The sequence below is a fragment of the Amycolatopsis sp. NPDC050768 genome (genome assembly GCF_040654155.1).
Lineage (GTDB): Bacteria > Actinomycetota > Actinomycetes > Mycobacteriales > Pseudonocardiaceae > Amycolatopsis.
Window position 1 is genome coordinate 111,850 of sequence record NZ_JBFAHL010000022.1, and the last position, 55,674, is coordinate 167,523.

At 71.1% G+C, this 55,674-nt stretch carries 53 protein-coding genes (2 of these 53 cut by a window edge); 22 read left to right on the top strand and 31 right to left on the bottom strand.

What is annotated here, in order from left to right; all coding sequences use genetic code 11:
- The 4 genes in view from AB0H62_RS43050 to AB0H62_RS43065 are tightly spaced (at most 11 nt apart) and all read left to right on the top strand, a layout consistent with a single transcriptional unit that may run on beyond the window.
- Nucleotides 1–597, top strand: the 3' portion of a protein-coding gene (locus AB0H62_RS43050) for an ABC transporter substrate-binding protein (protein WP_220240383.1). 1,035 nt of this gene lie to the left of the window's left edge; 597 of the gene's 1,632 nt are visible here — the last part of the coding sequence; its start codon lies off the left edge, out of view; the stop codon is at nt 595–597.
- 3 nt (nt 598–600) lie between these two features.
- The gene (locus tag AB0H62_RS43055; RefSeq protein WP_220240382.1) at nt 601–1,557 is read left to right on the top strand and encodes an ABC transporter permease; all 957 of its coding nucleotides are present in this window, start codon (nt 601–603) and stop codon (nt 1,555–1,557) included.
- On the top strand, nt 1,554–2,426 hold the full coding sequence (locus tag AB0H62_RS43060) for an ABC transporter permease (RefSeq protein WP_360592136.1): 873 nt from the start codon (nt 1,554–1,556) through the stop codon (nt 2,424–2,426). Before AB0H62_RS43055 ends, AB0H62_RS43060 begins: the two co-directional genes overlap by 4 nt.
- 11 nt (nt 2,427–2,437) lie before the next feature.
- On the top strand, nt 2,438–4,027 hold the full coding sequence (locus AB0H62_RS43065; RefSeq protein WP_360592137.1) for an ABC transporter ATP-binding protein: 1,590 nt from the start codon (nt 2,438–2,440) through the stop codon (nt 4,025–4,027).
- Between the two features lie 63 nt (nt 4,028–4,090).
- On the opposite strand, the gene AB0H62_RS43070 is transcribed toward AB0H62_RS43065, so the two are convergent.
- Nucleotides 4,091–5,578 (bottom strand): sialidase family protein, encoded by a 1,488-nt coding sequence (locus AB0H62_RS43070; protein ID WP_360592138.1) that lies wholly within the window; start codon nt 5,576–5,578, stop codon nt 4,091–4,093.
- 154 nt (nt 5,579–5,732) lie between these two features.
- On the opposite strand from AB0H62_RS43070, the gene AB0H62_RS43075 reads away from it, so the two are divergent.
- Complete coding sequence (locus AB0H62_RS43075) at nt 5,733–8,525, top strand: transcriptional regulator (protein ID WP_360592139.1); 2,793 nt, start codon at nt 5,733–5,735, stop codon at nt 8,523–8,525.
- Nucleotides 8,526–8,529: 4 nt separating this feature from the next.
- On the opposite strand, the gene AB0H62_RS43080 is transcribed toward AB0H62_RS43075, so the two are convergent.
- Nucleotides 8,530–9,117 (bottom strand): ABATE domain-containing protein, encoded by a 588-nt coding sequence (locus AB0H62_RS43080; RefSeq protein WP_360592140.1) that lies wholly within the window; start codon nt 9,115–9,117, stop codon nt 8,530–8,532.
- Between the two features lie 119 nt (nt 9,118–9,236).
- Here AB0H62_RS43080 and AB0H62_RS43085 point away from each other — a divergent pair, with 119 nt between their 5' ends.
- Nucleotides 9,237–9,785, top strand: a complete 549-nt coding sequence (locus AB0H62_RS43085; protein WP_360592141.1) for a carboxymuconolactone decarboxylase family protein — start codon at nt 9,237–9,239, stop codon at nt 9,783–9,785.
- A gap of 125 nt (nt 9,786–9,910) precedes the next feature.
- Here the strand turns inward: AB0H62_RS43085 and AB0H62_RS43090 are convergent, their stop codons facing one another.
- The gene (locus AB0H62_RS43090; RefSeq protein WP_360592142.1) at nt 9,911–10,357 is read right to left on the bottom strand and encodes a helix-turn-helix domain-containing protein; all 447 of its coding nucleotides are present in this window, start codon (nt 10,355–10,357) and stop codon (nt 9,911–9,913) included.
- A gap of 119 nt (nt 10,358–10,476) precedes the next feature.
- Here AB0H62_RS43090 and AB0H62_RS43095 point away from each other — a divergent pair, with 119 nt between their 5' ends.
- Nucleotides 10,477–10,842: a tautomerase family protein gene (locus tag AB0H62_RS43095; protein WP_220240374.1), complete on the top strand. Its 366-nt coding sequence runs from the start codon at nt 10,477–10,479 to the stop codon at nt 10,840–10,842.
- A 3-nt stretch (nt 10,843–10,845) separates the two neighbouring features.
- On the opposite strand, the gene AB0H62_RS43100 is transcribed toward AB0H62_RS43095, so the two are convergent.
- On the bottom strand, nt 10,846–14,340 hold the full coding sequence (locus AB0H62_RS43100) for a multifunctional oxoglutarate decarboxylase/oxoglutarate dehydrogenase thiamine pyrophosphate-binding subunit/dihydrolipoyllysine-residue succinyltransferase subunit (protein ID WP_360592143.1): 3,495 nt from the start codon (nt 14,338–14,340) through the stop codon (nt 10,846–10,848).
- Between the two features lie 102 nt (nt 14,341–14,442).
- Complete coding sequence (locus AB0H62_RS43105) at nt 14,443–15,909, bottom strand: AMP-binding protein (protein ID WP_360592144.1); 1,467 nt, start codon at nt 15,907–15,909, stop codon at nt 14,443–14,445.
- 65 nt (nt 15,910–15,974) lie between these two features.
- Between AB0H62_RS43105 and AB0H62_RS43110 the strand changes: the two genes are divergently transcribed.
- A complete protein-coding gene (locus AB0H62_RS43110; RefSeq protein ID WP_220240371.1) occupies nt 15,975–16,583 on the top strand; it encodes a TetR/AcrR family transcriptional regulator in 609 nt (202 codons plus the stop codon).
- A 16-nt stretch (nt 16,584–16,599) separates the two neighbouring features.
- Here AB0H62_RS43110 and dxs read toward each other — a convergent pair whose 3' ends face one another.
- Entirely contained in the window at nt 16,600–18,498 is a 1,899-nt protein-coding gene (gene dxs / locus AB0H62_RS43115; RefSeq protein ID WP_220247698.1) for a 1-deoxy-D-xylulose-5-phosphate synthase, read from the bottom strand.
- 134 nt (nt 18,499–18,632) lie between these two features.
- Here dxs and AB0H62_RS43120 point away from each other — a divergent pair, with 134 nt between their 5' ends.
- Nucleotides 18,633–19,898, top strand: coding sequence for a hypothetical protein (locus tag AB0H62_RS43120; RefSeq protein ID WP_360592145.1), 1,266 nt, complete (start codon nt 18,633–18,635; stop codon nt 19,896–19,898).
- A 445-nt stretch (nt 19,899–20,343) separates the two neighbouring features.
- On the opposite strand, the gene AB0H62_RS43125 is transcribed toward AB0H62_RS43120, so the two are convergent.
- Nucleotides 20,344–20,913: a helix-turn-helix domain-containing protein gene (locus tag AB0H62_RS43125; protein WP_360592146.1), complete on the bottom strand. Its 570-nt coding sequence runs from the start codon at nt 20,911–20,913 to the stop codon at nt 20,344–20,346.
- A 127-nt stretch (nt 20,914–21,040) separates the two neighbouring features.
- Between AB0H62_RS43125 and AB0H62_RS43130 the strand changes: the two genes are divergently transcribed.
- Nucleotides 21,041–21,919, top strand: a complete 879-nt coding sequence (locus AB0H62_RS43130) for an alcohol dehydrogenase catalytic domain-containing protein (RefSeq protein ID WP_360592147.1) — start codon at nt 21,041–21,043, stop codon at nt 21,917–21,919.
- Here AB0H62_RS43130 and AB0H62_RS43135 read toward each other — a convergent pair.
- Together AB0H62_RS43135 and AB0H62_RS43140 are read right to left on the bottom strand one after the other, a co-directional pair.
- A complete protein-coding gene (locus tag AB0H62_RS43135; protein WP_220240367.1) occupies nt 21,909–22,199 on the bottom strand; it encodes a hypothetical protein in 291 nt (96 codons plus the stop codon). The two genes, AB0H62_RS43130 and AB0H62_RS43135, sit on opposite strands and share 11 nt — an antisense overlap.
- Nucleotides 22,200–22,284: 85 nt before the next feature.
- Nucleotides 22,285–23,748 (bottom strand): amidase, encoded by a 1,464-nt coding sequence (locus AB0H62_RS43140; protein ID WP_220240366.1) that lies wholly within the window; start codon nt 23,746–23,748, stop codon nt 22,285–22,287.
- Nucleotides 23,749–23,837: 89 nt separating this feature from the next.
- Here AB0H62_RS43140 and AB0H62_RS43145 point away from each other — a divergent pair, with 89 nt between their 5' ends.
- The gene (locus AB0H62_RS43145) at nt 23,838–24,323 is read left to right on the top strand and encodes a helix-turn-helix domain-containing protein (protein ID WP_360592148.1); all 486 of its coding nucleotides are present in this window, start codon (nt 23,838–23,840) and stop codon (nt 24,321–24,323) included.
- A gap of 120 nt (nt 24,324–24,443) precedes the next feature.
- Here AB0H62_RS43145 and AB0H62_RS43150 read toward each other — a convergent pair whose 3' ends face one another.
- Genes AB0H62_RS43150 through AB0H62_RS43160 form a run of 3 tightly spaced genes read right to left on the bottom strand, consistent with a single transcriptional unit; the run spans nt 24,444 to nt 24,995 of the window.
- Entirely contained in the window at nt 24,444–24,635 is a 192-nt protein-coding gene (locus AB0H62_RS43150) for a hypothetical protein (RefSeq protein ID WP_360592149.1), read from the bottom strand.
- Nucleotides 24,632–24,838, bottom strand: coding sequence for a hypothetical protein (locus tag AB0H62_RS43155; RefSeq protein ID WP_220240363.1), 207 nt, complete (start codon nt 24,836–24,838; stop codon nt 24,632–24,634). Before AB0H62_RS43155 ends, AB0H62_RS43150 begins: the two co-directional genes overlap by 4 nt.
- Nucleotides 24,831–24,995, bottom strand: a complete 165-nt coding sequence (locus AB0H62_RS43160; protein ID WP_220240362.1) for a hypothetical protein — start codon at nt 24,993–24,995, stop codon at nt 24,831–24,833. The genes AB0H62_RS43155 and AB0H62_RS43160 overlap by 8 nt, the downstream gene beginning before the upstream one ends.
- A gap of 231 nt (nt 24,996–25,226) precedes the next feature.
- On the opposite strand from AB0H62_RS43160, the gene AB0H62_RS43165 reads away from it, so the two are divergent.
- Entirely contained in the window at nt 25,227–26,732 is a 1,506-nt protein-coding gene (locus AB0H62_RS43165; protein ID WP_360592150.1) for a DUF4118 domain-containing protein, read from the top strand.
- A 377-nt stretch (nt 26,733–27,109) separates the two neighbouring features.
- Entirely contained in the window at nt 27,110–27,472 is a 363-nt protein-coding gene (locus tag AB0H62_RS43170) for a response regulator (RefSeq protein ID WP_360592151.1), read from the top strand.
- Here the strand turns inward: AB0H62_RS43170 and AB0H62_RS43175 are convergent.
- From AB0H62_RS43175 to AB0H62_RS43235, 13 genes are all read right to left on the bottom strand, one after another.
- On the bottom strand, nt 27,469–28,122 hold the full coding sequence (locus AB0H62_RS43175; protein ID WP_220240359.1) for a response regulator transcription factor: 654 nt from the start codon (nt 28,120–28,122) through the stop codon (nt 27,469–27,471). The genes AB0H62_RS43170 and AB0H62_RS43175 overlap by 4 nt on opposite strands.
- Nucleotides 28,123–28,220: 98 nt before the next feature.
- Entirely contained in the window at nt 28,221–28,802 is a 582-nt protein-coding gene (locus tag AB0H62_RS43180) for an LUD domain-containing protein (RefSeq protein ID WP_360592152.1), read from the bottom strand.
- Nucleotides 28,799–30,250 (bottom strand): lactate utilization protein B, encoded by a 1,452-nt coding sequence (locus AB0H62_RS43185; protein ID WP_360592173.1) that lies wholly within the window; start codon nt 30,248–30,250, stop codon nt 28,799–28,801. The genes AB0H62_RS43180 and AB0H62_RS43185 overlap by 4 nt, the downstream gene beginning before the upstream one ends.
- Nucleotides 30,251–30,267: 17 nt before the next feature.
- Nucleotides 30,268–30,993, bottom strand: coding sequence for a (Fe-S)-binding protein (locus tag AB0H62_RS43190; protein WP_220240357.1), 726 nt, complete (start codon nt 30,991–30,993; stop codon nt 30,268–30,270).
- Nucleotides 30,990–32,450 (bottom strand): rhamnulokinase family protein, encoded by a 1,461-nt coding sequence (locus tag AB0H62_RS43195; RefSeq protein ID WP_360592174.1) that lies wholly within the window; start codon nt 32,448–32,450, stop codon nt 30,990–30,992. The genes AB0H62_RS43190 and AB0H62_RS43195 overlap by 4 nt, the downstream gene beginning before the upstream one ends.
- Before the next feature lie 14 nt (nt 32,451–32,464).
- On the bottom strand, nt 32,465–33,916 hold the full coding sequence (locus tag AB0H62_RS43200) for an L-fucose/L-arabinose isomerase family protein (protein WP_360592153.1): 1,452 nt from the start codon (nt 33,914–33,916) through the stop codon (nt 32,465–32,467).
- A 12-nt stretch (nt 33,917–33,928) separates the two neighbouring features.
- Entirely contained in the window at nt 33,929–35,959 is a 2,031-nt protein-coding gene (locus AB0H62_RS43205) for a bifunctional aldolase/short-chain dehydrogenase (protein ID WP_220240355.1), read from the bottom strand.
- Nucleotides 35,960–35,961: 2 nt separating this feature from the next.
- A complete protein-coding gene (rhaI, locus tag AB0H62_RS43210; RefSeq protein ID WP_360592175.1) occupies nt 35,962–37,137 on the bottom strand; it encodes an L-rhamnose isomerase in 1,176 nt (391 codons plus the stop codon).
- Between the two features lie 11 nt (nt 37,138–37,148).
- Nucleotides 37,149–37,487 (bottom strand): L-rhamnose mutarotase, encoded by a 339-nt coding sequence (locus AB0H62_RS43215; protein ID WP_220240354.1) that lies wholly within the window; start codon nt 37,485–37,487, stop codon nt 37,149–37,151.
- 71 nt (nt 37,488–37,558) lie between these two features.
- Entirely contained in the window at nt 37,559–38,632 is a 1,074-nt protein-coding gene (gene rhaS / locus AB0H62_RS43220; RefSeq protein WP_220240353.1) for a rhamnose ABC transporter substrate-binding protein, read from the bottom strand.
- A gap of 18 nt (nt 38,633–38,650) precedes the next feature.
- Nucleotides 38,651–39,694, bottom strand: a complete 1,044-nt coding sequence (locus AB0H62_RS43225) for an ABC transporter permease (RefSeq protein WP_360592154.1) — start codon at nt 39,692–39,694, stop codon at nt 38,651–38,653.
- Entirely contained in the window at nt 39,687–40,730 is a 1,044-nt protein-coding gene (locus AB0H62_RS43230) for an ABC transporter permease (protein WP_220240351.1), read from the bottom strand. The genes AB0H62_RS43225 and AB0H62_RS43230 overlap by 8 nt, the downstream gene beginning before the upstream one ends.
- 91 nt (nt 40,731–40,821) lie before the next feature.
- Nucleotides 40,822–42,339, bottom strand: coding sequence for a sugar ABC transporter ATP-binding protein (locus tag AB0H62_RS43235; RefSeq protein ID WP_360592155.1), 1,518 nt, complete (start codon nt 42,337–42,339; stop codon nt 40,822–40,824).
- A 226-nt stretch (nt 42,340–42,565) separates the two neighbouring features.
- Here AB0H62_RS43235 and AB0H62_RS43240 point away from each other — a divergent pair, with 226 nt between their 5' ends.
- Nucleotides 42,566–43,567 carry a LacI family DNA-binding transcriptional regulator gene (locus AB0H62_RS43240; RefSeq protein ID WP_220247694.1) on the top strand — a complete coding sequence of 334 codons (1,002 nt, stop codon included), beginning with the start codon at nt 42,566–42,568 and terminating at the stop codon, nt 43,565–43,567.
- A 51-nt stretch (nt 43,568–43,618) separates the two neighbouring features.
- Here AB0H62_RS43240 and AB0H62_RS43245 read toward each other — a convergent pair whose 3' ends face one another.
- Nucleotides 43,619–44,356 carry an SDR family NAD(P)-dependent oxidoreductase gene (locus AB0H62_RS43245; RefSeq protein ID WP_360592156.1) on the bottom strand — a complete coding sequence of 246 codons (738 nt, stop codon included), beginning with the start codon at nt 44,354–44,356 and terminating at the stop codon, nt 43,619–43,621.
- Nucleotides 44,357–44,473: 117 nt separating this feature from the next.
- Between AB0H62_RS43245 and AB0H62_RS43250 the strand changes: the two genes are divergently transcribed.
- Nucleotides 44,474–45,310 carry a transporter substrate-binding domain-containing protein gene (locus tag AB0H62_RS43250; RefSeq protein WP_220240349.1) on the top strand — a complete coding sequence of 279 codons (837 nt, stop codon included), beginning with the start codon at nt 44,474–44,476 and terminating at the stop codon, nt 45,308–45,310.
- 8 nt (nt 45,311–45,318) lie between these two features.
- Nucleotides 45,319–46,173: a transporter substrate-binding domain-containing protein gene (locus AB0H62_RS43255; protein WP_220240348.1), complete on the top strand. Its 855-nt coding sequence runs from the start codon at nt 45,319–45,321 to the stop codon at nt 46,171–46,173.
- A 45-nt stretch (nt 46,174–46,218) separates the two neighbouring features.
- On the opposite strand, the gene nadE is transcribed toward AB0H62_RS43255, so the two are convergent.
- Nucleotides 46,219–47,061 carry an ammonia-dependent NAD(+) synthetase gene (gene nadE, locus AB0H62_RS43260; protein WP_360592157.1) on the bottom strand — a complete coding sequence of 281 codons (843 nt, stop codon included), beginning with the start codon at nt 47,059–47,061 and terminating at the stop codon, nt 46,219–46,221.
- Between the two features lie 90 nt (nt 47,062–47,151).
- Here nadE and AB0H62_RS43265 point away from each other — a divergent pair, with 90 nt between their 5' ends.
- Nucleotides 47,152–47,529 (top strand): hypothetical protein, encoded by a 378-nt coding sequence (locus AB0H62_RS43265; protein WP_360592158.1) that lies wholly within the window; start codon nt 47,152–47,154, stop codon nt 47,527–47,529.
- A gap of 36 nt (nt 47,530–47,565) precedes the next feature.
- Here the strand turns inward: AB0H62_RS43265 and AB0H62_RS43270 are convergent, their stop codons facing one another.
- Nucleotides 47,566–48,126: a TetR family transcriptional regulator gene (locus AB0H62_RS43270; protein ID WP_360592159.1), complete on the bottom strand. Its 561-nt coding sequence runs from the start codon at nt 48,124–48,126 to the stop codon at nt 47,566–47,568.
- A 60-nt stretch (nt 48,127–48,186) separates the two neighbouring features.
- Nucleotides 48,187–49,068 carry a patatin-like phospholipase family protein gene (locus tag AB0H62_RS43275; RefSeq protein ID WP_360592160.1) on the bottom strand — a complete coding sequence of 294 codons (882 nt, stop codon included), beginning with the start codon at nt 49,066–49,068 and terminating at the stop codon, nt 48,187–48,189.
- Nucleotides 49,069–49,409: 341 nt separating this feature from the next.
- Between AB0H62_RS43275 and AB0H62_RS43280 the strand changes: the two genes are divergently transcribed.
- Together AB0H62_RS43280 and AB0H62_RS43285 are read left to right on the top strand one after the other, a co-directional pair.
- Nucleotides 49,410–49,838, top strand: a complete 429-nt coding sequence (locus AB0H62_RS43280; RefSeq protein WP_360592161.1) for a GFA family protein — start codon at nt 49,410–49,412, stop codon at nt 49,836–49,838.
- Nucleotides 49,839–49,887: 49 nt separating this feature from the next.
- Nucleotides 49,888–50,448, top strand: a complete 561-nt coding sequence (locus AB0H62_RS43285; RefSeq protein ID WP_360592162.1) for a carboxymuconolactone decarboxylase family protein — start codon at nt 49,888–49,890, stop codon at nt 50,446–50,448.
- Between the two features lie 51 nt (nt 50,449–50,499).
- Here AB0H62_RS43285 and AB0H62_RS43290 read toward each other — a convergent pair whose 3' ends face one another.
- Nucleotides 50,500–51,039 (bottom strand): VOC family protein, encoded by a 540-nt coding sequence (locus tag AB0H62_RS43290; protein ID WP_360592163.1) that lies wholly within the window; start codon nt 51,037–51,039, stop codon nt 50,500–50,502.
- 153 nt (nt 51,040–51,192) lie between these two features.
- Here AB0H62_RS43290 and AB0H62_RS43295 point away from each other — a divergent pair, with 153 nt between their 5' ends.
- Complete coding sequence (locus AB0H62_RS43295) at nt 51,193–51,978, top strand: polysaccharide deacetylase family protein (protein WP_360592164.1); 786 nt, start codon at nt 51,193–51,195, stop codon at nt 51,976–51,978.
- Here AB0H62_RS43295 and AB0H62_RS43300 read toward each other — a convergent pair.
- Nucleotides 51,962–52,792 carry a fumarylacetoacetate hydrolase family protein gene (locus AB0H62_RS43300; RefSeq protein ID WP_360592165.1) on the bottom strand — a complete coding sequence of 277 codons (831 nt, stop codon included), beginning with the start codon at nt 52,790–52,792 and terminating at the stop codon, nt 51,962–51,964. The two genes, AB0H62_RS43295 and AB0H62_RS43300, sit on opposite strands and share 17 nt — an antisense overlap.
- Nucleotides 52,793–52,954: 162 nt before the next feature.
- On the opposite strand from AB0H62_RS43300, the gene AB0H62_RS43305 reads away from it, so the two are divergent.
- Complete coding sequence (locus AB0H62_RS43305) at nt 52,955–53,530, top strand: NAD(P)H-dependent oxidoreductase (RefSeq protein ID WP_255637991.1); 576 nt, start codon at nt 52,955–52,957, stop codon at nt 53,528–53,530.
- Between the two features lie 34 nt (nt 53,531–53,564).
- Nucleotides 53,565–55,674, top strand: partial view of an AAA family ATPase gene (locus AB0H62_RS43310; protein ID WP_360592166.1) — the 5' portion only. 488 nt of this gene lie beyond the right edge of the window; the window shows 2,110 of its 2,598 coding nt (coding positions 1–2,110); its start codon is at nt 53,565–53,567; the stop codon falls past the right edge of the window.

Here is a 55,674-nt window from a genome sequence, read left to right on the forward strand (position 1 = left end):
TGCTCCCCCGTCGCCCCGAAGACGCCTTACTCGTCGGCCGCCAGCAACGCCTGCCCGCCGTTCGATCCGGCAAAATCACGGCAACTGCTCAAAGAGGCCGGCGTGCCCGTGCCGTTCCCGATCTCGTTGCAGGTGACCAACACCCAGGACCAGCTGCGATACGCCCAGGCCCTGCAGGCCAGCGTCGCCGAGGGCGGGTTCGCCGTGCAGATCGTGCCGGTCGAGTACTCCACCCTGCTGGACGTCCAGAAACGCGGCACCTTCGAGGCACTGATGCTCGGCTGGTCCGGCCGCATCGACCCGGACGCCAACACCGCGCGCTTCCTCTCCACCGGCTCGGGCGGAAACTACGGCGGCTTCAACTCATCCACATTGGACAACCTGCTGTCGGACGCCGCACGCAGCATCGACACGAAGCAGCGCGCCGCGCTCTACGGGCAGGCCGTGCAGCTGATCCAGCAGCAGAACCCGATCGTCTACACCTACCGGGTCCGCAACCTCACCGTGCATTCCACCCGCGTCACCGGCATCCAGGTGTACGCCGACGGGGTGGTCCGGCTCGGCAAGGCCGCGTTCACCGGCAGCCAGGAGGGCTGAGCCGTGGGACGTTACCTGCTCCACCGCCTGTGGCAGTCCGCCCTGACGCTGGTGCTCGCCTCGATCGTGGTCTTCATCGGCGTGCGCGCGCTGCCCGGTGACCCCGCCACGGCGATGGCCGGCGAGGAAGCCGACCCCGCCGCCATCGCGGCCGTGCGGGCGCAGCTCGGGCTCGACGACCCGTTGCCCGTGCAGTACTTCAAGTTCGTCGGCCACGCGCTCACCGGTGACTTCGGCAAGTCCGTGCGCACCGGCACGCCGGTGCGGGAGATGATCGGCGCGACCCTGCCGGTGACGGTGCAGCTCGCGGTGTTCGCGATGCTGGTCGCCGTTCTGATCGGCGTGCTCGCCGGAGTCGTCGCCGCGGTGTTCCGCGGTCGCTGGCCCGAGTGGGGCGCCAACGGCTTCTCGCTGTTCGCACTGTCGGTGCCGACGTTCTGGCTCGGCATCCTCGCCGTGCTCTACCTGTCCGTGCAGCTGCGGTGGTTCCCCGCGTCCGGCTACGTCTCGCCGTTCGACCAGCCGTTGCGCGGGATCTACTACCTCACGCTGCCCGCGGTGATCCTCGGCCTCACGCACGCGGCGGTGGTGCAGCGCCAGACCCGCTCGTCGATGGTCGAGACTCTCACCGCCGACTTCGTGCGCACCGCGCGGGCGAAGGGACTCGGGCGCGCCGCGGTGATCTTCCGCTACGGCCTGCGCAACAGCCTCATCGTGGTCACCACCATCGTCGGGCTCCAACTCGGCGGGCTCATCGCGGGCGCCGTGGTCACCGAGCGCATCTTCAGCCTGCCGGGCATCGGCAAGCTGACGCTGGACTCGGTCTTCACCCGCGACTACCCGGTGATCCAGGCCGTGGTCCTCGTGATCACGGCGGCCTACATCGTGATCAACCTGCTCGTCGACTTCCTCTACACGGTCATCGACCCACGCCTGCGAGTCTCCGGGAGGACCCGATGACGATCGCCGCCGAAACCCCCGCGCCACTGGGCCGTGTCCACGGCCGCGTGACGCGCCGGCTCCTGCACAACCCGCTGGGCGTGATCGGCGGTGTGCTGCTGCTGATCGTCATGATCGCCGGGGTGTTCGCGCCGCTGCTGGCGCCGTACGCGCCGACGGCGGTGCACTTCGAGACGCCGTTCCAGCAGCCGGGCACGGTCGGGTTCGCCCTCGGCACCGACGACCTCGGCCGCGACATCCTCTCCCGCGTCTTCTACGGCACGCGCGCGTCGCTGGAGGTCGGGGCCCTGTCGGTGCTGTTCGCCGTGGTCGTGGGCGTGCCGCTCGGGCTGCTGTCCGGGTACTGGCGGTGGCTCGACGCGCTGATCTCCCGGCTCGCGGACCTCATGCTGGCGTTCCCGTTCCTGATCGTCGCCGTCGGGCTCGCCGCGATCAACGGCGGCGGCCTCACCAACGCCGCGATCGCACTCGGCATCGCGCAGATCCCGACGATGACCCGCGTGGTGCGCGCCGACACGTTGCGGCTCAAGGAAACCGACTTCGTCCTCGCCGCGAACACGATGCACGCCGGGCCGTGGCGGATCCTCGGGCAGCACGTGCTGCCCAACGCCGCTTCGGCGATCATCGTGCAGGCCACGGTGATCATGCCGGTCGCGGTCATCGGCGAGGCAGTGCTGTCGTTCCTCGGCCTCGGCATCCAGCCGCCCGCGCCGAGCCTCGGGATCATGCTGTCGGACGCGCAGCAGTACCTGTTCCGCACCCCCTGGCCGGGCATCTTCCCCGGGATCGCGCTCGCCTTGATCTGCCTGGGGTTCAACCTGTTCGGCGACGCCCTGCGCGACGCGCTGGACCCGAAGAGCACGCGGTGAAGGGGACCACGATGACCGAACCGCTCCTGGTAGTCAGCGACCTCGAGGTGTCCTTCGGCCGCACCCCGGCCGTGCGGGGCGTGAGCCTCGAGGTGGCACCGGGCGAACGCGTGGCCGTCGTCGGGCAGTCCGGCTCCGGCAAGTCCACCACCGCCCACGCGGTCATCGGCCTGCTGCCCGGCGCCGGGCGCATCACCGGCGGCGCGATCCGGTGGCGCGGCGAGGACCTCACAAACGCCGGGGAGAAACGGCTGCGCCGCCTGCGCGGACGCGAGGTCGGGCTGGTGCCGCAGGACCCGATGTCCAACCTCAACCCCGTGGCGCGGGTGGGCCGGCAGGTCGCCGAAACCCTGGTGGCGCACCGGATGTGCTCGCGCCGGGAGGCGTGGGCTCACGCGGTGGAACTGCTCGGCGAGGCCGGGATCCCCGAACCGGCGCGGCGGGCACGCCAGTACCCGCACGAGTTTTCGGGCGGGATGCGCCAGCGCGTGCTGATCGCGATCGGCCTGGCCTGCCGGCCCGACCTGCTCATCGCGGACGAGCCGACCTCCGCGCTCGACGTGACCGTGCAGCGGCAGATCCTCGACCACCTGGAGAAGCTCACGCAGGAACTGGGCACGGCATTGCTGCTGGTCACGCACGACCTGGGGCTGGCGGCGGACCGGGCCGACCGGGTCGTGGTGATGTCCGAGGGCAAGATCGTCGAGACCGGCCCGGCGCGCCGGGTGCTGACCGAGCCGCGGGAAGGCTACACGCAGCGGCTGGTGGCGGCGGCTCCGTCGTTGACCGGCCCGATGCGCGAGGCCTCGGCGGCCGCTGACGTGGTGCTCGAGGTGTCGCACGTGGCGAAGGAATACCGCGTGCGCGGCGGCGGCGGTGCGCTGCGGGCCGTGGACGACGTGTCGTTCACCGTCGGGCACGGGCGGACCACGGCGATCGTCGGCGAGTCCGGTTCGGGCAAGACGACCACCGCGCACATGGTGCTCGGCCTCGTGCCCGCGACGTCCGGCACGATCCGCCTCGACGGCGCCGAGGTCGTCGGCCTGCGCGGCGCCCGGCTGCGAGCCGCCCGGCGGGCGATGCAGCCGGTGTTCCAGGACCCGTACGCGTCACTCGATCCGATGTGGACGGTCGAGCGGCTGATCACGGAGCCGCTGCGGACGTTCGGCGTCGGCGATCGCGCGTCGCGGCGCCGGCAGGTGGCGGAGCTGCTCGACCAGGTGGCGCTGCCCGCCGCGCTGGCCCAGCGTTATCCCCACGAGCTGTCCGGCGGCCAGCGCCAGCGCGTCGCCATCGCCCGCGCGCTGGCCGTACGTCCCCGGCTGGTCGTGTGCGACGAACCGGTGTCGGCGCTGGACGTGCTGGTGCAGGACCAGATCCTCGGCCTGCTGCGGAACCTGCAGGAGGAACTCGGGCTGAGCTACCTGTTCATCTCCCACGACCTCGCCGTGGTCCGGTCGCTGGCCCACGACGTGCTCGTGATGCAGGCCGGCCGTGTCGTCGAGCACGGGCCGGTCGGCGAGGTCCTGTCCTCGCCGGCCGATCCGTACACCCTGCAACTGCTCGATGCAGTGCCCGGGGCCGGCACGTTCACCTCGTGACGAGCCAGGGGTCCTCCGGCCTTGTCGAGCCGGAGGACCCCTGGTTTCAGTCGCAGTTTCCGATCAACCGCAGTGTTCGAGGGGGCTGTCGTACTTGTCCGCGCCGATCGCGCCACCCCACTGCACGCACTTGCCCGCCGCGGCCGCCGACACCGGGCCGGCGTAGTAGGAGAACGCGCCCGAGTCCGTCTTGCGCGTCGCGCCCTCCACCTGCAGGTAGGCCGAGGTCTGCGACGGCGCGCCCGCGCCGGTCTTCTTCATGGTGCTGACGCAGTTCTGGCCGTTGGCCGCGTTGTAGGACAGGTACGCGGTGCCCGCCGTGCCCAGCGGGGCCGAGTCGATCACGCCGTAGCCGGTGCCGCAGGCCGGGGCGCCGAGCTGGGTCTCCGACACCATGGACCAGCGGATACCGGCGTCGGCCTGGAACTCGGGGCCGGCCTCGTACAGCAGGCCGACCGACGTCGGGCCCAGCGAGATCAGGTCTGTGTAGGACGCGTCCTGGCCCCACACGAGCAGGCTGTTCGCATCGCTCGTCCACGTGCCGCCCTCGTCGAAGGACGAGCGCACGCGCAGCTCCTTGCGCCGGTCGCAAGTGGACGGTCCGGCGAACAGCAGCCGGTCGTATGCGCCGCCGGCGGTCGTGGCGCTCATCTCCAGCACCGAGCCCTGCACCTGCGGGGTCGTCAGACCGGTCTCCACGGCGAACTTCTTGTCGAACGTCGCCCCGCCGTCGGAGCTGATCGCGAAGGCGCGGTTGTGGATGGCGCAGGCGTCGGCGGGCTTCGAGTAGTGGTCGTTGCGCGCGGCCGCGTAGATGCGCCCGTCGGCGAGCTCGGTGACGCTGATCTCCTGCGGGTTCAGCGTGTTCGGGTCGGCTGCCTGGTCCGACGCGCCCAGATGCCACGTCACGCCCTGGTCGTCGCTGTAGATCAGCGTGCCGAAGTTCGGGCTCGACGGGGTCACCTGGTAGCCCATGCCGACCACGAGCCGGCCGGCGTGCGCGCCGTGCTGCAGCACGATGCCGTGGCCGGGGCCGGTCGCGAGCCAGTTCGGCGCCGCGGAGAAACCGAGCTGCGCGGTGAGCGCTTTGGGGGCCGTCCAGGTCGCGCCGTTGTCGTCGCTGTAGCTCACGCGCGGCACCCGCCCGCACGCCGCCGACTTCACGCACTGCATCTCGGTCAGCAGCACGACCCGGCCCGTCGGCAGCACGATCGGCACCGCGTTGTCCTTGGTGTCGCCGAATCCCTGCACCGCGATGGTCGACGCGCTCCATGTCTTGCCGTTGTCCTTCGACCGCTTGAGCACCACGTCCACATCACCGATGTCCGCGCAGTCGGCCCCCGTGTGCCGTCCCTCGGCGAAGGCGAGCAGGTCCCCGTTGTGCGCCTTCACCACCGCGGGAATGCGGAAGCAGTCGTACCCTCCGGTGTTCGCCTGGAACACCACCGTGCTCGCCACGTCGGCCGATGCGGGCGCGGCGGGCAGCGCCCCCAGCCCCGCGGCCGCGGCGGCGGCCGCCAGCACCCCGGTCGCGAAACGTCTCAATCCCATGATCCCGGCTCCGTCCTGACGCCTGTGAAGTGCGGCCAGGATCGCGGCGGACCGTACAAGCGCCGTACAACGGCGATTGTTCTCGGCGCGCCGCGAGGCCGAAGTTTCCGGAATCGCCGGTGTGGGGGCGTTCGCCCCGATAGGATTCCGCGCTGTGACCGCGCCGCCACAGTCCCTCGCCGATGCCCTGCCGGAACCAGCGAAGAACGCCGAACCGGTCCGCGACGAGCTCGTCGAAGAGCTGCGCGAGTTGATCAAGCCCACCGCCGAGGCCATGCTCGGCTTCTTCGCCGAATCCCCGGACGTGACCGTGGCTCACCGGGTGCGGGACGAGGGCGTTCGGACGGAGGTCGTGCAGCGGGTCACCGGCGACTCGGACACGCTGCTCAGCGAGACCAACGAGCAGATCTCCGTGCTGCGCCAGGCCCGCCAGGCCCTCGACGCGCACGAAACCCCGCCCCAGCAGGCGGCCGGGCAACCCGACCCGCGCGACAAGGTCGCCCACGCACTGCTGGGTTCCGCCCTGTGGCTCGGTGTCCTGGTGCCGGTCGTCGTCTGGCAGCTGCTGCAGACCCCGCTGAGCCCGGCCGCGCACTTCTGGGTGTCGGCGGCAGTGGTGGTCACGGGATTCACCTTGCTCCGGCCGGCATACCTCGCCGTCGCGCGGGCGGGTCGGCGGCTGAACGGCGAACCGGCCCTCGGCGGTGCGGGCTGGCCGTTCCTGACCGGCTTCGCCACGACGTACCTGTTGCTGATCCTGCGGCTGTGGCCCTCCTCGCGCGAGAGCATGGGCCCGTTCTGGGCGGTGATCGTCTGGGTCGCCCTCGGCCTCGTCGCCGCGTTCGCGCTGTTCATGGTGACGGCGATCGGGTTCATGAAGCTCAAGGACGAGCCGCCGGGCCGGCGCGTCCCGGGTCCGGTCGTCTGGCGGGAACTGCTCGTCACGGTGGCGGCGGCCGCGATCCTCAGCCCGGTTTTCACCGCAGCGGGCGGGGAATGGACCGCGTGGGTGGTGGCCGACGTGCTGTGCTCGCTGATCGCGGTCTTCGGCGGTCCGCTCCTGCTCAGCTCCGTGCCCGCGCGGCTCTCGCGGGATCCCGCCCGGTTCGGCAGTCCCGCGTGGACCCGCCGCCGCGACCAGCTGGAGCTGGCCCGCGAGACAGCGAGCAAAGAGTGGACGAAAGCCGCTGTGGCGCAGGTCGAGCAGAGCGTGCGGCTGCACCTCGCCGCGGTGCTCGACCCGCCGTTCAGCACGGAGCTGCCCGAGCTCGATCGCGGTGCGCTCGGCCAGATGCGGCCCGGTGAGCAGGTCTTCCTGGACACCGACGCGGCCCGGCGGCTGCGGTCCTTGCTCTCGGGCATCCGCGGCGGCGCGGTCGGGATGGCGGGCCCGCGCGGCGTGGGCAAGTCGACGCTGCTGGAGGCGTACCAGGCGGGCCGGTTCCTGGACCCGAACCGCGTGCACATCGCGTTGCTGGAGAGCGTCCCGGTGCGCTACGACGCGCGCGAGTTCGTGCTGCACCTCCACTCGCGGATGTGCGAGGCGGTGATCAGGTTCTGCGAGTCCGAGGGCGCCGAGGTCGTGGACCGGCCCAGCCGGTGGTCGGCGGTGTGGCCGGTGCTGCGCCGGGCGTGGCCGTTCGCCGCTGTGGTGGTCGCGTGGGTCATCGTCGGTCTCCTGGGGTCACTGACGTTGCGCAGCCCGCAGGCCGACCTGCGGACCTGGCTCACGGCGAACTGGTGGACGCTCGTGACGCTGCTGGGCGTGGCCGGTGTCGCGACTCTGGCGCGGCGCCGCCGCGGCGTGTCGTCACCGGAGCCGGCCGACGTTCGCGAGCAGCCCGGCCTCGAACCCGGCGACGTGCGGGCGCTGAAGGCTGTCGCGGAGGGCAACCTCGGCCGGATCCGGTACCAGCAGAAGCACACGTCGGGCTGGTCGGGGAAAGTCGGCCTGCCGGTCGGTGCCGAAGCCGGCGTGAGCGGCTCTCGGGAGACCACCCGGCAGCCGCTGACGTATCCGCAGATCGTGCACGAGTTCAGCGCCTTCCTCGAGGTGACGGTCGACTGCGTCCGCGGATTGCCGCAGATGGCGACGCCGTCCGTGGTCGTCATCCTCGACGAGCTGGACAAGATCGTCTCGGCGGAGGCGGCCCAGGATTTCGTCAACGAGATCAAGGCGGTGCTGACTTTCGACGTGCCCGGTTTCCTGCTGCTGGTCTCGGTGTCGGAGGACGCGCTGGCGTCGTTCGAACGCCGTGGGCTGCCGGTGCGCGACGCGTTCGACAGCACGTTCGACAGCATCTTCCGGCTGGAGTACCTGCGGCTCGGCGACGCGCGGCAGCTGCTGAACCGGCGCGTGCTGGGGCTGCCGGAACCGTTCGTGTGCCTGGCGCACTGCCTGGCCGGCGGGCTGCCCCGCGAGCTGATCCGCGTGACTCGGCAGGTGCTCGGCTCGGCCGGGCAGCTGGCCGACGTGGCGCACCGGCTCGTCGGGGAGGAACTGCGGGACAAGCGGGCGGCCCTGCGCACGGTCGTGGGCCGCGACACCTTCGACGACGTCGCCGTGAGCGAGCTGGTCCGGCACGTCGACGCCCATGCCGTGGCTGACGGCGCTTCACTGCTGACGGCCGCGGCTCAGCCACCGGTCACCGCTGCGGTGACGACCGAAACCGTTGCACTGCACCGGCTTCAGCTCGAAACGCTCGGGCACCTGTACTACCTCGGCACCGTCCTCGAAGTGTTCGGCCCGGTGTTCGGCCCGGCGGATCTCGAACGCGGGCGCGGCGAGGGAGACGCGTCGTTCGACACCCTCACGTCGGTCCGGCAGCTCTTCCCCGTCAACGCACGGCTCGCTTGGCTGACCATCAGCGCGTTCCGCCGGGCGTGGAACCTGCCGGTCGTCAACCCGCCGGACCCGCACGCCGCCAAGAGTGACAACGGCGCGTAGCCCGTCAGCTCTTGGCGTGGTGCCGCTGGTAATGCCGCTGAACGCGCGCCCTGTTCCCGCACCCGGCCGAGCACCACTCACGCCGGGAGTGGTCTTTCACGAAAAACAGCAGGCAGTTCGGCGCAAGACAAGCGCGTAGCTTCTGCCGCTGGTCGCCGCCGAGCAGGTCGATACCTTGGTGCGCCAGAAAAGCCACCGCGCGTTCGGCCGGAGTGCCGCCCGAACGCAGCACGCGCGCGGGCTCGCCGTCCTCAGGCCAGACGAGCTCGGCGCGGGTCTGGGCCAGATCGTTGAGCGTGGCCAGCGCGTCGGCCCGGGCCACCTCGACCGCGACCGGGCGAGGGTCTTCCGTGGCCTCGGCGGCGAGCGCGCGCAGGGCGTCGCGCAGGCGTCGCAGCCGGTCGGCGACGGGCGCTGAGTCTCCGTCGAGCGCCACGCCGGCCTCGGCCTCGAGACGAGGGGCGACTGCCGCCAGCCAGCCGGCGACGTCGGCATCGTCCGTCAGCGCGTCGGTCACGCCGTCGCGGCCGGCGTTCACGGTGTTCATCAGCTCCACCGGGAGTGGTTCGCCGAGCAGGGCAGCGGTCGTCATGGCACCCACTCTAGCACTACCTAATGGAAGACTGCGTCACAACCATTTGACAGTGTCGGTCTACTCGTGCCACCTTGACCTAACGGTTATCCAAGATCCAAACATTAGGAAGGTCCGAGATGTCGACGCTGCCCCAGATCGAGCTCGAGCACGCCACCGGCCAGGCCGCGGTCCTGCTCACCGAGACGAAGAAGAACATGGGCGCGATCCCGAACATGGCGAAGACCATGGCGAGCAGCCCCGCGCTCCTGAAGGGCTATCTCGGCCTGTCCGGCGCGCTCGCCGGCGGCGTGCTGCCCGCCGCGGTCCGCGAGCGCCTCGCGCTCGCCACCGCCGAGTACAACCAGTGCACCTACTGCCTGTCGGCGCACACGATGCTGGGCAGGAAGGTCGCCAAGCTCGACGCGGACGAGCTCGAGCGCGCCCGCCACGCCGACTCGGCCGACGAGCACGTCGCCGCCCTGCTCACCCTGTCCGACACCATCGCCCGCGGCCGCGGCACGATCGACGAGACCGTCCTCAAGGCCGCCCGCGAAGCCGGTGTCACCAACGCCGAGATCGGCGAGGTCATCGGCAACCTGGCGCTCAACATCCTGACGAACTACTTCAACATCGTCGCCGACACCGACAACGAGTTCCCCGTCGTGCAGCCCCACCAGCACGACTGAGTTTGCAAGCGGGGTTCGAGCCGGGACCAGGCTCGAACCCCGCTCAGCGCAGGCATTCGCCTACGCAACGGTTGTCGTGCGATTGCTGCACTCTTCACCACGGCGCACTCGCCGCAAGCCGAGGACTACCAAGCTCCCGGCTCGAACTCCGCCGTCAGATCCCGCCATCCCACCGGCTCGCCGCAATGCGCGCACGTCGGGCGGGGGTCTGCGGAGTGGCCGCAGTCGCGGTGGTGGAGGCGGACCGGGGGGACCTCGTTCTGGTACTTGTCGCCCCAGGACATGACGGCGAGCAGGATCGGGTAGAGGTCCGCGCCCTTCTCCGTCAGGCGGTATTCGTGCCGCGGCGGGGTGTCCTGGTACTGCACGCGGTCCAGGACGCCCTCCGCCGTGAGCAGGCGCAGGCGGTCGTTCAGCACGTTGCTGCCGAGGCCCAGCTTCGTGCGGAAGTGGTCGTAGCGCCGCTCGCCGCGGAAGCACTCGCGCAGGATCATCATCGTCCAGCGCTCGCCGATCACCGACCATGTGCGGGCGACGGAGCAGTAGACGTCCTGGAGCTCGTCGTGCTTCATGGCGACCATCGTAGGACAAGCCCGAGTAAGACAACTTCTGAGTCTTACCTGGTTGCAGGCACCGCGGCCGCCCCCTAGAGTCAGACTCGATTCGAGTCCCGGCCGCTGAGAGGACAACGATGCCCTTCTACCAGTTCACGGTCCCGAGCGGTGGCGCGACGTTGAAGCACCGGGCCGAAGTCGCGGCGGCGGTCACGAAAGTCCACGCCGAGGTCACGGGGGCGCCCGAGGTCTACGTGCACTGCTCGTTCACCGAGGTCGCGCCCGGGAGCATCTTCGTCGCCGGGGAGCCGGTGACGAGCCCGCGCCTGGTCGGCTTCATCCGCGCCGGCCGGCCGCCGGAGCTGCGGGCCCGGCTGCTGCACCGGCTGGCCGACGACTGGTGCGCGATCACCGGCGACGCCAAGGAAAGCGTCGCGATCTTCCTCACCGAGATCCCCGGCGCGAACGTCCTCGAAGACGGCCGGATCCTCCCCGAGGTCTGACGCTCAGCCTTCCAGCACCCGTCGCACCAGCTCGGCCTGCTCCTTCTGGTGCCGGTGGTGCGACCCCGTCGCGGGCGACGCGGCGGCGGGCCGCGACACCACCGTCAGCCGCTTGCCGGCCGGCAGTTCGAGCTCGCCCCGCAGGAACGACCACGCCCCCTGATTCTTCGGTTCCTCCTGCGCCCACACGATTTCCGCGTTCGGATAACGGGACAGCACCCGCGTCAGCTCCTCCTGCGGCAACGGGTGGAACTGTTCCAGCCGCACCAGCGCGACGTTCGCGCCCGCCCGCGCGAGCAGGTCGTAGTACAGCTTGCCCGACACCAGCACCACCTTCTCGACCGCGCCGGGGTCAAGATCGCGGTAGTCGTCGAGGACCGGAGCAAAGGCACCGTCGGTGAAGTCCGCGACGGCACTGGCCGCGGCCCGCAGCCGCAGCATGCTCTTCGGCGTGAACACCACCAGCGGCTTGCGCACCGGCGCGAAAGCCTGGCGCCGCAACAGGTGGAAGTACGACGCGGGCGTCGAGGGCTGCGCCACGATCAGGTTCTCCTCGGCGCACAGCTGCAGGAACCGCTCGATCCGCGCCGACGAGTGGTCCGGCCCGCGGCCCTCGTACCCGTGCGGCAGCAGCATCACCACCGACGACGACTGGCCCCACTTCTGCTCGGCCGAGCTCACGAACTCGTCGACGATCACCTGCGCACCGTTCACGAAGTCGCCGAACTGCGCCTCCCACAACACGAGCGCGTCGGGCCGTTCGACGGAGTAGCCGTACTCGAACCCGAGCGCCGCGTACTCGCTCAGCAGCGAGTCGTAGATCCGAAACGGCGCCTGCGTCTCACCGAGGTCCGCCAGCGGTGTCCACTCCCGGCCGGTGACGTGGTCGTGGAGCACGGCGTGCCGCTGCACGAACGTGCCGCGCCGGCTGTCCTGGCCCGCCAGCCGCACCGGCACGCCGTCGAGCACCAGCGAGCCGAACGCGAGCAGCTCGGCGAACGCCCAGTCGATGCCGCCCTTCTCCCCCATCTCCGCCCGCTTTGCCAGCAGCGGCGCGAGTTTCGGGTGCACGGTGAAGCCCGCGGGCTGATCGGTGAACGCCGTGGCGATCTGCTTCACCGTGACGTCGGAGATCGCGGTCGGTCGCGCCGACGCAGCGGGCCGGGCCTCCGAAGCAGCAGCGGCCGCACCGTCCACAGTGGTCTGGGCGAACGCCCGCTCCAGCCGGTCCCGGAAATCCCGCTCGGCCGCCGCGAGCTCGTCCGCGGTGAGCTCGCCTCGCCGCGCGAGGACCTCGGTGTAGAGCTTGCGCACCGAGGGCTTGGCCTCGATCACGGCGTACATCCGCGGCTGGGTCATCGACGGGTCGTCGGCCTCATTGTGCCCGCGGCGGCGGTAGCAGATCAGGTCGATCACCACGTCGCGCCCGAACTCCTGCCGGTAGGCGAACGCGAGCCGCCCGGCGCGCACGACGGCCTCGGGGTCGTCGCCGTTCACGTGCACCACGGGCGCCTGGATCGTCTTCGCGACGTCGGTCGAGTACACCGACGAACGCCCGTCCTGCGGCAACGTGGTGAAGCCGACCTGGTTGTTGATGTTGACGCGGATCGTGCCGCCGACGCGGTAGCCGCGCAGCTGCGACATCTGCAGCGTCTCGGCGACCACACCTTCGCCGGCGAGCGCCGCGTCGCCGTGGACGATGATCGGCAACGTGGAGAACTTGGCGTCGCCGCTGCGGTCCTGCCGCGCGCGGGCCACCCCGAGCAGCACGCCGTCGACCGCGTCGAGGTGCGACGGGTTGGCCGCCAGGTACACGGGCAGCTCCGCGCCGTCCGCGGCGGTGAAGACTCCTTCGGTCCCCAGGTGGTACTTCACGTCGCCGGACCCGTCGCCCGCCTCGCCGCTGTCCTCGAACTCGTCGAAGATCTGGCGGTGCGTCTTGCCGGCGATGGTGGCCAGCACGTTGAGCCGGCCGCGGTGCGCCATCGCGATGGTCGCGCCGGCCAGGCCCTCGCCGGCCGCGCGGCCCAGGATCGCGTCGAGCAGCGCGATCGCCGACTCGCCGCCCTCGAGGCTGAAGCGCGTCTGGCCGACGTACTTGGTCTGCAGGAACGTCTCGAACGCCTCGGCCTCGGTGAGCTTGCCGAGCAGGTGCAGTTGTTCGTCATGGGCGGGCTTCGCGAACGGCTGCTCGACGCGCTCGCGCAGCCACCGGCGCTGCTCGGGGTCCTGGATGTATGTGTACTCGACGCTGAGCGTGCGGCAGTAGGCGTCCCGCAGCAGGCCGAGGATGTCGCGCAGGGCCATCCGCTCGCGGCCGCCGACGCCGCCGGTCGCGAACTCGCGGTCGAGGTCCCAGAGGGTGAGGCCGTGGGTGGCCGGGTCGAGGTCCGGGTGTGCGCGCTGCCGGTACTCCAGCGGGTCCGTGTCGGCGACGAGGTGGCCGTGGGCGCGGTAGGCGTCGATGAGCTCGTGCACCCGGGTCGTTTTGCCGACCGGTTCGGTGACCTCGGAGGCCCAGCGGAGCGGCTCGTATGGGATCCGGAGCGCGGCGAAGACGTCGTCGTAGAAGCCGTGCTCGCCCAGGAGGAGTTCCTCGACCAGGCGCAGGAACTCGCCGCTGCCCGCGCCCTGGATCACCCGGTGGTCGTAGGTGCTGGTGAGGGTCAGGGTCTTGCCGATGCCGTTGTCGGCGAGCCACTGCGCGCTCGCGCCTTTGAACGCGGCCGGGTATTCCAGCGCGCCCGCGCCGATGATGGAGCCCTGGCCCTGGGTCAAGCGCGGCACGGAGTGCTCGGTGCCGATCCCGCCGGGGTTGGTCAGCGACAGTGTGACGCCGGCGAAGTCGTCGACCTTCAGCGCGTTGCCGCGGGCGCGGGCGACGAGGTCCTCGTACGACGCCAGGAACTCGCCGAACGTCAGCGTCTCGGCGGCCTTGATCACCGGCACGACGAGCGTCCGGCGGCCGTCGGGGCGCGCCAGGTCGATCGCGATGCCGAGGCCCACGTGCTCGGGCGTGACGACGGCGGGTTTGCCGTCGACCACGGCGTAGTGGACGTTCTGGCCGGGGAACCGCTTCACGGCCTGCACCAGCGCCCAGCCGAGCAGATGCGTGAAGCTGACCTTGCCGCCGCCGGTGCGGCGCAGGTGATCGTTGACGACGATCCGGTTCTCGACCAGGAGCTTCGCCGGCACCGTGCGGACGCTGGTAGCGGTGGGCACGGTGAGGCTGGCGTCCATCGTCGACGCCAGGGTTTTCGCGGTGCCGCGCAGGACGGTGACGTCTCCATCCGGTTGCTCACCGGGCGCAGGCGGAGCGGACGGCTTCGGCGAGGCGCTCGGGGTCGCCGCCTCCGGCCGGTAGTTCTCGAAGACCGGCCACCAGGACCGGTCCACCGAGGTCTTGTCCTGCCGATACCGGTCGTACAGCTCCTCCACCAGCCACTCGTTGACCCCGAACCCCACCGGGGACTCCTCGTCGACGTCCGTGCCCGCCATTTCGATCCAGCTCCTGTTCGTTGAGAACGATCGTTCTCAGTGCTCGGCATGAGTCTACGCCTCGGAATCGGACCGTTCACCCGGCCCCGAATCCGAGGGAAATCAGTGGTGCGGCAAGTGATCCACGACGTGCACCACCGACGGGACCTTGTACGGCGCGAGGCGATCGCGCAGCCACTCGCGCAACGTCGTGGCCACAGTCGGATCCGTTGCGACGACGTAGGCCGCGACGGCCTCGCCCCACCGCGGATCGGCCACCCCGGCCACTTTGACGGCGGTGACGGCCGGGTGCGTGAGAACGACCTCTTCCACCTCGGCCGGGTAGACGTGGAAGGAGCCGGTGTTGATCATCCCGTCGAACCGGCCGGTCAGGCGCAGGTAGCCGGCATCGGTGAGCTCCGCGGTGTCGCCGAGCCCGCACCAGCCGTCCGCGTCCGCGAAGGCGGGCGACACCATCGCGCTGCGGGTCCGGACTTCGCCACCGACGATCCGCAGGTCGACGGCGTCGATCGGACGGCCGCACGTCCCGGTCACCTGCGCGTCGTGGTCGAGCAGCCGCCGGTGGTCGCCGGGGGTGAGGACGGTGAGCGGCCAGCCGGCCTCGTAGCGACCGTAGAGCTGGCAGAGCGTGCCGCCGAAGACGTGGTGCAGGCGGGCGAGCTCGGCTTCTTCCACCGGCGCGCCTCCGTAGAGGACGCGGCGCAGCGAAGCCAGCCGGCCGGGATCGTCCACCGCGGCGGCGACCCGGCTCAGCATGCCGGGAACGGCGAACAGCGTCGTGATCCGGTGCCGTTCGATCGCCTCGGCCATCGCAGCGGCGGAGAAGCGCGGCAGCAGAACCTGGGGAAGACCGAGGTGCAGGAAGGGAAAACTGCCGACCAGGCCGGTCGCGTGCATCAGCTGGACCACGGTCAGGTAGCGCTCGTCGGCGGCGAGCGACGGCCCATACCCGCCGGTGCGGTAGAGGCCGACGTTGATCTCGATGACGGCGCGCCAGTTCGCGTAGCTGGTGGGGATGCCGAAGAGCTCGCCACCACGGACCGCGCGCGGATAGACGACCAGTGCTTGGTCCGGGCTGACGAAGACCCGGTCGAACCACTCGGGACCGGGTGACGGCGAAGCGTCGTGGTGCACGAGAGTCGCCGCACCGAGCGCGGTGCTCGTCCAGCCGGCCGAGTCGTCACGGACCTCTTCGTGGTGGCCGTCGGTCAGCACCGCCCGCGCGCCGCCCGCGTCGAAGATGGCCCGGGTTTCGGCCGTCGCCGCCGACGGTTCGACCGGCAGGCGCGTGGCCCCGGCGAGCTCCGTGGCGATGAACGCCTCGAGCGCGGCGGCGCTGTTGCGGAACGACAGGCCGACCGTCGCGCCCGTCAGCCCGCGCTCGACGAGCCGGCCCGCCAGTGAACGCGCCCGTCGCAGCAGGTCTTCGCCGGTGCGGGTCACGGTGCCGTCGGGGCTCGAGGTGAGCAACGTGGCGGCTGCTCGGGTCAGCGCGTCCCGGATCTCCCGGCCCGCTTCGACCCCGGAGGGACAGTCCATGGTGTCCTCATCGTCGGTGAGAACGTTCATTCTCACGGTGCTGCTAGTCTAGGGTTCACTTTTTCGACCGTCAACGTCCGCTTACGTGAGGTGCCGTGACCAGCGCCGAGGAACTCCGAGACCCCGTCCGCGAGCAGCTGCTCGACGCCGCCGAGCAAGTGTTCTACTCGCGGGGCATCCAGGCCGTGGGCATGGATCGGCTGCGGACCGCGGCGAACCTGCCGCTGCGCCGGATCTACCAGCTCTACCCCAGCAAGGACGACCTCGTGGTCGCCTTCCTGCGGCGGCGCCACGAGCGCATGATGGGCAGCATCGCCGACTTCGTGGCCAAGACCGACGAGCCGCACGCCCGCGTGGCCGCGATCTTCACCTGGCTGCACCGCTGGTTCTGCGAGGCCGACTTCCGCGGCTGCCCGTGGATGAACGCGTTCGGCGAGCTCGGCGCCACGACCCCGCCGGTCGCCGCCGAGGTGCACCACCATCAGCGCGAGTTCCGCAAGCTGCTGTCCGGCATCGTCACCGACGCCGGCTTCTCCCGCGAGGCCGGCACCGCCGTGTACCTGCTGGCCGAGGGCGCGGTCTCCGCGGCCGCCGTCCAGCGCACCGCCACCCCTGCGGCTGAGGCCCGCCGGACGGCCGAGATCATCCTCGGCGCCGAAACGCCCGGCCGCTTTCGCCGCGGCGCTGCCCGCGCCCAGTCCTGAGCGCGGGCGGCAGCCGTCAGGCCGACGGTGCGGTGGATTCCTCTGTGGACACCGTGAGAGCGGCGCCCCACTCGGTGATCCGGGTGCGGATGGCCTGCGCGGACAGGCCGAGGCGAGCCCGCACGTCGTCGAGTTTGCCGTGGGCCGGGAACTCGTCCGGCAGGCCGATTTCGCGGACCGGGGTGTCGACGCCGGCGGTGTGGAGCTGTTGCACGATCCGCGAGCCGACTCCCCCGGCGACCACGCCGTCCTCCGCCGTGACCACCAAACCCGCGCCACGGGCGAGGGAAACGAGCCCGGCGGGCAGCGGCTTCACCCACCGGGGATCCACCACGCGGACCGTGAACCCGGCGTCGGCGATTCCCGGCGCCGCGGTGAGAACGTCCGTGGCCATGGTGCCGATCGCGACGACGAGGACGTCGACGTCACCTTCGCCGGATTCCCACAGAACGTCGACGTCCCCCTCTCGACGGATCGCCGGCACGCTGGTGACCAGCGGTGACTTGGGAAACCGCACGACACTCGGACCCTTGTCATGGGCCACCGCCTCCCGCAGTGCGGCCTGCAACGTCGCTTCGTCCCGAGGCGCCGCCTGCACGAGCCCCGGCACCATCCCCAGCAATGCGTAGTCCCACACCCCGTTGTGCGAAGGCCCGTCCGCGCCCGTCACGCCGGCGCGGTCGAGCACGAGCGTGACCGGCAGCCGGTGCAGCGCGACGTCGAAGAGGAGCTGGTCGAACGCCCGGTTGAGGAACGTCGAGTACAGCGCCACCACCGGGTGCGCACCGGCGGAGGCGAGGCCGGCCGCGGACGTCATGGCGTGCTGCTCGGCGATCCCGACGTCGTGGAAGCGCTCGGGGAATGCGCGCGCGAACTTGCCCAGGCCCGTCGGCTCGCGCATCGCCGCGGTGATCGCGACGAGGTCCTCGCGCTCGGCGCCCAGCGCGGTGATCTCGTCGGCGAACACCGACGTCCAGGTGCGCTTTTTCGCGGCCAGCGGTCGTCCCGTGGCGATGTCGAACGCGGCCGGAGCGTGCATCTGCTCGACGTCGTCGTCCTCGGCCGGCGCGTAGCCGTGGCCCTTGCGCGTGACCGCGTGCACGAGCACCGGCTCGCCGAAGTTCTTCGCCAGCGTGAAAGCCCGTTCGAGCGCGGCGAGGTCGTGGCCGTCGACCGGCCCGACGTACTTGAGCCCGAGATCCTCGAACATCCCTTGCGGCGCCAGGAGATCCTTCACCCCGCGTTTCACGCCGTGCAGCACGTCGTACACCAGTGGCGCCCGCTCCAGCGCCCCCTTCACGGAGTCCAGCACCCGCTCGTAGCCCGGCTGCAGGCGCAGCTTGGCGAGCCGGTCGGCCAGCGCGCCGGCGGTGGGCGAGTACGAGCGGCCGTTGTCGTTGACCACGATCACCACCGGTCGCCGGGCCGCGGCGATGTTGTTGAGCGCCTCCCAGGTCATGCCGCCGGTGAGGGCACCGTCGCCGGTCACCGCGACCACACAGCGTCGCTCGCCGCGCAGTTCCAGGCCTTTCGCGAGACCGTCGGCGTAGGACAATGCCGTGGACGCGTGGGAGTTCTCGATCCAGTCGTGCTCGCTCTCCTCGCGCGCGGCGTAGCCTGACAGCCCATCGGTCTGGCGCAGCCGCTCGAAGCCCTCACGCCGGCCGGTGAGGACTTTGTGGACATACGTCTGGTGCCCCGTGTCGAACAGGATCGGCTCGGCCGGCGAGTCGAACACCACGTGCAGCGCCACTGTCAGCTCGACGACACCCAGGTTCGGCCCGATGTGCCCACCGGTCGCCGACACCGTCCGGATCAGGAACTCCCGAATCTCAGCGCACAGCGCCACGCGGTCCTCGAAGCTCAGCCGCCGCACGTCTTCCGGGCTCGAAACGCCCGAGAGCAGGCCGGTCATGCCACTCCCCTCGCCCACCGGCCCACCTGGCCGGAGCCACCCGAACGTACAACATGGTGAGAATGATCGTTCTCAGAGGTCGCGGTAAGCCGAACAAACGGGTTCCTGACAATCTTCGGTTACCGTCCCCGCCCATGCGGCTGATCATGAAGACGACGGTGCTCGCCGTCGCGGCGATCGTGGCGGGATTCGGCACAGCGGTGGCGACCGGGAACCCGGCGGACGCCCGCCGGGTCGAGACGGTGGCCTACCACCTGGGCAACCAGGCCTTCACGCCTCCGGCGGACCTCGGCTACGAAGGCAAGAACGAGCTCGACGGCGTCGTCTACTACCCCTCCGACGTCTCCGCCGGCACCCATCCCCTGATCATGATCGAACACGGCTCCTGGCAGACCTGCGCCGACCGCGCGGCGACCGACGCCAACACCGCGGCCCAGGCCGCCCTGGCGGCGGCCGAGAAGGCCGGCGACGACGTGGAAGCAGCGCGGCAGCAGAAGATCGTCGAGCAGACGTCCGCGCGAATGTGGGCGTGGCCCTGTGCCCCCGGCGTGCCACCGATGCCCAGCAACGCCGGCTACGAGTACCTCGGGCGGCAGCTCGCGCAGCTCGGGTTCGTAGTCGTGTCCATCGGCACCAACGGGATCAACGCGACGGCGGCCGGCCAGGCGCCGACCGTCTACTACGCGCGGGCAGCGCTGCTCAACGCCCAGCTCGCTCTGTGGCAGCAGCTGGCTTCGAGCGGGCAGGGACCCCTGCGCGGCCACTTCACCGACCCGGCCACCGGAAAGCCGCGCAACGTCGGCTTCCAGAGCCACCTGAACATGGGTGACGTCGGCACCATCGGCCACTCGATGGGCGGCGGCGGGGTTATGCAGCAGGCCGCCGACCAGCGCCACGGCGACTGGCCCGCCGGGGTAACCGTGAAGGCCGTGTTCGCCCTCGCACCCACCGACAACTGGAACGACGAGCCCGTCACGCAGGTCCCGTTCGCCCAGATGTGGGGCACGTGCGACCAGGTCAACACCGGCAACTACTTCGCGGGCAACTCCGGCGACAACCAGGTCCCGATCTACCGCTACACGCTCACCGGCGGCAACCACGACAGCTACAACACCGAATGGTCCCCAAGCAGCCACCAGGTCGGCAGCCACGACGACGCCCTCCCCGGCACCCGCCCGGGCACGTGCGCGTCCCAGCTCCCCGACGGCCCGCAGCAGGACCAGCGGCAGCTCACGGAGACCCGGCAGCGCGCCATCACTTCGGCCTACGTCACCGCGTTCTTCCAGCGCTTCCTCAACGGCCGCAACGACTTCGACCCCGTACTCACCGGCAAGCGCCGCCCCGCCGGCCTGCCGGACGTGATCGACGTCGGCTACACCCCGGCGGTCAGCTCGCGCTGATCCCAGTCGGTTCTTCAGGGGAGGCGCCGCGGGGTTCCGGCAGGTCCACGACCGGCGGGGGCACCTGCTGCGCCTTCGCGACGTCGAGAGTGAGGGCCGGCGACCCAGCCCATCGTGACGGGTTTCCCTTCTCCGGAAGGCAGAACTTCACGGCCAGCCGTGTCGGTCCGGTGCCGCTCGGCGGGCTCGGCACTGGTCGGCAGACTCGGCGCACCCGACCCGGCGGGCACGGCTCGGCAGGCATGGCTCGGCCCGGCGCATGTCGGCCGAGGCACCCGCCCGGCGAGGGGTCAGCCCGGCCAACTCTGCTCAGCCGGCCCGACGAGCCTCTCTCGGCGGGCTCGACTCGGCCGAGTTGGCAGGTTCGGCTCCGCGGGCTCAGCTTGGCCGACCCGACCCGACCCGACCCGGCGCAGGTCGGCCGAGGCACCCACCCGCCGACTGGTCACCCCGGCACCGCCAGGCCGTGCATTGCCGTGGAGAGCAGGCGTTCCACCAGGTCCGAGGTGCCGCCGGGTTGCTGGGCCGCCCAGGCCAGGCCGAGTGCCAGCGAGATCACCTCGTAGACCGTGACGTCGGCGCGCACGCGGCCGGTTTCCTGGGCGCGGGCCAGCAGCTGCCCGGCGGACGAGCGCATCGCGGCGCACGACGCGTGCAGCGCGGAGTCTTCGTCCGCCAGCGCCGCCATGATCGACTCCGGCAGGCCCAGGTAGGTGCGCACGCCCGTCGCCATTTCGTTCAGCCAGGTGAGCAACGCGTCGTGCGCCGCGAGGTCCGGAGTGCTCGCCAGCGATTCGGCCCGCGCGCGCAACGCCGCGAAGTTGCTGTCCAAAAGGGACTCCAGCAGCGCCGCCCGGGTCGGGAAGTGCCGGTACAGCGTGCCGATGCCCACGCCGGCCCGCCGGGCGACGTCCCGTAGCGACGCGTCGGTGCCCTGGTCCGCGAAGGCCTCGCGCGCGGCGGCCAGCAGCAGCTCGCGGTTGCGCGGCAGCTCGGACTGCGTGGCTTTGGTCACGCGAGCTCTCCCACCTTGACCTTACGGAGCACTGCTCCGTAGCTTTGAAGTGCACCGGAGCGGTGCTCCGGCCGACGTCGATTATACGCGCGCCGGCACCGGCAGATCCGCCAGAAAGGACCACGTCATGCGTGCGGTCATCCTCACCAGTCCGGGCGAGCCGGAGGTCGTGGAGCTGCCCGACCCCCATCCCGCGGACGGGCAGCTCCGGATCCGGATGGCCGGCGCGGCCGTGAACCCGGCCGACCTCCACGTGATCGACAGCGGCCACACGGGAGTCGGGCTGGGGCTCGACGTGGCGGGCGTGGTGGACGAGGTCGGTCCCGGGGTCACCGAGTTCGCCGTGGGCGACCGCGTCGCGGCTCTGCAGTTCCCGCACGCGCCCCACGCCGTCGCGGGTGCCGCCGCCGAGTACGTGCTCGTGCCGGCAAAGGACACCGCCGCGGTGCCGGACGGCGTCGACCTCCTCGACGCCGCCACCGTGCCCTGCAATTCCCTGACGGCAGCACAACTCCTCGCCCACCTCGGCCCGGCGGCAGGGCGGCGGTTGCTGGTCACCGGCGCGGCCGGCGGGGTCGGCGGCTACGTCGTGGCACTCGCCGCGCAGGACGGCTGGTCGGTCGTCGCCCTGGCCCGCGCATCGGACACCGAGTTCCTGACCCGCGCCGGAGCGCGCGAAATCGTCACGGACCTGGCGCAAGCGTCCGAGGTCGACGCGGTGTTCGACACCGCCCTGCTCAACGAGGCCGCACTGGCGCCGGTCCGTGCCAACGGTTCGTACGTCGGCATCTTCCCGGGCCGGGAACCCGCGCCCGAACGCGGCATCGACGTCACTTCCGCAGTCGTCTTCCCCGACGCCGCCGCCCTGACGCGGATGCTCGCCCTCACCGAGAAGGGAGTGCTCGAAGCCCGCCGCGCCGGCACCACCCCGCTGGCCGAGGCGCCCGCCGTCTACTCGAAGTTCCGGGCCGGCGGCATGCGCGGCCGCCTGGTCCTCACTCCGTGAGCGAGCCGCGGACCACCGGACCGAAATCGTCGTACGCCGCGGCGACGTCCTCCAGGTCGAGCTCGCCCGGCAGGTCGTCCGCGTCCTGACGCGCGAGCAGGTACGCCATGATCGCGCGCACCAGCCGTTCCTCCTCGATCCCGCCGAACTCCAGTTCGGACACGGTCGCGTTGTCCGACCGGAGCCGGATCAGGACCTCGTCGTCTCCGCTGGGGACGCTGACCAGGTAATCGTGCTCGGCGAGCCGCTCGAACCGGACCTGCTGTGTCGTCACGTCCACGACTCCCTCCTCCTTCAGGCGAGAACGGCCGTTCTCACCTGAAGGAGTCTAGGAACCGGCGACTGCGGAAGTCAATCCGGGACGGTTAACCCCGAGGTGGCGCGGCGAACCCGCCGAGCTCGCCTTCCAGCAGCTCCGCGAGGTGGATCGTGGTGTGGTCCTCGAACATCGGCCCCACCAGCTGGACACCGACAGGCAGCCCCTCGTCGGACAGCCCCACCGGCGCGACGGTGGCCGGCAGCCCGGGCATCGACGCGATTCCGGCCCACACGAGCTGGCCAGGGTAAGGCTGACCCACGCCGTCGACCGGGATCCGGCGGCCCCACTGGTCTTCGCTGTGGTCGTGCGGAAACGCCGGCGTCGGCATGGCCGGGCACAGCACGACGTCGAAGTCCTCGAACAGCTCCCGCCAAGCCTGACGGTGGCGTTGGCGGACCGCGTCGGCCGCGAGCCAGTCGCGGTGGCTAATCACCGTGCCCCGCAGGTGTTCCGCCGCGAGACTGTGATCCTCGGGCCTCACCTCGGCAGCACGCCGGCGGAACTGCTCGTAGACCGGCGGCGGGTAGCTCGCCCCGACGACGGAGTCGAAGAGCAGCACGAACGTCCGCGCAGCCTCCACCGGATCGGGCAGCAGCGGGCTGTCGTGCGCCACGACGGCGCCGGCCAGAGTCAATACGTCGGCGACCCGCCGAATTCCGGCCCGCACGCTCGAAGACGTCGGCATCAGCGGATGATCCTCGACCACGAGCACGCGGTAGTCGGCGAGCGCGGTGCGCCTCGAAGGCGGGAGTTTCCTCGAGGCACCGCGGGGTGTCGTGAGCGGATCCGGCTCGGCGAGCAGATCGAGCAGCAGCGCGAGGTCGCGCGCGGTGCGGGCCATCGGCCCGATCACGGTGAGGTCCTTTTCGGACGGCAACGGCGGGTTCGGCGGCGCCGTGTGCCCCCGCGAGGGCAGCACTCCCTGCGACGCCTTGTGCGCGTACACCCCGGTGAAATGCGCCGGAGCACGCAGCGAGCCCGCGATGTCCGACCCGATCGACAGTGCGCCGAACCCGGCGGCGAGCGCGGCGGCGGAGCCCCCGGACGAGCCGCCCGGCGTCCGCGTGAGATCCCACGGGTTGTTCGTGGTGCCGTAGATCGCGTTGTAGGTCTGCAGATCCCCCAGTCCCAAGGGGACGTTGGTCTTGCCGAGCACAATGGCGCCCGCCGCTTTCAGCCGCGCGACCGGCAGCGCGTCCTCGGCCGCGACGAAGTTCTTGAACGGCGGGATGCCCCACGTTGTCGGCAGGCCGGCGACGTTGAACGACTCCTTGACCGTGACCGGAATCCCCAGCAGCGGCCGGTCGTCCCCGCGTGCCAGCGCCGCGTCGGCTTCCCGCGCCGCCGCCCGCGCCCGGTCGAAGTCGCGCACGCACACCGCGTTGAGCTCCGGGTCGTACTTCTCGATTCGCGCGATCGCCGACTCCGTCAGCTCGACCGCGCTCACCTTGCGCGCGCGCAGAGCGGCGGACAGTTCGCCGGCCGTCGCGTAAGTCCAGTCCGCCTGCATCGGTGATCCCCCCTGCTGGGTTCGAATGGTCGAAGTCAGACTCTACGCAGCTGACTTCGGCAATCGCAACTCAGGGGTAGACTCACCGCATGGCGATGACTCTGGAGGGCGCGGTCACCGACCGGCGCGGCTGGCTGGCCGAGAGCTGCTCGATCACCAAGGCGATCGAGGTCGTGGGCGCCCGCGCGACCGTGCTCGTGCTGCGCGAGGCCTTCTACGGCACGACGCGCTTCGACGAGTTCGTCGACCGCACGGACCTCTCCCCCAGTGTCGCGGCCGCCCGGCTCAAGCAGCTCGTGGAGCTCGGCGCACTCGAGAAGCAGCCTTACCGCGAGCCCGGCTCACGTCCGCGCGCCGAATACGTCCTCACCACGATGGGCCGCGATCTCTTCCCGGTCGTGCTCGCGCTGATGCAGTGGGCCGACAAGCACCTGCAGCCCGACGGCGGCCCGGTCCGGATCGTCGAGCGCGGCTCGGGAAAACCCGTCAGCGTCGCGCCCCACACCGACTCCGGCGAGCCGCTTGACCTCGAAGACCTCGCCGTCGTGCCCAACGAGACCTGGGTGCGGCCGTGATGTCCGCCAGTGCGGGAACCCGCATCGCCACTCGCGAATTGGGAACCCGGCCGACGTCGCGGGGCGGGGGACACACGACCTCGGCCGGGCAGCTGCGGGGACGGCGGTCCGTCCCGGTTTTCATTGTCCGCCAGGGATTCCCTGGCAATCGGCGCGCCGTGGCACGCCTTCACTCGAGCCGCGCTCGGCCCGGTCGAGCAGCCAGCCGGTCGGCAGTCCGAGCCGCGCCGCCTGGCCGCGCAGGTCGAAGTCGTCCCAGCCCAGCAGCCGCTCGCTCGACCACCAGTTCGGCGGTCCCACGTACTCGGTCACGCCGCACTCATTCCTCGCGAGACAACCGGCGCCGAGACGTCTTCGTCGGTCTGCGGGTTCGGCAGCCGGCACAGCGGCCCGCCGCCGGGGTGTGAGACGACGCGGCTGTCGGCGAGGAACCACAGGCGCTCGGCCGGGCGGCCGCACACGGAGCACGGGCAGCCGAAGAGCTGCAAACCCCAGCGGGAGATCTGCTCAGGCATGGCTCGTCCTCTCCGCGTTCGTGAGGCGCCGAGCGACGAGCACGGCGGTGGGGCCGCTGCGCGGCAGCCAGCCCGAGCGCGTCCGCTGCCGAGGTCCGGCCGGGACGCGGCGGGCGGCGACCGCGCGTCCCCGGTCGGGCAAGCCGTGCTGACGCATCACGCTTCCACCTTCCGATCCGGAGTAGATCTCGGGGGGCGGGCGACATCTTCACGTCCCGGTGCCGGCTACCGCCATGGCTTTCGAGTCCTCACAGGATCGCCGGGACCGGCTCCGGTCCGCATTCCTGCCACCTGGAGTCCCCCGCCCCCGCTACCGGGACTTTCGCGCGTGGGCCGGGGGCTGGCTGTGCGCGCGGGCGGCGCCTATCCTCAGGCTGGGTGTTGCGGCGTGTCCAACGAACCGATGGTGCAGCGCCGCCGAACCGGAGAGCGCATGCGGCGGCGCTCCAGTGGCGCGCTCGCCGCGGTGGTCGCCGTCGCCACCGTCACGGGTATCGCGCTGCTGCTCGAACCGCTCGTGGACTCGGTGTCCCTGCTGATGCTGTACCTGGTCGTGGTGCTGCCGGTCGCCGTGATCTGGGGAACCGCCCTGGCGGTGGGCACCTCGTTGCTGAGCGTCGCCGTGTACGCGACCTTGTTCGCACCGCCGCCTTTTGCCCTGCAAATCATCGACGCCCAGAACGCCGTCGCGCTGGGCGTTTTCCTCATCACGGCGGTCGTGGTGGGGACCCTCGCATCACGGCTTCAGCGCACGGCCTTGATCTCCGAACGCCTGACCGACGAGCAGTCGGCCCTGCGCCGCGTCGCGACGCTCGTCGCACAATCTGTCTCGCCGCCAGAGGTCTTCGAAGCCGTGACACGTGAGGTCGGCCTGCTCTGCGACGCCGACCTGGCCCGCATGGAACGGTACGAAGTGGACGGCACCGTCACCGGCGTCGCCGCCTGGACGCGGGTACCCGTGCACCTGGTCGTCGGGACGAAGATCGAGCTCGACGGGCTCAGCGTCGCGCGCGAAGTGCGCGTCACGGGCACACCGGTACGGCTCGCGAGCTTCGCCGGCGAGACAGGCGCGATCGCGCGCGAGGCCCGCAACCTGGGCATCCGCTCGTCCGTCGGCTGCCCGATCGTGGCGTCCGGCCGGCTGTGGGGCGTGATCGCCGCGTCCACGAAAAGCGCCGAACGCTTCCCGGACAACACCGAGGCGCAGATCGCCAGCTTCACCGAGCTCGTCACCACCGCGATCGAAAACGCCGAGGCGCGCGCCGAGCTCCAGGCCTCCCGCGCGCGCATCGTCGCCACCGCCGACAGGACCCGCCGGCGCATCGAGCGCGACCTGCACGACGGCGCCCAGCAGCAGCTCGTCTCGCTCTCTCTGCAGGTGCGCGCGGTCCAGGCGCTGATCCCCGACGAGTCCCTCGAGGCACGCGGGGAGCTCGACCGCATCGCCGACGGGCTGTCCGACGCGCTGGACGAGCTGCGCGAGATGGCTCGCGGCATCCACCCCGCGCTGCTGGCCGAGCTCGGCCTCGTGCCCGCGCTCAAGGCCCTCGCGCGCCGCTCGCGGCAGGTCATCGACCTCGACGTCCGCGCCGACGGGCGGCTCCCCGAGCCGATCGAGGTCGGCGCGTACTACGTCGTCGCCGAGGCGCTCACGAACGCGGCCAAGCACGCGCAGGCCGGCGCCATCACCGTCGTCGTGGAGACCCGCGCCGACGTGCTGCGCATCGCCGTGCACGACGACGGCGCGGGCGGCGCCGACTTCGCCCGCGGCACCGGGCTGGCCGGGCTGAAGGACCGCGTGGAAGCGCTGGGCGGGCGGATCTTCCTCCACAGCCCACCCGGCGACGGCACGATGCTGCGCGCCGAGTTCCCGCTGGTCGGGCACGCAGGCTGAGCGCCCGTACCGGCCAGCCGGTAGGTGAGCCACCCCGCTGGCCGGGCCCGGGGATTCCCGCTCGCCGTGACGACGGCGACCCCCTCGAGGCACCACACTGGGTGACCAGACGGGGGCAACGAAGAGTTCCTCGGGAAGAAGTCCGGTCATGACAGTTCACCACCACGCAAGCAACAGGTACTGCACCCGGTGCGGGCGCTGGCACAGCCACTGCGACGCCTGCGGCTGGTTCTGGTACGGCGCCTGCACTTTCTCGGAGGCGCTGCGGCGCATCCGGTTGCACCAGCTCGACGAGGTGTACGCGGACGGGGTGACCGGCCGTGGCCGTACCGGTTAGCGGGAATGCGCGTAGTGCGTGGTTCTGGGAGGGTGGACACGTGCGGTGCCTGATCGTCGACGACAGTCCGGGTTTCCTGGCCGCGGCTCGTCGGTTGCTGGAGCGTGAGGGAGTCACGGTCGCAGGGGTGGCCCGGGGCGGAGCGGAAGCGTTGCGGTCCGTCGACGAGCTACGCCCCGACGTCGTGCTGGTCGACATCGACCTGGGCGGCGAGAGCGGTCTCGACCTGGTCGGGCGCCTGGCGCGCACGGACGCCGGCGGCTCGTCGCACATCATCGTGATCTCGACCCACGCGGAAGAGGACTACCGCGACGTGATCGCCGAGGGTCCCGCGGTCGGGTTCCTGCCCAAGGCCATCCTGTCGGCGCGGGCGATCCAGGGCCTGCTCGGCACGACCGGCTAGCGGTTGTCGAGGTAAGCCAGCACCGCCAGCACGCGGCGATGGTCGTCCGTGGTCTCCGGCAGGTCCAGCTTGGCCAGCACGCTGCGTACGTGCTTCTCCACGGTCCCTTCCGTGACCCAGAGCCGGCGCGCGATCCCGCCGTTGGAGCGGCCCTCGGCCATCAGGCCCAGCACCTCACGTTCACGGGCGCTCAGCGCGGCCAGCGGGTCGTTGCGGTGGCGTGCCTCGACGAGCTCCCGCACCAGCGCAGGCTCGACGACCGAGCCGCCCTTGGCGATCCGCCGGAGCGTGTCGAGGAACTCCCCCACGTCGGCGACCCGGCTCTTGAGCAGGTACCCGATGCCACGGCCGCCGGCCAGCAGCTCCATCGCGTGGTCGACGTCGGCGTGGGCCGAGAGCACCAGGATGCCGATCTCGGGCAGCTCCTCACGGATGGTCCGCGCGGCCTCGAGCCCCTCGACGGTGTGGGTCGGGGGCATCCGGACGTCGACCAGGACCAGGTCGGGCCGGTGCTCCCGCACGAGGTCGAGCAGCGCGGCCGCGTCGCCCGCCTGACCGGCCACGGCGAACCCCGAGCGGTCGAGGAGGCTGGCCAGGCCCTCGCGCAGCAGCACGTCGTCCTCGGCCAGGACCACTCGTGGCACCGTCATCGCCACCACCGCTTTCGCCGCGGTGTTGCCCGGATGCCGCGGAAGTCTTGGACAAATCGTCCCATAGCGCTTCAGCCGTCACCAACTCGTGCGGCGTGTCACGAACCGACGAGCACCACGTGCAGGGTCCGCGGCCCGTGCACGCCTTCGACACGGTTCAGCTCGATGTCGCTCGTGGCGCTGGGCCCGCTGATCCACGTCTGCGGCCGGTCCGGGTCCAGCAGCGCGACCGCCTCGGGTACTCCCGGCACGATCTGGTCCTCGCGGACGACGCACACGTGCACGTCGGGAACCAGGCTGAGCGCGCGACGGCCCTGGCCCGGGCTGTGGTCGAGCACGAGCGTGCCGGTGCGCGCGATCCCGACGGCCGCGGTGGTGACCACGGCGTCGCAGGAGTCGAGGTCGTCGGCGTCGGCTGCCCCGCCGAGGCCGACCGGGAAGCCGTCGGGGACCAGGATGTTTTCAGCCGGACCCAGCGCGGCGCGGACGGTGTCGGCCAGGTCGGCCGGCGTGCACCGGCTGAGAGTGGCGCGGTAGTCGACCACGCGTTCGGCGAAGAGGGCAACCACGTCCGCGGGCGATGGTGCGCTGCGGTAGCCCCTCGGCACGGGTGCCTCGGCGCGGTCGGCGTCCCGCAGAGCGCCGCGGACGGCCGCGAGGATCTCGTCGCGCGCCCTCATCGGCGGCCCGTCCGGCGCCACCACGCGCGGAAGGACTCCGGCGGTGGTGCGGGCAGGTCGCGGGCGCCGGTCCACAGCGAGGCGGGCCAGGGCAGCCGGCGCACGGCGCGTCGGCCGCCGGGCAACACGGCGCGGCCGAAGCGGTTCAACGCCTTGCCCGCCGCACCCATCCCGCGTTCGGCGAGGGTGAGCCGCCGCTCGTCGGACAGGACCCAGGCCGCGGATTTCATCGCCACCGCTTCGGGTTTCGGCGCCCCGCCGCGATGCGCGTCCACGACCTGGGAGCGCAGGTGGACGAGCACTTCGGGGATGTCGATGCGGACCGGGCACGCTTCGAAGCAGGCGCCGCACAGGCTGGAGGCGTACGGCAGCGAGTCGGTTTGCTCGTCGACGCCGACGCCCTTGAGCAACGGGTTGAGGATCGCACCGATCGGGCCCGGGTACACCGAGCCGTAGGCGTGGCCGCCGGTGCGTTCGTAGACCGGGCACACGTTGAGGCACGCCGAGCACCGGATGCACCGCAGCGCCTGCCGCCCCACCTCGTCGGCCAGGGCTCGCGTGCGGCCGTTGTCCAGCAGCACCACATGCATCTCCTGCGGCCCGTCGCCGGGCGTGATCCCCGACCAGGTGGAGGTGTAGGGGTTCATGCGTTCCCCGGTGCTGGAGCGTGGCAGCAGCTGGAGGAACACGTCCAGGTCGGACCAGGTTGGCACGATCTTTTCGATGCCGACCACGGAAACCAGCACCTCGGGCAGCGTCAGGCACATGCGGCCGTTGCCCTCGGACTCGACGACGACCAGCGTGCCGGTGTCGGCGACCGCGAAGTTCGCGCCGGACACGGCCATCCTGGCGCCCAGGAACTTCTCGCGCAGATGCAGCCGCGCGGCGCCCGCGAGCTCGGCCGGATCGTCGGTCAAGTCGGCCGGTGCGGGACGGCCGACCGCGGCCATCTCACGGCGGAAGATCTCGCGGATCTCCGCGCGGTTGCGGTGGATCGCGGGCACCAGGATGTGGCTGGGCAGATCGTCGCCGAGCTGCACGATCAGCTCGGCCAGGTCGGTCTCCCACGCCGTGATGCCCTGGGCGGCGAGCGCCTCGTTGAGGCCGATCTCCTGCGTGGCCATCGACTTGACCTTCACGACCTCACCGACGCCGTGGCCGTGGGCGATCCGCGCGACGATGTCGCACGCTTCGGTCGCGTGACGGGCCCAGTGCACGGTCGCGCCGCGGGACTGCAACGCCGCTTCCAGCGTCAGCAGGTGCTCGTCGAGGTGCCGCAGGGTGTTGTCCTTGATCGCCGCGCCCGCCAGCCGCAGCTCCTCCCATTCGTCCACCTCCCCGACCACGGCCGCGCGTTTGGCTCGGATCGTGCTGGTGGCGTGGGCGAGGTTGCGGCGCAGCTGGCTGTCGGCCAGCGCCTCGCGCGCGGCCGCCGGAAACGCGGGCATACCGACGAACGTGGCACTCACGCGTCCTCCTCGGTCGAGGCCAGTACGTCGGCCAGGTGCAGCACGCGGACGCCGGAGCGTTCGCGCGAGAGCAGGCCGCCGATGTGCAGCAGGCACGAGTTGTCACCCGCGACGAGCACCTCCGCGTCCGTGTCGCGGACGTGGCGGGCCTTGTCCGCGCCCATGGCGGTGGACGTCTCGGCGTTCTTCACGGCGAACGTCCCGCCGAACCCGCAGCACTCTTCAGCGGCAGGGAGCTCCACCAGGTCGAGCCCGCGCACGTTGCGCAGCAGCTGCAAGGGTTTGTCGCCGACGCCGAGCATGCGCAGCGAGTGGCACGTCGGGTGATACGTCACGCGGTGCGGGAAATACGCACCCACATCCGTCACACCCAGCACGTCGACCAGAAACTCGCTCAGCTCATACGTTTTCGGCCCGGTCTCCGCCAGCCGCGGCTCACCGGCGCGTCGCGCGACCATCCGGTGCTGATGGCGCGCCGAACCAGCACAAGAGCCCGACGGGGTGACGATGTAGTCGTACCCGGCGAACGCGTCGGTGAAGGCGCGCACCACGGGCACCGCCTCGTCGAGGTAGCCGGTGTTGACCATCGGCTGCCCACAACAGGTCTGCGCCTCCGGGAAGTCCGCCTCGACGCCGAGGCGCCGCAGCAGCCGGAACACCGCCTTGCCGGTGTCGGGGAACATCGTGTCGTTGATGCACGTCACGAGCACGGCGACCTTCACGCCACCACTCCCGCCCCGCTCAGCCGCGCCTCGGCGGCGGTCCAGTTCCCGCCGCCCGGCTGGTAACGCCGCAGCGGCTGGGTTTCGCGGATCAGCCTACGCATGGCCGCGAGGTCCGGCAGGCCGGCACCGAGGGCCCGCGCCTGTACGAGGACGTTGCCCAGCGCCGCCGCCTCGACCGGCCCGGCCAGCACCGGCACGCCGCACGCGTCGGCCGTCAGCCGGCACAAAAGCTCGTTGCGGGCACCGCCGCCGACGAGGTGCACCACGTCGACCGGCCGGCCCGTGACCTGCGCGGCCTGCCGGACCGCGCGCCGGTACGCGAGCGCGAGACTGTCCACAATGCACCGCACGAGCTCGCCCCGGCTTTCCGGCGGCCGCTGCCCGGTTTCGCGGCAGGCGGCGGCGATGCGCGCGGGCATGTCGCCGGGCGGGAGAAACTCGGGTGCGTCGATGTCCACGACGGCCGCCAGCGCGGGTGCGGCGGCCGCCTCCGCGAGCACTGTCGCCAGGTCCGCGGGCTCGCCGTGCGCGGCCCAGGTCCGCAGGGTTTCGGTGAGCACCCACAGGCCCATCACGTTGCGCAGGAAGCGGATCTTGCCGTCGACGCCGGTCTCGTTGGTGAAGTTGGCCGCCAGCGCCGAGGCGCCGAGCTGCGGTTCGTCGAGCTCCAGCCCGACCAGCGACCACGTGCCGGAGGAGATGTAGGCGAAGTTCGTGCCGGGCTCGGCGGGCACCGCCACGACCGCCGACGCCGTGTCGTGCGAACCGACGGCGACCACCGGCAGCTCCGGTTTCCCGAGCTCTTCGGCCAGCGCCGGCAGCAGCGTCCCGATTCGCTCCCCCGGCTCGCGCAGCGGAGGCAGCAGCCGCGCCGGAATGCCGGCCCGCTCGGCGAGGCCGGCCGCCCAGGTCCGCTCGCGCACGTCGTAGAGCTGCGTGGTCGACGCGTTGGTGCGCTCCGCGCCGACGCTCCCGGTGAGCCAGTAGCCCAGCAGGTCCGGGATCAGCAGCATCTTCTCGGCCGCCGCGAGCCGGTCGCCTTCGGACACCAGCTGGTAGAGCGTGTTGAACGGCAGCTCCTGCAGCCCGGTGACGGCGAACAGCTCCGGCGCGGGGATCCTCCGGTGCACGAACTCCGCCACGCCGTCGGTGCGGGAGTCGCGGTAGTGCACGGGGTTGCCGAGCAGCCGGCCGTCGGCGCCGAGCAGCCCGTAGTCGACAGCCCACGAGTCGATGCCGACACCCGTCACCTCGCCGGCGTCGCCGAGCCCGGCCAGCACCTCGCGGTACAGCCCGAGCACGTCCCAGTGCAGCGTGGAGCCGGTGGCGTTCGCGACCCGGACGCCGCCGTTCGGAAACCGCCGCACTTCTTCCAGTTCGAGCCGCCCGGGCCCGACCGTCCCGGCCATCACCCGGCCGCTGGTGGCACCGAGGTCGACGGCGGCCACGCGCATCACCCGCACACCCATCAGCCGGACACCACGGTCAGCTCGAGTCCCAGCAGGTCCGCCACCGCCTTCAGCTCGGCGACGCGGTGACCGGTCCCCAGCGCCCAGTGGTGGTTCACCCCGGTGGCCGACCACGCGTCGATCCACTCGCCGGGGTCGCAACCGAAGTCCACCCGCGAGGTCGTGTTCCCGATCTGCAACAGCGGCCCGGGCACGACCTCGCCTTCCGACGCGACGAGCACGAACGTGCCGTCGCGCAGCTGGCCGAGGCCGCACAGTGTCACCGGGCCGTGCTGCACGTCGAACTCGACGGACACGCCCCAGCCCCGCTTGCCGTGGTAGACGCCGAGCCCGCGCAGCAGCGGCTTGCGCGCGCTGATCGCCAGGTGCGCCGGGCCGTCGTGGCCCATCTCCACCACGTTGTCACGGAAGTTCAGCGCCTGCAGCTCGGTGAACGAACCACCGGCACCGAGCCGGTCCAGCAGCAGCATCGCCAGTGACGCCCGCAGCTCGTACTCGCCGACCGTGGGCACTCCGCGGGCCGTGAGCAGCGACGCGCCGAGGATGAACCCCGCCCCGACGCGCTCGTGGGTCTCGCCGTCGAGCCCGCGGTGGTAGTACGCGAGCGAGTCCAGCCCGAAGTCCCCGACCAGGCGGTCCAGCGCCACCGAAACCTTGGCGCCCCAGGCGAAATCCTCGTCGACGACCGAATCGTCCACAGTGAACACTTCGCGTGCGAGCGCCATCCGGGCCGCCGTCTCGGCGTCGGTGACCTGCTCCACGCGCACGCGCAGGTCGTCGACCTCCAGGATCTCGACGTGCCCGCCGAGCTGAGCCGACACCAGCGTCGGATCGGTGGCCACGTCCATCATCCCCGGGTAAAGGTGCCCGAGCAGGCCGTGGCGGCCGTGCCGGAACGCCGCGCGCACGCCGGCCGCCTTGATCCACCGTGCGATCTTCACCCAGGCCCGCTCGTCTTCCAGGTACCCGGACACCGAGCGGAACTCGACGCCGACGCGGCGGAACGCGTTGGCCATCTCCGGCAGCGGGCAAGCCCCGCAGTAGGCCAGCCACGCGCCCGTGTCGAAGGACGCGTGGTCCATCGCCTCGGTGGGCTGCAAGTTCAGCAGCAGCACCGGCGAGCCCGAACGCTGTGCGATCGGCACCAGCATGCTCGACGTCAAGTAGGTGGTCAGGAAGCCGACGATCAGGTCGCAGTCGGCCACCCGCAGCTTCTCCGCGGCGGCCGCGCCTTCGGCCGCGTCGGAGATGAACCCGGCGTCGACCACTTCGCAGTCCAGTCCCGACAGACGCTCGGCGACCCGGCGCGCCGAGGCCTGCAACTGCGGCAGCAGGTCGGGGAACTGCGGCCAGTACGCGCCGAGCCCGCCGGCGACGAGGCCGACGCGGGTGCGGCGCGGGGTGATGCGGTCCAGTCCGGACGGGACGGGCCGCGCGAGCGTGTCGGTCATGAGGTCCTCTCCCTAGCGGAGGAAGGCCGCGGCCACCCCGGCGTCGACCGGGATGTGCAGGCCGGTGGTGTGGGTGAGGTCGCCGCCGGTCAGCGCGAACACCGCGGCGGCGACGTGTGCGGGCAGCACCTCCCGCTTGAGGATCGTGCGCTGGGCGTAGAACTCGCCGAGCTTCTCCTCCGGCACCCCGTAGACCGCCGCGCGCTGCGCGCCCCAGCCGCCAGCGAAGATGCCGGAGCCGCGCACGACGCCGTCGGGGTTGATGCCGTTGACGCGGATGCCGTGCTCGCCGAGCTCGGCCGCGAGCAACCGGACCTGGTGTGCCTGGTCGGCTTTCGCCGCGCCGTAGGCCACGTTGTTGGGGCCCGCGAACACCGCGTTCTTCGACGAGATGTACACGACGTCCCCACCAAGGCCCTGGGCGATCATCGCCCTCGCCGCGGCCTGCGAGACCAGGAACGAACCCTTGGCCATCACGTCGTGCTGCAGGTCCCAGTCGCGTTCCGTGGTCTCCAGCAGGGGCTTCGAGATCGAAAGGCCCGCGTTGTTCACGACCAGGTCGATGCCGCCGAACGCCAGCACCGTGGCGTCGATCGCTGCAGCCACCGCCGCTGGCTCGGTGACGTTCGCAGTTACCGCGACCGCCTTGTCCGCCCCGCCGATCCCGGTGGCGACCTCCGCCGCGGCTTCCGCGTTCAAGTCCGCGATCGCGACGCAGGCGCCTTCGGCCGCGAGCCGTTCGGCAATCGCGCGCCCGATGCCCGAGCCCGCGCCGGTGACCAGCGCGATCCGCCCGGCCAGCGGCTTGGGCTTGGGCAGGCGCTTGAGCTTGGCCTCCTCGAGCGCCCAGTACTCGATCCGGAACTTCTCGCTCTCCGCGATCGGCGCATACGTCGACACGGCTTCCGCACCGCGCATCACGTTGATCGCGTTGACGTAGAATTCCCCCGCCACGCGCGCAGTCTGCTTGTCCTTCCCGAAGGAGAACATGCCGACGCCGGGCACCAGCACGATGGCCGGGTCGGCACCGCGCATGGCCGGCGAATCCTCAGTGGCGTACCGCTCGTAGTAGGCGCGGTAGGACTCGCGGTACTCGGCGTGCAGCTCCTTCAGCCGCGCGACGACGTCCTCCAGCGGCGCGGTCGCGGGCAGATCGACCACCAGCGGCCGGACCTTGGTGCGCAGGAAGTGGTCCGGGCACGACGTGCCCAGCGCGGCAAGCCGCCCGAGCTTCTCCCGCGAGAGGAACTCCAGCACCACGTCGGCATCGGTGTAGTGGCCGACCTGCCGCTGATCCGTGGACGCGAGTCCACGGATCAGCGGCGCCAGCGCCGCGGCCCGTGCGCGGCGCTCATCCTCCGGCAACCCCTCGAAACCGGGGACGACCATGCCGAACGGCTCGGCTTTGCCGCGTTCGGCGAGAAACTTCTCCGCGGTGCGGATGATCTCCAGCGAGTTGCGCCGGCTCTCCTCGGAAGTCGCGCCCCACGCGGTGATCCCGTGGCCCCCGAGGATCACGCCGATCGCCTGCGGATTGGCCTCCTTCACCGCCGCGATGTCCAGGCCGAGCTGGAACCCGGGCCGGCGCCAGTCCACCCACGCGACGCGGTCGCCGAAGCACTCCTTGGTCAGCGCGGCACCGTCGGCCGCCGTGGCCAGGGCGATGCCCGAGTCCGGGTGCAGGTGGTCCACGTGCGCCGCCTCGACCAGGCCGTGCATCGCGGTGTCGATCGACGGCGCCGCCCCGCCGCGCCCGTGCAGGCAGTAGTCGAACGCGGCGACCATCTCGTCCTCGCGCTCGACACCCGGGTAGACGTCGACGAGTGCGCGCAGCCGGTCGAGCCGCAGCACGGCGAGCCCAGCCTCCGTCAACGTGCCCAGGTCACCGCCGGAACCCTTGACCCACAACAGTTCGACGGGCTTGGCGGTGACCGGGTCGAGCACCTCACCCTTCGCGGAGGTGTTGCCGCCGGCGTAGTTCGTGTTCCGCGGATCGGCGCCCAGCGCGTTGCTGCGGGCGATGAGCTCCTCGGGCACGGTCATGCTCATGCTCCCCATCCGGCCTGCTGCCCGTCGGCACGCTCGGCCTCGATCTTCTGCTGGTAGCCGCTGCGGTGGTAGGCGGCGACCGGGTCCGGGTCCAGCCCGGCGTCCTCGCGGATCTCGGCCAGCAGTGGCCGCACGTCGGTGTTGTAGGCGTCCATCAGCACGGCGTTGGCGCCGAGCACGTCGCCGGACTGCTGGGCCACGCGCAGAGCGGGCCGGTCCACGAGCAGGGCCTTGGCCGTGGCTTCCTGCACGTTCATCACCGAGCGGATGATCGCGGGGATCTTCGCCTCGATGTTGTGGCACTGGTCGAGCATGAAGTTGATGCCGTAGGCCGGGTCCAGCGCGTCGCCGCGCACGATCTCGTACAGGATCCGGAAAAGCTGGAACGGGTCCGCGGCGCCGGCCATCAGGTCGTCGTCGGCGTAGAAACGCGAGTTGAAGTCGAACGCGCCGAGCTTCCCGGCCCGCAGCAGGAACGCGACGATGAACTCGATGTTCGTGCCCGGCGCGTGGTGGCCGGTGTCGATGCACACCGTCGCCTTCTCACCCAGCTCGATGCAGTGGGCGTAGGAGGTCCCCCAGTCGGGGACGTCGGTGGCGTAGAAGGCGGGCTCGAACAGCTTGTACTCCAGGAGCATCCGCTGGTCGTCGCCCAGGCGGTCATACGCCTCGCGCAACGCGGCGCCGAGGCGGTCCTGGCGGTCGCGCAGGTCGTCCTGGCCCGGGTAGTTGAGGCCGTCGGAGAACCACAGCTTCAGGTCGCGCGAGCCCGTGGCGTCCATGATGGAGATCGCCTCGAGCAGGTGGTCGGTCGCCTTGCGCCGGATGCCCGGGTCGGGGTTCGTGACCGAGCCGAGCTTGTAGTCGTTGTCCTGGAACACGTTGGTGTTGATGGCGCCGATCCCCACACCGAGGTCCTCGGCATAAGAACGCAGCGCGGCGAAGTCGTCGACCCGGTCCCACGGAATGTGCAACGCGACGGTCGGCGCGACTCCGGTGAAGCGGTGCACGGTGGCCGCGTCGGTGATCTTCTCCTCGGGCGTGCGGGGAACCCCCGCCTGGGTGAAGACCTTGAACCGGGTGCCGGAGTTGGCGAACGCCCACGAGGGGGTCTCGATCCGCTGCGCCCGCAGAGCGGATTTCACGGCTGTCAGGTCGGGCAAGTCGATCACGTCTTTTCCCGTCACGCGCTCGCGCGCTCGTCGTCCAGATGAAAAACCTCGGTGAGCAGGGCGAACCCCTCGTCGGGCCCGCGGCCGTCGAGGCCGGTGAAGAACTGCGCCATCTCGGCCTGCCACCGGGTGTTCACCTCGGTCTCGGCCATCGCGGCCTGCGCCGCGGCGAGGTCGTCGGCCTCGACGTAACCGATCAGCAGGCCGTCCTCACGCAGGAAGAGCGAGTAGTTGCGCCAGCCGGTGTCGCGCAGGGCCGCCTGCATGTCCGGCCACACGGCGCGGTGGCGCTCGGCGTACTCGGCCATCCGCTCGGGCCGCACCTGCAGCTGGAAGCAGTATCGCGCCACGGTCTCCGTCCTCGGTGGACTCGATGGGTCCGGCGGATCCGGCCGGGCCGCGCAGGCCCGGCCGGATCCGCTCAGAAGTTGAACTTGTCGATGTTGTCGGCGTTGAAGACGGTCGGCGGGCCGAGCACGATCTCGCCGTCCGCACCGATCGTGTACTCACCGAGCTTGCCGGCCTTGAACTTCTGGCCCTGCGCGCCGGTGATCTGCCCGGAGCTCAGCGCCACACCCGCGTAGGCGGCGAGGTAGCCGATGTCGGCCGGGTTCCACAGCGCGAACTCCTTGACCGTGCCGTCCTTGACGAACGCGCGCATCTGGTTCGGCGTGCCCAGCCCGGTGATGGCGACCTTGCCCTTGTAGCTCGACGAGCTCACGTAACGGGCCGCGGCCGCGATGCCGACGGTGGTCGGCGACACGATCACCTTCAGGTTCGGGAACGACTGCAGCAGGCCCTGGGCCTCCTGGAACGACTTCTGGTCGTCGTCGTTGCCGTAGGCGATCTTGTCGAGCTTCAGCTTCGAGTACTCCGGCTTGGCCAGTTCTTGCTTCATCACGTCGATCCACGCGTTCTGGTTGGTCGCGTTGGGCGTCGCCGAAAGGATCGCGATCTCGCCCTCACCACCGGCCAGCTCGTTCGCCATCTTCGCGAGCTGCTCGCCGATGCCCTGGGTGCTGGCCTGGTTGATGAACACGTCGCGGCAGTTCTTCGCCGCGTCGGAGTCGAACGCCACGACCTTGATGCCGGCGCTGCGGGCCTGGTTGAGCGACGGGCACACCGCGTTCGGGTCGTTGGCAGCGATGCCGATCACGTCCTGCTGCTGCTGGATCAGCGTGTTGATGTAGCTGACCTGCGAGGACGCGCTGGCGTCGTTCGGCCCAACAAGCTTGTAGGTGCCCTTGAGCTCATCCAGCGCCGTCTTGCCGCCGCCGACCTCGATGTCGCTGTAGGGGTTGTTGAGCTGCTTGGGCAGGAACGCCATCTTCACGCCCTGCTTGCTCGCCGCGTTCGGGTCCGCGGACGCGGTGGACGCGGCCGGGCCGGATGCCGTGCTGTCGTTCTTCGTGGTGCCACCGCACGCGGTGAGGCTCAAGACCAGGCCTGCCGCACTCACCACCGACACGACGCCGGTCAGGATTCGTCGGGACATCTTCGTCACCTTTCTGGGTTACTGCTCGGCGCCGGCGAGAGCTCCGGCTTTCGGGGACGGGGATCGTCGCCTGCGCCGCTGCAGCGCGGCGCGAGAGGAGGAGAGGATGTTGGGCAGCAGCACCGAGATGATCAGCAGCACGCCGGTCACGATGTTGAGCGCCTCGTTCGACACGTCCTGCAGCCGCAACGCGTTCTGCAATGCCGACAGCAGCACCACACCACCGAGCACGCCCGGCAGCGTGCCCTTGCCGCCGAAGATCGAGACGCCACCCAGCAGCACGGCCGCCACCACGGCGAGCTCGAGACCGAACCCGTTGTCGGCGCGGGCGCTGGAGTAGCGCAGCGTCCACAGCACCCCGGCCAGCCCGGCGACCGCGCCGCTCACGACGTAGAGCCAGAACTTCGTGCGCCCGGTGCGGATGCCGGCGAACCGCGCCGCCGTGTCGCTGGCTCCGGCCGCGAACACACCGCGCCCGATCGGGGTGGCGTGCAGGACCACGCCGAACACGATGGCCAGCACGATGAGCGGGATGAGGACGTTGGGGATCGAGCTGCCGCCGAGCGTCCCCGTCACCCACGAGGTGTAGGAGCCTGGGAAGTCGGCCACCGCGCTGTCGCCGAGCACCACGAACGCGAGGCCGCGGTATAGCGCCATGGTGCCGATGGTGACGGCCAGCGAAGGCAGCTTCAGGACCGTGACGAAGAAGCCGTTCACCGCGCCGAGGACCGCGCCCAGCACGATGCACAGCGGGATGATCATTTCGATCGTCAACCCGGAGTTCCACAGCGAACCCATCACCGCGGACGTGAGGCCGAGCGTGCTCGCCACCGACAGGTCGATCTCGCCGGTGACGATGATGAACGTCATCGGCAGCGCCATCAGCGCGATCGGCAGGAGGTCCAGCAGCAGGAACGTGTAGTTGCGGCCGGTGCCGAAGTTGTCGATGGTGCCCGACGCGACGAGCAGGACCACGATCGCGATCGCGATCACGGCGACGTCCCAGCTCGCGAGCCGCGCCAGCCAGGCGGGCCGCCGGGCCGCGGTGGTGGGATCAGACATGGGAATCCCTCTTCTTCAGTGCCTTGGCGACGCGTACGGCGACAAGCCGGTCGGCGCCGATGGCCAGCAGGATCAGGGCGCCGACGATCGCCTGCTGCCAGAACTGGTCGATGTCCAGCACGGCCAGCGCGCTGCCGATCACCGTCAGCAGCAGCGCGCCGAGGCTCGCGCCCCACACCGAACCGCTGCCGCCGAACACGGCGACCCCGCCGACAACCGCGGCGGCCACGACGTTGAGCTCGTACCCGGTGCCGGCCGCGGCGTCGACCGTGCCGAACCGGGCCGCGAACAGCACGCCCGCAAGGCCGGCCAGCGCTCCGCTGACGAGGAACGCGATGGTGGTGTTGCGCCCGACCTTGATGCCCACCAGCTGCGCGGCCTGCGGGCTCGAGCCCATGGCGTACAGCTCACGGCCGCCGCGGTAGTTGCGCAGCACCACGCCGGCGATGACCATCACGAGCACCGCGATCAGCACCAGCCACGGCACCCCGAGCACCGACGCGTCGCCGAAGTCGAGGAAAGAGCGCGGGAGCTTGTCGGCGTTGATCTGCTGCCCGCCGGCCCAGAAGTAGACCGCGCCACGGAACGCGTACAGCGTGCCGAGGGTGACGACCAGCGCCGGCACGCGGCCGAACCGGACGACCGCGCCGTTGATCAGGCCGCACGCGGCGCCGACGACCAGGCCTGCGAGCAGTGCCACGATCACCGGCAGGCCGGGGTTGTCGCGCAGCATCGTGCCGACGGCGAAGGCCGACAGACCGAGCACCGAACCCACGGACAGGTCGATGTTGCGGGTGATCATCACGACGGCCTGCCCGACGGCCAGCACCGCGAGGATCGCCGTGCCGAGCAGGATGTCGCGGATGCTCTGCCCCGAAAGGAACCGGGAGTTCTGCGTCGCGGTGAACACCACGAGCACGATCAATGCCAGCACGATGCCCGACTCGCGAGCCTTGAACACGGTCCCGAACACCGATCGCCGCTCCCCCGGGCTCGCCTGGCGGGGTGGCGGGGCCGCCACCTTGGTCGCGTTCACGCGGCCTCCTTTTCCGACGTTCGTGTCGTGTTCGCCGCGGCGGGCGTGCGGACGATCCCCGTGCTTGACGATTCGGACCTTCGAGCAGTCCTCATGCCACCGCCCCTTGTCCCATCGCCGCGAACATCACCGAGTTCTCGTCGGCCTCGGCGCGCGGGATCTCCGCCACGATCCGGCCTTCGCGCATCACCAGCACGCGGTCGGCCATGCCCAGCACCTCGGGCAGCTCCGAGGACACCATCACCACCGCGACGCCTTCGGCCGCCAGCGAGGACATCAGCCGGTGCACCTCGGCCTTGGTGCCGACGTCGATGCCACGCGTCGGCTCGTCCACGATCAGCACGCGCGGCGCCATCGAAAGCCACTTGGCCAGCACCACTTTCTGCTGGTTGCCGCCCGAGAGCGTGCCGACCGCGTCGCCGAGCCGGCCGTACTTGGTGCGCAGGCGTTCGGTCCAGCGCAACGCTTCCCGGCGTTCGCCCGGGCCGAGGAGCAAGCCGAGTTTCGACAGTGCTCTCGCCCGCGGCAGCGTGACGTTGCGCTCGATCGAGAGGTCCATCACCAGCCCCTGCTGCCGCCGGTCCTCCGGCACCAGCGCCATGCCCGCCGCCATCGACGCACGCGGCGAGTGGGGCTTGAGCTTCTTCCCGTTGAGCCGCACCACTCCGGCGTCGCGTTCGTCCACTCCGAACACCGCCTGGACCACTTCGGACCGACCGGCCCCCACCAGCCCGGCAAACGCGACGATCTCCCCGGCCCGAACCTCGAAGGAGACATCGCGGAACACACCCTCGCGTGTCAGACCGTCCACTTCGAGCACCACTGCGCCGGGTTCCACGTCCTGCTTGGGGAACAGCGCGTCAAGGTCACGCCCGACCATGCGGCGCACCATCTCGTCCACGGTCACGTCTTCCATCGCGTCGGTGGAGACGTGACGGCCGTCGCGCATGATCGTCACGCGCTGGCACAGGTCGACGATCTCCTCGAAGCGGTGCGAGATGAACATGATCGCCGCGCCCTCGTCGCGCAGCGCCCGCGCCACCGAGAACAGGCGCTCGACCTCGACCAGGCTCAGCGCGGCGGTGGGCTCGTCCATGATGAGCACGCGCGCGTCGGCGCTGAGCGCCTTGGCGATCTCCACGATCTGCTGGTCGGCGATGGAAAGCCCGCGCGCCGGGCGGTTCGGGTCGATCCGCACGCCCAAGCGGGCGAAGAGCCGTTCGGCCTCGGCGCGGATCGCCGCGCGGTCGATCATCCCCAGCCGGCCACGCGGGTGGCGGCCCATCACGATGTTCTCGGCGACCGTGAGGTCGGGGAACAACGTCGGTTCCTGGTAGATCACCGCGATGCCCGCGGCCTTCGCGTCGGCGGGTGAGGAGAACTCGGCTTCCCGCCCGTCCGTCAGCAGCTCGCCCTGGTCGGGGCGGTGCACTCCGGCCAGCATTTTGACGATCGTGGACTTGCCCGCGCCGTTCTCGCCGACCAGCGCGTGGGCCTCGCCGGCGTACAGCGGGAACGACACGCCCGCGACCGCCGCGACCGCGCCGAACGACTTCGTGACCCCGCGGACCTCGAGCAGTGGCACTCGGTCGCGCTCCTGCCGCGTCATCGCGACCTCCGGGATTGAAAGGTTTCACAAACCTGGCGCGGTGACGCTACTATGTGTCCGAACGGGAAGTCAACGAAAAAGGCTGCCAGGCACATCTCGAGGCAGTCGCGGTTTTTCAGGCAGCAACCCGTGATTGTCACGTTTCAACACAGCGACTTGAACACAGGGTGGGGTGGCGGTGGAAGATTCGAACGAGGTCGCGGCCCCCGCACCGCGGGCGGCGGGGATCAAGGACGTGGCCGCGGCGGCCGGCGTTTCGCTCGGCACGGTGTCCAACGTGCTCAACCGGCCGGAGCGCGTGAGCCCGAAGACGCGGACCAGAGTTGAAGCCGCGATGGCCGCGCTGGGCTTCGTCCGCAACGAGTCGGCGCGCCAGCTGCGCGCCGGCCACAGCAGCGTGCTCGCCTACGTGATGCTCGACGGGCGCAACCCGTTCTTCACCGACGTCGCCGCCGGCATGGAGGACGCGGCGGCCGCGGACGACCTGTCACTGTTCGTGTGCAACAGCGCCAACCTCGCCGAACGCGAGGCCGCCTACCTCCGCCGCCTCGAACAGCAACGCGTGCAGGGCGTCCTCATCACCCCGGTCGACCCGGACTCCCCTGCCCTGGCCGAACTCGCGCGCCGCGGCACGCCGGTCGTCATCGTCGACCGCACTCGCCCCGGCACCGAACACTGCTCCGTCGCCGTCGACGACGTCCGCGGCGGCGAGCTCGCCGCCCGCCACCTGCTCGACCAGGGCCACACCCGCATCGCCTACGTCGGTGGCCCGCTCACCCTCGGCCAGGTCCGCGACCGCCGCGAGGGCGCCCTGCGGGCCCTGCTCGCGGCCGGCCTGGGCCCCGACCACCTGGTCGACCTCGCCACCCCCCAGCTCACCGTCGAGGACGGCAGCAACGCGGGCCAGCGCCTGGCCGGCCTGCCCTCGGCCACCCGCCCGACCGCCGCGTTCTGCGCCAACGACCTGCTCGCTCTGGGCCTCCTGCGCAGCTGCGCCGCCCTGGGCATCTCCGTCCCGGCCGACCTCGCCATCGTGGGCTACGACGACATCGACTTCGCCGCGGCCGCCACCGTGCCCCTCACGTCCGTCCGCCAGCCCCGCCACCGCCTCGGCCGCACGGCCGCGGAGCTGCTCATCCAGGAGACGTCGGACCCGGGGCACGTGCACCAGCAGGTGACGTATCTTCCGGAGCTGGTGGTGCGAGCGTCCACTTTGCGAACGAAGTAGATCCACTGTGGATGGTCTTCATCAGAGATCCACAGTGGACCTGCTTCGGAATCATTCCGGCACGCGAGTGATCTCCGGCTGTTCCACCCCGTGCGGAATATCGAACGACTCCTCCCCCGTCCGCAGCAGCCGCAAGATCACACCGGCCACATAATCCGCACTCTGCACCACCATCCCCGGGATCGGCGACGCGCCGAGCGTGAACCGGCCGTCCGCGAACTCCGTCGCGGTGATCGACGGCAGCAGGAGCGACACAGCGATGCCGTCGGCCGCGAGTTCCTGCGTGAGCACCGCGCTGAGCATGTTCACGGCCGATTTGCTCGCCGCGTACGCGCCCACGCCGACCGCGACGCGGCGGGTGGTGCCGGAGCTGATGTTGACGATGCGGCCGAAACCCTGCTGCCGCATGGCGGGCAGGACGGCCTGCGTCACGGCGAGCAGGCCGACCAGGTTGAGCTGCAGCGTCGCACCGAAGGCGGCGGGATCGACCTGGTCGAGGGGCCCGTGGAGGCTGGTGCCGGCGTTGTTGACCAGGCCGTCGACGCGGCCGTGGCGTTCCAGGGTGGCCGCGACGAGGGCGGCCACCTGCGCGGGGTCGGTCACGTCGGTGGGGACGGCGAGGGCGCCGCCGAGTTCGTCGCTGAGCGTGGTCAGGCGGTCGGCGCGGCGGGCCGCGAGCACGGGATAAGCGCCGGCCGCGTGGAGGCGGCGGGCGGTCGACGCGCCGATTCCCGAGGAGGCGCCGGTGACGATGACCGTTTTGCCGGCCAGGTCGATGAGGTCTGTCATGCCACGACCTCTACCAGACGCGAGCGCGAGCCCGACAGTTGACAACCTGGTCTTATGAGCCTAAGAAATACCAGACCACCGAGCCCGCGCCCCGCGAGCCGGTGCCTGGAGGGAGCTATGGCAGCTCTGCGGATCCGGCGGATCCTGATCGCGACCACCGCGCTCGTCTCACTCGCCGCGTGCGGGTCGGGCGACCAACCCGACGGCCTCGGACTGGCCGAACCCGGCACCATCACCGCGGGCGTCACGGCGGGCGACGCGCCGTTCGTCTCCCCCGACGCGACCGGCAAGCCGGTGGGCCTGCTGGTCGATCTCAACGACGTGATCGCCCAGCGGATGGGCCTCAAGATCACCTACCGGATGACCACCGTCAGCGCCGGGTTGCCGCTGGTCACGGCCGGGCAGCTCGACATGCTCGCGATCGGCATGCTGCCGACCGCGGAGCGCAAGAAGAGCGTCGACTTCACCAAGCCGTTCTACCTGGCCTCCGACGACGTCGTGGTCCGCACCGACTCGGCCACCAAGGTGGCCGGAGACCTCGCCGGCAAGCGCGTCGGCGCGGGGCTGGGCAGCGCGCAGGCCGAGTTCGTCACCGCGAAGGTCCCCGGCGCCACCCTCATCTCGCAGCCCACCAACAGCGCGGGCGTGACCCAGCTCCTCAACGGCAACCTCGACGCGATGGTGCTGGCCTCCACCGAGGTCCCGACCGTGCTCCAGGAGAACCCCGGCCGCGTCAAGATCGCCTACTCCGCGCCGCACGAGCAGGCCTCGGCGATGCCGGTCAACCGCAAGCTCACCGCCTTCGAGAAGGCCTACGGCGACCAGCTCAAGACCACGATGGACGACGGCACTTTCCTTCGCCTGTACGACAAGTACTTCCCCGGCGAGCCCTACCCGTCGCAGATGTTCACCTATTGGCCCCAGCTCCGGGACCAGATCCAGAAGGGCAGATGAAGTAAGAAATGCGCCGACGATTCCGGACCGCCTTCGCCGCGCTCGCGGCAGCCGGGCTGCTGACCGTTTCCGCCTGCGGCGGTGGCGACTCCGCGAGCACGGACCCCTACGGCCTCGCGGTACCCGGCACCATCACCGCCGGTGTGCCGCAAGGCGACGCGCCGTTCGTGTCACCCGACGCGAGCGGCAAGCCGGCCGGGATGCTGATCGACCTCAACGACGTCATCGCGAAGCGCATGGGTCTCAAGATCACCTACAAGCTCTCCACCGTTGGCGCCGGTCTGCCGCTGGTCACCGCCGGCCAGTACGACATGATGATCGCCGACCTCACGATGTCCGAGGAACGCAAGCGCAACGTCGCCTTCACCACGCCGTTCTACGTGGACGCCAACGACGTGCTGGTCCGCTCCGATTCGCCGGCCAAGACCGTCGCCGACCTGAACGGCAAGCGCGTAGGCGTCGGCATCGGCAGCGCACAAGCCGATTTCGCCGCGAAGACGTTGCCGCAGGCCAGTGTCGTGAGCGTCCAGACGAACGCCACCGGTATCGACCAGCTCCTCAACGGCAACCTCGACGGCTTCGTCGTCAGCTCCGTGCAGGCCATCACGGTCTTCGCCCAGCACCCCGGGCGGCTGAAGGTCGGTGTCTCGGTGCAGAACCCGCTGCCCGAGGCGATGGCCGTCCGAAAAGGACTCGACAAGTTCCTGGCCGACTACAACAAGCAGCTCGCCGCCGTGGTCGACGACGGCACGTTCCTCAAGCTGTACCACCAGTACTTCCCGGGGCAGGAGTACCCGAGCTCGCTGTTCCAGTACTGGCCCTCGCTGCAGGCGCAGGTCCAGAAGGATCCCACGGCCAAGTGACGACGGCGGCCGGGTTCACGGACCCGGCCGCCCTTCACCCGCGGGTCAGTTCCGCCACCAGTCCTCGAGCGGGCTGATCGGCACGGTCCGCTTGTGGCGCGTCTTGAGGAAGATCGACTCCACCTTCTCCGCGACCTCCGGGGTCACGTCGAGGCCTTCGAGATAGTCGTCGAGCTCGGAGTACTTCAGGCCCAGGGCCACCTCGTCGGGCAGGGCGGGCCTGTCGTCCTCGAGGTCGGCGGTCGGCACCTTCTGCCAGACACTCGGCGGCGCGCCCAGCTCCTGCAGCAGCGCGGCGCCCTGGCGCTTGGTCAGCCCGGTCAGGGGCGTGATGTCGACACCGCCGTCGCCGTACTTGGTGAAGAAGCCGGTGACGGCCTCTGCAGCGTGGTCGGTGCCCACGACCAGCAGGTTCAGCTGCCCGGCGATCGAGTACTGGATCACCATGCGCTCGCGGGCCTTGATGTTGCCGCGCACGAAGTCGCGCAGGCCGGGCGCCTCGCCCAGCAGCTCGCTCATCCCGAGCGCGGCCTCCGTCGCGACGGCGTCCGCGCTGGGCTTCACGTTCACCGTGACCGAATGGTCCGGCTTGATGAACTCCAGCGCGATCTGCGCGTCCTCCTCGTCGGCCTGCACGCCGTAGGGCAGCCGCACTGCGACGAACGTGGCGTCGTGCCCCTCCTCGCGCAGCTCCTCGCCGGCGAGCTGGCACAGCCGGCCGGTCAGCGAGCTGTCCTGGCCGCCGCTGATGCCGAGCACGAAGCCCTTGGCCGGCGTCGAGCGCAGGTAGTCCTTGAGGAAGTCGACCCGCTGCCGGATCTCGGCTTTCGGCGTGATGACCGGCTTGACGCCCAGCTCGGCGAGAATCTGCTGCCGTAGGTTCTCCATCCGCCGTACCTTACTGGCGCCACCTGCCCGCCCGAGCACCGCGCCGCTAGCCTCGAGGTGGCCTCCTCCACCCGAAAGGGGACCCGCCCCGTGGCCATCCTCTCGCTCGGCCTGCACCCCGGCACCCTCGACTACAGCCGTCACCCCGGCCTCGACGAGGCCACCCTCACCTCCCGCATCACCGCCGGCGAGACCGCCGTGCGCGACGCGGGCTTCGACCTCGTGCCCTGCCACGTCCCGGCCGACCCCGACGCCGCTGAGCAGCAGGTCCGCGACTGCCTCGCCGCGAACGCCGTCACCGCGGCGATGATCGGCGCGGGCGTCCGCATGGCCGCCGAGCACACCCTGCTGTTCGAACGCCTCGTCAACGTCGTGGTCGAACTGGTCCCGGGCATCACGTTCTGCTTCAACACCTCCCCGGAATCCACCCTCGACGCCCTGCGCCGAGTCACGAGCCCGAGTTCCTGAGCGCTGTCCTTTCAGGACACCAGCAGGTCTCAGGTCTCACTCGGTGCCGAGGATCTCCTGCACCAGGGCGAGCAACTCTTCGGTGCCGGCGTCCGCCAAATGCTCCAACGTTCCCGCGTGCCGGCCGAGGATCACGCCGATCAACGCGGCCGAAAGCACTTCGGCGCGCAGTTCCGGGTTCGCCACGCCCTCGCGCACGAACCGCTCGCGCAGCGGGGTCAGGACGCGGTGGTCCAGTTCGGCGAGCGCGGCTTCCTGGGCTTCCGGATTGTCGTATGGCCGGATGGCGGCCTGCAGGATCGGGCCCGGCCCGCGCGTGCCGGTGCGCTCGATCAGGCCCTTCAGCCGGGCCGGCTCCAGGATGTCGGGAAGCCGCTCGCCCGGTTCGCCCTCGGCGCGCAGCACGGCGATGAACAGTTGCGCCTTGCCGCCGAAGTAGCGCGCGATCATCGTCGGGTCGACGCCGGCGCGTTCGCCGATGTCCCGGGCCGTCGTCTGGTCGTAGCCGCGGTCGGCGAACAGCTCGCCGGCCGCGGCCAGCAGCCGGTCGCGGCTGGCCGCGGCGTCGCGACGACGGGGAGGCGAAGAGTCGGGCATCCCGGGATCCTTGTGCCGTGAGGTGATCGTTCCGGTGGACCTTACTGGAACCGGGCCTGGTCAGATCGGCTCGTTCCACCACTTCAGCAGGTCCTCGGCCAGACCGTCCGCCTGCCGGGCGCCGGCCTCGGCCCCGACGTCGACGAACCGCGGGTCGAGCAGATCGTGGGGCTTCTCGTAGAACGGGTCCGCCGTGATCACCCGCACGCGGTGGCCGCGCTCGGCGAGAGCGGCCTCCTCGCGGGCGAGATCCGCGGACACCATCGGCGCCACCACGAGCACACGGCCCGGCTCGAGAGTGCGGCCGTCGTGCCACCCCGGGTCGACGGCCAAGTCGGCGTTGGTGCCGGAGCGCACTCCCCCGTCGACCCAGGCCACGCCGGCCACGCTCACGGGCGGCGCGACGCCCGGCGCCGCCGTCGAGCACGCCACCGCGACCGCGACGGAAACGCCGTCGGCCGGCGACCACCCTCGCACCAGGCCGGTCTCCGTGTTCACCGCGGTGATCCGGAGCCGACGCGGCCACTCCCCGCTCGGTAGCGCGCGGGTCCACATCGCGTCCGCCTCGGTTTCCGAAACCGGCGGCACCGCGGCGATCGCGGCCTGACCGATCCGCTGTGCCCGCTCAGGTCCCTCCGAGGTGTCCTGAGCCAGGCGCTGGAACAAGCTCCGGTCGCCGCGGCCGGCCGCGGCGTTCCCGGTGTGCCAGGCCGCGCGCTCCCGCATCATCGCAGGCACGATGGTCAGCCCGGCCGGATCCATCGTCAGCCACGCGCCGACGACCGACCCGGCCGACGTGCCCACCACCACCCCGGACTCGGACAGCGGCAGCCCGGCGGTCTCCAGCCGGTGCACCAGAGCCGAGGTCCACGCGGCACCGACGGGACCACCGCCCCCGAGGACGAGCGCGGTCAGCGGAACGGTCTCGCTAGACGGCGGCATGGCACGTTCTCCTTCACGGTTGCCGAAACGGGCGCACGAACCACCCGACCCGCAGTGGGGTTCCGTGTACTGTCACTCGTTAGTCTACACGTGATGTCTACAGTCGATGTCTACGAGCGATGACTTGCGGCATTCACGGCTTCCCTGCCGGCCCGGCAGTACGAGCTTCGCTCCAGGTCGCCGCGCGAACCTGTCTCCGGCGGTGGTACGCACACCCATCCGCCGTTCAGCTGGGGCAGGTTCCGAGGTTCTTCCCTTGCAATACTTGAAACACAGCCACCCGGGACTGTCCACGTGCGACTCCTGCCTCGGCTGCCCAATCGGGAGAAGGAGATCTCGCCATGACCGTTCCAGCCGTCAGCGCGTCACGAACAGGCCACTGCCTCTGCGGCGCCATCAGCTACCGGTTCGACGCCCTGCCCGACGGTGTCGTCCTGTGTCACTGTGACGACTGCCAGCGCCACACGGGCTCGGCGTTCTCGGAGAACGTCCTGGTGGCGCGGGACGCGGTGAAGATCGAGGGCACGCCCAAGGTCCACCACACGACCGGGACCGAGAACGGTCACCTGCGCGACCGCCTGTTCTGCGGCGACTGCGGCACCCCGATCTTCACGATCCTCCACGAACGCCCCGAAACCCTCATCGTCAAGGGCAGCACCCTCGACGACCGCACCGGCCTCGCGCCGTTCGCCGACGTGTGGTGGCGCCGGGCGCAGGACTGGCTCACGCCGCATCCCACCAGAGCGCGCTTCGACGGCGACGCGCGGTAGTTCGCGCCAAGAAGGCCACGACGGACGGGATTTCACTAGGATTCCTGGCATGAGCCGGATTCCCCGCATCGCCCCCGCCGCGTTGACCGATGACCAGCGGAGCCTCTACGAGTCGATCACGGCGGGGCCGCGCGCACGGAACCCGTTCGGCATCGTGGACCCCGACGGGACGCTCGCGGGGCCGTTCAACGCCATGCTGCTCAACCCGCCGGTCGGCGACGCGCTGCAGCGGCTCGGCGCGGCGCTGCGCCACGGCGGAGAACTGTCCGACCGGGCCCGGGAACTGGCCATCCTGATGGTCGCCGCTTCGCGGGAGAGCGGATACGAGCAGTTCGCCCACGAGCATGTCGGCCGGCAACTCGGGTTGACGGACTACGAGATCACCGCGCTGCGCGAGGGCCGGGAGCCGGAACTCGTCGATCCCGAGGAGCAGGCGATCGTCGCGACCACCCGTCGGCTGGTCGACAACGGCAAGCTCACCGATGAGGACTACGCCGACGCCGTCTCGAAGCTCGGCGCGGCGAAGCTGTTCGAGCTGTCCACTGTGGTCGGCTACTACCAGCTCATCGCGATGCAGCTGCACGTCTTCGGCGTCGAGGGGCCACAGTGAAAAGCGGGCGACCCCGGCCGGGGTCGCCCGCTCGTAGCGAAACACAGACGCTTACGCCACGGGAACCTTCCGCGACATCGGGGCCACGTCGTTGCCGAGCTCGTACCACGAGGGCAGCCACGCGCACAGCTCGAGGCGGATCCCGTCCGGGTCCCACAGGTAGATCGAGGCGCAGAACGTGTCCTCGTCGTCCACATCGGACAGGTCCTGGCCGTCGGAGCTCTTGTTGTGCGCCTTGAACTGGTAGTCCACGCCCAGCTTCGCGAACCGCTCGCAGCAAGCCTCGACCTCGTCCGGCTCGATGCGGAACGCGATGTGGTGCATCGAGCCGTTGGCCGACACGTCCGTATTCGTCCCCGGCGCCGCGATGCCCGGCGCGGCGGGCCGGACCAGTGCGTCGTCGTAGCAGAAGAAAGCGAGCGCGTCGCCGTTGCCGATGTCGAAGAAGAAGTGCTGGCCCACGCCCGGCATCTCCATCGATTTCACGAGCGGCATGTCCATCACGTTCTCGTAGAACTCGACTGTCCGGGCCATGTCGTCGCACACCAGAGCCAGATGGCTCACGCCCTGGTACTTGATCGTTGCTCCCACTGCGAGACCTCCTTGTCCACGTTGTCCTCGCCTCGACAGTAGAAACGCGCGTCGCCAGTCCGAATCAGTCGAACGACCTGAGTCGGCCCGCGCGCGTTGACACCCCGGGAAGTCCCGCCACAACATGGGCGGAAACCACCGAAAGGACCGTCAATGGGTGTGACCACGTGGGGCCCCGAAGGAAAACTCGCGGCCGTGAGCATCACGTTCGACAATCTCGGCGAGGCCGCCGACCTGGGTCGGGGCCGGTGGCCTGCCGGCGCGCCGCTGGGCGAGCACCCCAGCGTGCGCGAGAATCTACCGAAGGTGCTGGCTGTCCTGGGCGAGACGCGCGCGACCTTCTTCGTCGAATCCTTCAACGCGACCGTCTACCCCGACGCCCTGCGCACCATCGCGAAAGACCACGAGCTCGCCTGCCACGCCTACCAGCACGAAGCGTGGGGCGAGCTGCCGGAGGACGACCAGCGCGCGCTCATCACCCAGTCGATGGCCCTGTTCCAGGAGACCGACGTGCCCGTCCGCGGTTTCCGGCCCCCGGGCGGCGGTCTGACCGCCGGCTCGCTGGACATCCTGCGCGACGCGGGAATCGAGTTCGTCTCGCCGGCCGGCGGGCCGGCAGGTCTCGTCGACGGCGTAGCGCTGCTGCCGTTCCGCTGGGACACCATCGACGGGACCTACCACTTCCCCGCCCTGCGCCGCCCACCGTCCACTGTGGTGCTCGGCCCCGACGAGATGCTGGCCGCCTACCGGACCGTCGCCCAGGAAACGGTCGACGCGCGCGGCTACGTGAGTTTCATCTTCCACCCCCTGTGGCTCGACACGCCCGAGCGGCTCGACACGCTCGCCCGGCTAGTGGAGCAGCTGCGTGCGGACGACCGGCTCTGGCTCGCGCCGTGCGGCGAGGTCGCCGACTACCTCAGGGCTACCACCCCGCGATGACGCGGTTGGTCAGCGCCCCGACACCCTCGACCTCGACGGTGATCACGTCGCCGGGCCGCATCGACTCGGGCGGGGTCCGGAAGTAGCCGACCCCGCCCGGCGTGCCCGTGGTCACGATGTCGCCGGGGTGCAGCGTGATCGACGCGGTGAGCTTGCTCAGCAGCGTGGGCACGTCGAAGATCAGCTGGCTGGTGCTGCCCGACTGGCGCAGCTGTCCGTTCAGCGAAGAAGTCACCTTCAGCCGGCCCGGGTCGGGCACCTCGTCCGCGGTCACGACGTGCGGACCGACCGGCCAGAAGGTGTCGAGGCACTTGGCGAGCATGATCTGCAGTTTGTTGCCCGCCATGACTTCGCGGGCGCTGACGTCGTTGGTGACGGTGTAGCCGAACACCGCGTCCATCGCGGTTTCGGGCGTCAGCTTCGAAACCCGCTTGCCGATCACCACGGCGAACTCCACCTCGTAGTCGAGGAACGTGTCCTCGGCGGGCTTCACGATCTCGCCGCCCGGACCGAGGATGGAGCTCCACAACGCGGGGAAGAACACGGGTTCCGTGACCGTCCGGCCGCCCTCGGCCACGTGGTCGTCGTAGTTGCCACCGGTCGCGATCAGCTGGCAGCGCTCCGCGGTCGGCGCCAGCAGCCGGTGCTCGCCGACGGGTTCAAGCCCGCGCACGTCGACGGCCCGCACGGCCGCCGCCGGGTCCGGCTCCGCGAACAGGTCGTCGAGGCGTGGCCACGGCAGGCGGCGCAGCCCGCCGTCGGTCAGCGCCCCGATACCCGTTCCGCGCGCGTCCTCGAACCGGGTGATCCGCATGGTCGTCCGTCCTCTCTCCGGGAGCTTCGAGCGTCACCCTGAGCGGGGCGGTCCGCGGCTGTCAACGATCTCGGCACAGCACCGGTCATTCGACTGATTCGCCCGCGCCGGCCGTTTCCTACGGTCGGTGACAAGAACAACAAGCACAGGAAGGAGACCTCTGTGGACGGCGAGAACCCCTTGCGCCTGGCGGTCGTCATCGGCAGCGTCCGGGAAGGCCGCTTCGGCCCGACCGCGGCGAACTGGTTCCTCGAGCAGGTCGCGCCCAGGACCGACCTGGACGTCGACGTGCTCGACCTCGCCGACGCGTGCCTGCCCGACCGGCTCGGCACCTCCCCAGTGCCGTCCGAGGTGGCGGCCGTCGGCCCTCGCCTGGAGGCCGCCGACGCGTTCGTGATCGTGACGCCGGAGTACAACCACAGCTTCCCGGCTTCGCTCAAGACGCTCATCGACTGGCACCACGACGAATGGCAGCGCAAGCCGGTCGCTTTTGTCTCGTACGGTGGGTTCTGCGGCGGCCTGCGCGCGGTGGAGGCCTTGCGTCTGGTCTTCGCCGGCCTGCACGCCGCGACCTTGCGCGACGTCGTCAGCTTCCACGGCATCCCGGCCTCGTTCGACGCGGCCGGCCGGCCGGTGGACGCCGCGGCGAAGGCGGCGGCCGCGAAAACCCTCCTCGACGAGCTGACCTGGTGGGCCCGGGCGCTGCGGGACGCGAGGGCGGCGCGTGCGCTGGGTTGACCTCGAGCGCACCGGAGGTTCTAACCTCGACGGCATGGTCCTCTTCGGACGCGACGCCGAGCTCGCCACGCTGACGCGCCTGGTGCGCGCCGGCGTCGGCGCGCTCGTGGTCCGCGGCGAAGCGGGGATCGGGAAAACCGCGCTCCTGGACGAAGCCGTCCGCGCGGCCGGTGACGTGCGGGTGCTGCGCCACGCGGGGCTCGAAGCGGAGCGGGACATTCCCTACGCCGCGTTGCACGTCCTGCTCCGCGACGTCGAACTCGACGCGTTGCCGCCGGCGCAGGCGTCCGCGCTGCGCACTGCCCTGGGCCAGGGTGAAGACGGCCCGCCGGACCGGTTCCTCGTCGGCCTCGCCGTGCTGGGCCTGCTCGGGCGGGCCGAGCCGGTCGTGCTCGTCATCGACGACCTGCAGTGGCTCGACCGCCCGTCGGCCGAGTCGCTGCTGTTCGCCGCCCGGCGGCTGACGGACGAGTGCGTGGTGATGGTGTTCGCCACGCGCGACGACGACGCACCGGGCATCCCGGAGCTCGTCCTGCCGCGGCTCGACCCGGCCGCCGCGACCGAGGTTCTCCGCGCCCGTGCGGCCGGTCTTTCCCGGCACGAGCACGACCGTGTCCGGGCGGAAGCGGCGGGAAATCCCTTGGCCCTGCTGGAGTTCGCGAACCCGACGTCGGGAAGCCGGGCCGAGTGGGAGTTCACCCGCCGGGTCGCGGCGCTGCCGGCACCCGCGCAGACGATCGTCCGGCTCGCCGCCGCCGACGGCACCGGTGACCTCGCCACCGTCCTGGCCGCCGCGGCCCGGCGCGGCGCCACTGCCGCCGACCTCACCGCGGCCGAGCACGCCGGCCTGCTGCGGACGACGGGCGACCGCCTCGAGTTCACCCACCCCCTCATCCGGCCGGCCGCCTACACGCGAGCTCCGCTGGCGCTCAAGCACGAAGCCCACCAAGCGCTCGTCGACGTGCTCGACCCGCGGACCGATCCCGACCGCCACGCCCGCCACCGCGCGGCCGTCGCCGTCGGCCCCGACGACGACGTCGCCAGGGCCCTCGACGAAACCGCGACCCGGGCGCTGCGCCGCGGCGCACCCGAGGACGCGGCCACGGCCTACGAACGCGCCGCGCAGCTCAGCAGCGACCGCGAAGGCAAGGGCGAGCGGCTCGTGGCCGCCGCCGGTGCCGCGGCGAACGCCGGCCACCGCGCACGCGCCGCCGAACTGGCCACCCGTGCCGCGCCGTTGCTGGCCGAACCGGTTCCGCTGGCGCGGCTGGCGCTGCTCGAAGCCACGCTGGCCGAGGACGACCACGCGCACGACCCGCGGGTGTTGCTCGCCGCGGCGGACTCCGTCGCCGCCGCTGACCCGCAGCTGGCGGGCGAGCTGCTGCTGTCGGTCGTGCGGACCGCGTGGGAAGCGCGCGACGCGGGGACGGTCGAGCAGGCCGTCGCGGCCGCCAGCGACCTGCCCGACCATGTGCTCGCGATCGCCCGCCTGGTCCAGGGCTACTTCGGTGCCGACATCGCGCCGCGCCGGGCGATCGACGCGCTCCGGCAGACGACCGGCAGCCTCTCGACGCCCCGCGCCCTGGTCACCGCCGCCCGCTGGTGCCTGGTGCTCAGCGACACGACGCTCGCGCAGTCCCTGGCCGCGACGGCCGAACGAACCGCCCACGCCGGCGGCCAGCTCGACACCCTCGCCGGCGCGCTCGTCGTCCTCGGCCGGGCTCGCTGGCGGCAGGGACACCCGGCGCAAGCGGCCGCCGCGGTGGCCGAAGGCCTGCGCCTGGCCGGGGAGTCCGGTCAAGCCTCGATCGTCGGCGATCTCGCCGGCGTCCGCGCGATCCTCGCCGCCGTCAGGGGCGACGAAGCCGGGGTCGCCGACGCGATCGCCGCGATCCCCGCCGGTGTGCACGAGCGCGGTCCGATGATCGCCGCCACTCGCGGCCTGCTCGACCTCGGCCTCGGCCGGTTCGACGCGGCGGCCGACCGGCTGGCCGGCCTCACGGCCGAACGTGACCTGCCCGACGGGCCCCGCTGGCTGCCCGACCTGGTCGAAGCCGCGACGCGCTGCGGGCGCGATGCCGAAGCGCGCGCGGCGGCCGACCGGTTCGCGCGGTGGGCCGAGATCGTCGACCAGAGCTGGGCCC

Coding starts and splice junctions, on each gene's coding strand:
- AB0H62_RS43060 (WP_360592136.1), top strand. CDS start 1,554: ATGACGATCGCCGCCGAAACCCCCGCGCCACTGGGCCGTGTCCACGGC.
- AB0H62_RS43065 (WP_360592137.1), top strand. CDS start 2,438: ATGACCGAACCGCTCCTGGTAGTCAGCGACCTCGAGGTGTCCTTCGGC.
- AB0H62_RS43070 (WP_360592138.1), bottom strand. CDS start 5,578: ATGGGATTGAGACGTTTCGCGACCGGGGTGCTGGCGGCCGCCGCCGCG.
- AB0H62_RS43080 (WP_360592140.1), bottom strand. CDS start 9,117: ATGACGACCGCTGCCCTGCTCGGCGAACCACTCCCGGTGGAGCTGATG.
- AB0H62_RS43085 (WP_360592141.1), top strand. CDS start 9,237: ATGTCGACGCTGCCCCAGATCGAGCTCGAGCACGCCACCGGCCAGGCC.
- AB0H62_RS43090 (WP_360592142.1), bottom strand. CDS start 10,357: ATGAAGCACGACGAGCTCCAGGACGTCTACTGCTCCGTCGCCCGCACA.
- AB0H62_RS43095 (WP_220240374.1), top strand. CDS start 10,477: ATGCCCTTCTACCAGTTCACGGTCCCGAGCGGTGGCGCGACGTTGAAG.
- AB0H62_RS43100 (WP_360592143.1), bottom strand. CDS start 14,340: ATGGCGGGCACGGACGTCGACGAGGAGTCCCCGGTGGGGTTCGGGGTC.
- AB0H62_RS43105 (WP_360592144.1), bottom strand. CDS start 15,909: ATGAACGTTCTCACCGACGATGAGGACACCATGGACTGTCCCTCCGGG.
- dxs (WP_220247698.1), bottom strand. CDS start 18,498: ATGACCGGCCTGCTCTCGGGCGTTTCGAGCCCGGAAGACGTGCGGCGG.
- AB0H62_RS43120 (WP_360592145.1), top strand. CDS start 18,633: ATGCGGCTGATCATGAAGACGACGGTGCTCGCCGTCGCGGCGATCGTG.
- AB0H62_RS43130 (WP_360592147.1), top strand. CDS start 21,041: ATGCGTGCGGTCATCCTCACCAGTCCGGGCGAGCCGGAGGTCGTGGAG.
- AB0H62_RS43140 (WP_220240366.1), bottom strand. CDS start 23,748: ATGCAGGCGGACTGGACTTACGCGACGGCCGGCGAACTGTCCGCCGCT.
- AB0H62_RS43145 (WP_360592148.1), top strand. CDS start 23,838: ATGGCGATGACTCTGGAGGGCGCGGTCACCGACCGGCGCGGCTGGCTG.
- AB0H62_RS43155 (WP_220240363.1), bottom strand. CDS start 24,838: ATGCCTGAGCAGATCTCCCGCTGGGGTTTGCAGCTCTTCGGCTGCCCG.
- AB0H62_RS43160 (WP_220240362.1), bottom strand. CDS start 24,995: ATGCGTCAGCACGGCTTGCCCGACCGGGGACGCGCGGTCGCCGCCCGC.
- AB0H62_RS43175 (WP_220240359.1), bottom strand. CDS start 28,122: ATGACGGTGCCACGAGTGGTCCTGGCCGAGGACGACGTGCTGCTGCGC.
- AB0H62_RS43180 (WP_360592152.1), bottom strand. CDS start 28,802: ATGAGGGCGCGCGACGAGATCCTCGCGGCCGTCCGCGGCGCTCTGCGG.
- AB0H62_RS43185 (WP_360592173.1), bottom strand. CDS start 30,250: ATGCCCGCGTTTCCGGCGGCCGCGCGCGAGGCGCTGGCCGACAGCCAG.
- AB0H62_RS43195 (WP_360592174.1), bottom strand. CDS start 32,450: ATGCGCGTGGCCGCCGTCGACCTCGGTGCCACCAGCGGCCGGGTGATG.
- AB0H62_RS43200 (WP_360592153.1), bottom strand. CDS start 33,916: ATGACCGACACGCTCGCGCGGCCCGTCCCGTCCGGACTGGACCGCATC.
- AB0H62_RS43205 (WP_220240355.1), bottom strand. CDS start 35,959: ATGACCGTGCCCGAGGAGCTCATCGCCCGCAGCAACGCGCTGGGCGCC.
- rhaS (WP_220240353.1), bottom strand. CDS start 38,632: ATGTCCCGACGAATCCTGACCGGCGTCGTGTCGGTGGTGAGTGCGGCA.
- AB0H62_RS43225 (WP_360592154.1), bottom strand. CDS start 39,694: ATGTCTGATCCCACCACCGCGGCCCGGCGGCCCGCCTGGCTGGCGCGG.
- AB0H62_RS43235 (WP_360592155.1), bottom strand. CDS start 42,339: ATGACGCGGCAGGAGCGCGACCGAGTGCCACTGCTCGAGGTCCGCGGG.
- AB0H62_RS43245 (WP_360592156.1), bottom strand. CDS start 44,356: ATGACAGACCTCATCGACCTGGCCGGCAAAACGGTCATCGTCACCGGC.
- AB0H62_RS43250 (WP_220240349.1), top strand. CDS start 44,474: ATGGCAGCTCTGCGGATCCGGCGGATCCTGATCGCGACCACCGCGCTC.
- AB0H62_RS43255 (WP_220240348.1), top strand. CDS start 45,319: ATGCGCCGACGATTCCGGACCGCCTTCGCCGCGCTCGCGGCAGCCGGG.
- nadE (WP_360592157.1), bottom strand. CDS start 47,061: ATGGAGAACCTACGGCAGCAGATTCTCGCCGAGCTGGGCGTCAAGCCG.
- AB0H62_RS43270 (WP_360592159.1), bottom strand. CDS start 48,126: ATGCCCGACTCTTCGCCTCCCCGTCGTCGCGACGCCGCGGCCAGCCGC.
- AB0H62_RS43275 (WP_360592160.1), bottom strand. CDS start 49,068: ATGCCGCCGTCTAGCGAGACCGTTCCGCTGACCGCGCTCGTCCTCGGG.
- AB0H62_RS43280 (WP_360592161.1), top strand. CDS start 49,410: ATGACCGTTCCAGCCGTCAGCGCGTCACGAACAGGCCACTGCCTCTGC.
- AB0H62_RS43285 (WP_360592162.1), top strand. CDS start 49,888: ATGAGCCGGATTCCCCGCATCGCCCCCGCCGCGTTGACCGATGACCAG.
- AB0H62_RS43295 (WP_360592164.1), top strand. CDS start 51,193: ATGGGTGTGACCACGTGGGGCCCCGAAGGAAAACTCGCGGCCGTGAGC.
- AB0H62_RS43300 (WP_360592165.1), bottom strand. CDS start 52,792: ATGCGGATCACCCGGTTCGAGGACGCGCGCGGAACGGGTATCGGGGCG.